Source organism: Streptomyces sp. NPDC051041 (assembly GCF_044456065.1).
Classification (GTDB): domain Bacteria; phylum Actinomycetota; class Actinomycetes; order Streptomycetales; family Streptomycetaceae; genus Streptomyces; species Streptomyces glaucus.
The window spans coordinates 55581-111388 of sequence record NZ_JBITFM010000004.1 but is presented as its reverse complement, the minus strand read 5'-3'; the positions used below and the strand labels follow the sequence as shown (position 1 = coordinate 111388).

Sequence of the window (55808 nt, the reverse complement as noted above, 5' to 3'; positions counted from 1 at the left end):
CCGGGCGACGTGTCCGGCCCGCCGGGCGGGAGCGGGGAGCGGCTGCGGATGCTGCGCGAGGCGGGCTGGACGGCCCTGAGCGTGCCGCGGGGCGCCTCGCTGGACGAACTGTGGCGCCAGGCGGACCGGGAGCGTACGGGCGTCGCCGCGGCGAGCGGTGGGGAGGGCGCGTCATGAGCGGGCGGATACGGCTGGCGCTGTGCGCGTGGGCGGCCACGCTGATGGCGGCGTGCGCGCTGCTGCCGCTGGTCGACCCGGACACCTGGATCCTGCAGGCCGCCCTCCTGCTGGGGGTGCAGACGGGCGTGGGCATGGCGGCCCGGCGGGTGCCGCTGGCCCGGTCGCTCACCGTGCTGGCGCAGCTGCTGGTCACGCTGGTGCTGCTGACGCTGGTCTTCGCCCGTGAGCATGCCTTCGCCTGGCTGATACCCGGGCCGGACGCCCTGCTGCACGTCGCCGACCTGCTGCGGCAGGGCGCGGACGACATCGCGCGGTACGCGATCCCGGCGCCGCTGGCGTCCGAGGGCATCCGGCTGATGCTGGTCGGCGGCGTCCTGGTGATCGGGCTGCTGGTGGACGTCCTCGCGGTGACCTTCCGCAGCGCGGCCCCGGCGGGGCTGCCGCTGCTCGCGCTGTACTCGGTGGCCGCGGGGCTGTCCGGCGGCGACACGGACTGGCTGTGGTTCCTGATCGCGGGGGCCGGCTACCTGATGCTGCTGCTGGCCGAGGGGCGGGAGCGGCTCTCGCAGTGGGGCCGGGTCTTCGGCGGGACACCGCGCGCCCCGGGCGGCGCGCTGGGCCCGGTCCGGACCGGGCGGCGCATCGGCGTGGTCACGCTGGGCATCGCCCTGCTGGTGCCGCTCGCCCTGCCCGCGCTGGACGGCGGCCTGCTGGACGGCACCGGCGCGGGGGTCGGCTCCGGCAGCGGAAGCGGCGGCACGATCTCCGCGGTCAACCCGCTGGTGTCGCTGCGCGACAGCCTGAACGTCGACGAGGACCGCCAGGTCCTGTCCCTGCAGACCAACACCAACGACATCTCGGACCTGTACCTGCGGATCGTCTCCCTGGACGACTTCGACGGCACCACCTGGAAGCCGTCCAAGCGCAGCATCACGGCGGTGCCGGACGACCGGTTCCCCACGCCGGTCGGCCTCGGTCCGGACGTGCGGCGCGCGGAGATCCAGACCACGATCTCGGCCGCGGACTGGTACGCCCAGAGCTGGCTGCCGATGCCGTACCCGCCGAGCGACGTGGACATCCGGGGCAGCTGGCGCTACGAACCCGTGGGCATGACCCTGGTCGGCGACCACGGCCAGAACACGCGCGGCGTGACGTACGACGTGAAGAGCCTGGACGTGCAGCCGACGGCGGACCAGCTGGCCTCGGCGCCGCAGCCGCCGACGGCCCTGAAGCGCGAGTTCACCGAGCTGCCGGACTCGCTGCCGGCGGTGGTGGCCCGCACCGCCCGCGAGATCACCGACGGCGCGGCCGATCCCTACGACCAGGCGGTCAAGCTCCAGGACTACTTCGCCGTGACCGGCGGTTTCGAGTACGACACGCAGGTGCGGGTCGGCAGCGGCTCACAGGCGATAGCCCGGTTCCTCAGGGACAAGCAGGGCTTCTGCGTCCACTTCTCCTTCGCCATGGCGGCGATGGCCCGCTCGCTGGGCATACCGGCTCGGGTCGCGGTCGGCTTCGCGCCCGGTTCCCCGCAGGCGGACGGCTCGGTGTCGGTGGGGCTGCGGGACGCGCACGCCTGGCCGGAGCTGTACTTCGAGGGCGTGGGCTGGACCCGCTTCGAGCCCACCCCGAACCGCGGCTCGATGCCGTCGTACACGCTGGCGGACACGCCCGGCAGCGCGGTCCCGGACCCGGCCCGCCCGTCGCAGTCGGCGTCGACGGCGCCCTCCGCCGCCCCTTCGGCGGACGAGAGCTGCACGGCGGAGCAGAAGAGACTCCAGGGGTGCGCGAGCGAGTCCCCGCAGGCCGCCCCGGCCGCCGGCGGCGACGGCCCGAAGTGGTACGTGGCCCTGGCGTGGATCCTCGGCGGGCTCGCCCTGGTGGCGCTTCCGCTGGCGCCGATGCTGTGGCGGCTGCGGACCCGGGCGGCACGGCTGGGGTCGTCCGGCCGGTCGGCGGCGGACGCGGCGCTGCGCACCCTGGCGGTCTGGCAGGAGCTGACCGACACGGCGTGGGACTTCGGGATCGCACCGGACGAGTCGCAGACCCCGCGCGGGGCGGCGGCGCGGATCGTCCGGCTCGGGCGTCTGGATCCGGCGGCCGCGGCGGCGGTGCACCGGGTGGCGGACGCCGTGGAGCAGGTCCTCTACGCGCCGCGCCCGCGGCCGGCGCCGGGACTCGCGGAGGAGGTCCGCCGGGCGACCGCCGGACTGCGGTCGGCGGCCGCCCGTCCGACGCGGCTGCGTGCGCAGTTCGCCCCGCGTTCGACCGTGCGGGTGGTGTGGGCGGTGTCGGCCTGGTGGTCCCGGCTCCGGGAGCGCGCCCTGGCGGCCCGGCCGGCGCTGCGCAGGCCGTCGGGGCAGCGGGGGTGAGGCCGCCGCCGGCGGTGCGCCGAGCCCGCCGGCGCGTGCCGGGTGCTGATCCGTGCCGGAGCCCCGGGCCGTCCGACGGCCCGGGGCTCCTTCGTGCGTGCCGCCGGATCGGGGCGCTGCCGGGCATGCGCGAGGGGGTGACCACCGGGCCGGTGGTCACCCCCTCGCGCATGTCTTCAGCTGTGTCCCGGTGAGCTGCGGCTCGACGGGCTAATGGCCCTGCTCGTCACGGCGCCGCTGCCAGCGCTCCTCGATGCGGTCCATCATGGAGCGTCGCTGCCGGCCCTGACGGCGGGCGTGCGGGGCGCCGGCGGGCTGCTCGCCCGGCTTGGGCGCCTTGCGCCAGCCCGTCACGGCGAGAACCGCGCAGCCGAGCATGACGAGGAAGCCCACCACGCTGAGCCACACCTGCTTGGCGACCATACCTGCCATGAGAAGCGCGATACCCACGAGGAAGCCCGCGACCGCCTGGTAGACCCGCCGCCGGGTGTACGTACGCAGCCCGCTTCCCTCAAGCGCCGACGCGAACTTGGGATCTTCGGCGTACAGCGCTCGCTCCATCTGCTCGAGCATGCGCTGCTCGTGCTCCGAGAGCGGCACGGAGTCCTCCTCATCGTGCAGTCGCCGGGGCGACCCGGGGGGTCTCTTCAGGATAGGCAGGGAATCGCCCCCGTGAAACCCGCCCCTCTGCGCCAATTGGCCAACCGGAATCCGTCATGGACGCTCCGGCTCGCTGACATTTCCATTCCCCAGCGGCCGACCCGTCATGCCGAGCGGTCTCCCTCGATCATACGGCGACAAGCCTCCGTTCGGGGGGCCTGTGGCGTACACCATCCGCCGCCGAGACGCTGATCAACGGCGCGTCCCACCAGGCGGCTCAGGTCCCGGTGGTCTCCTGCGTCTCACCGAGCACATGAAGCTGTGTGGCCACGGAATGGAAGGCGGGAAGCTCGGCCGCGGCCTCCTCCAGCTTCAGCAGGGCCTCCAGCGCTCCGGGCTCGGTGTCCACGAGCACACCGGGGACGAGGTCGGCGAAGACCCGCACCCCGTGCACGGCGGCGACCCTGAGGCCCGCGCCCTCGACCAGTTCCGTGAGCTGCTCGGCGGTGAAGCGGCGCGGCACGGGGTCACCCGCGCCCCAGCGGCCGTCCGGGTCGCCGAGCGCCTGCCTCGCCTCCGTGAAGTGGCCGGCGAGGGCCCGTGCGAGCACGGCGCCGCCGAGGCCGGCGGCGAGCAGGCTCAGGACCCCCTCGGGGCGCAGGGCCGCCACCGCGTTGCGGAGGCCTTCGGCCGGGTCGTCCACGTACTCCAGGACGCCGTGGCACAGCACGGCGTCGTAGCCGCCGCGCTCGGCCACGTCGAAGAGGCCGTGGGCGTCCCCCTGGACGCCCCGCACGCGGTCGGCGACGCCGGCCTCGGCGGCGCGGCGCTCCAGGGCGAACAGCGCGTTGGGGCTGGGGTCGACGACGGTGACGCGGTGGCCGAGGCGGGCGACGGGCACCGCGAACTTGCCGCTGCCGCCCCCGGTGTCGAGGACGTCCAGCGTCCGGCGTCCCGAGGCCTTGACCCGGTGGTCCAGGGCGTCCTGGAGGACCTCCCAGACCACGGCGGTGCGGAGGGAGGCGCGGGGGCGGAAGGGGTCGGAGCGCGGCGACGTCGTCGGGGAGGGGTGGGGGGAGACGGGCGGGCGCATCGGGTCCGACACGGCAGTTGACTCCTCGGCGCGGCACCGCCTGTTGCACGGCGGAGCGAACGGGCTGCCTCCCCGGCCCGGGGTGCGGAAAGGGGAAGGCTTCAGGCGCCCTCCACCCTATTGCCTCCGGCGCCGGGCCTGGTCACTCCGGTACCGCGCGGGCCGGCCGCCGCGGGCAGCCGGGCCGTCGGGGGCCGGCCGCCCCGGCGGGACGAATCCAGCAGGGCCCGCGCGGGGGGGCGGACCTGGCGGGTCCGCCGTCCGCGGCCACCGCGCGCCGTGCGTGTTGCGGCCACCGCGCGCCGTGCGTGCCGTCGCCCCGCGGGCGTGTGCGCGCCGGGCAGCGCGGAGGCCGCGTGCCTGCCTCGGCTCCACGCGGCCGGATCCCGGCGGACGGCTCCGCCGGGCGGGCCCCGAGGGATGCGGCCCGCGGCTGCCGCGCCGCAGCGGTCAGCCCGCGTCCGGCATGTCACGCCCCCTGTCGCCGCCCGCCGGCCGGTCCGCGCCGGGGTGTGGCTGCGGGAGGACCGGCTGGAGAACCAGCATCCGCTCCACGATGCGCAGGAACATCGACACGTCCCGTACCAGATCGTCGGCGTCCCGGCTGCTGGCCGCGTCCCGGATGCCCGCCTCGGCCCGGGCGCGGCGGGCGGCGCCCGAGGCGAACAGCGCGCTCCACTCGGCGAGCTCGGGCGCGATCTCGGGGAGCACGTCCCAGGCGCTCCTGATGCGGGCCCGGGCCCGGGGTGTGGACTCCGGGCGCCCCCGCGCGGCGAGCACGGCGGCGGCGGTGCGCAGGGCGGCGAGGTGGGCCGTGGCATAGCGCTCGTTCGGCGTCTCCAGCCCGGCGGCCTCGTCCAGTCCGGCGTGGGCCTGGGCGAGCAGGTCGAGGGCGGCGGGCGGGGCCGTGGCCCGGCGGAGCACGGGGTGCACGTCGTCGGCCGGGCCGGTCAGTGAGGGGGCAGGGCCGGAGGCGCGGCGCCGGCGGGCGGCGGCTGCGGACGAGTTGGCCATGACGAACCTCCTGTCGTCTGGTTGACGGCACGTATGCCGTATGTGCCCATCGTGAGGTATGGCACTGACAATCCGTTCTGACCTGGGCTTTTGCTTCGATCGAAGGTTCGGGCTAGTTTTTGCACTGACCAGTCAGTTCAAAAACGTGCCCCGGTCGAGGGGCATGTCCGGCGCGGCGGGAAGGGGGCGCTGTGGACGGTCCGCACGGGCTCGGCGTCACGGCCCGGGACCTCGGTGTCAGGGGACCGCGCGGCTGGGCGTTCCGCGGGGTGCGCGTCGAGGCGGAGCCCGGCTCGCTGATCGCGCTGGAAGGGCCGTCCGGGTCGGGCCGCACCTGCCTGCTGCTGACCCTCACGGGCCGGATGCGGCCCACGGAGGGGCAGGCCCGCGTCGGCGGCTTCGCACTGCCCCGGCGGATGTCCGCCCTGCGCCGCGTCAGCGCCGTCGCGCACGTCCCGGGCGTCACCGACCTCGATCCGGCGCTGACCGTGGGGGAACACCTGCGCGAGCGGGCACTGCTGCAGCGCCGTTTCCAGGGCTCCCTGCGCGGGCTGCTGCGACCGCGGTCGGAGCGGACGGCGCAGGAGCGGCTGCGGATCGCCGAGGCGCTGGAGGCGGCCGGACTCGACCTGGCGGCCCTGCCCAAGGGCTCCCGCACCGCCGTGCGCGATCTGGAGCGGCTCCAGGCGCTGCGGCTGTCCGTCGCGCTGGCCCTGACCGGCCGCCCCCGGCTGCTGGGCGTGGACGACACCGACCTGAAGCTCTCCGCCGCCGAGCGGGCCGAGGCGTGGACCCTGCTGAGGTCGGTCGCCGAGGCCGGGACGACGGTCGTGGCGGTGTGCCGCGAGGCCCCCGAGGGCGCGGTGGTCGTCTCCACCGGCCCCTCCGGCACGCCCGGCGGCGGAGACGGGGCCTCCGGCGGTCCCGCGCCCCCGGCCGGCACCGGCGGCACCGACGACGCCTCCCGTGCCGCCACGTCCCCCGAGGACTCCGCCGGCCCCGCCGGCGCCGGCCCGCACGGCGCGACGGACACCCCCCGCACGGAGACCCGCGAAGAAACGGAAGAAACAGAGGAGACGGAAGAAGCGCGGGAAGCGCAAGGGGCGGAAGAAGCGAAGGAGACGGTCGATGCGCTCGCCGGGACTGGCCGCGCTTGAGCTCAAGCGCTTCGGGCGCGGCAGGCTCCCCCGTGCCGCCCTGGTCGCGCTGCTGGTGCTGCCCCTGCTGTACGGCGCCCTGTACCTGTGGTCGTTCTGGGACCCGTACGGGCGGCTGGACCGCGTCCCCGTGGCCCTGGTGAACGACGACCGGGGGGCGCGGGCCGACGGCAGGAGGCTGACCGCGGGCGACGACATCGCCGAGGGGCTGCGGCGGAGCGAGGTCTTCGACTGGCACGAGGTGAGCGCGGCCGAGGCCCGCAGGGGCGTCGAGGACGGCACGTACTACCTGTCGCTGACCATGCCGGCCGACTTCAGCCGGCGCATCGTCTCCGGCGCGGGCGACGCGCCGCAGACCGGCGCCCTGCAGGTGCGTACGAACGACGCGAACAACTACATCGTCGGGCAGATCTCGCGGACGGTCTTCGGCGAGGTGCGCCGGGCGGCGTCCACGAAGGCCTCGCGGTCCTTCCTGGACCGGATCTTCATCTCCTTCTCCGACATCCACGGCGAGACCGTGAAGGCGGCCGAGGGGGCCGACGAGCTCAGGAGCGGCGCCGGGAAGGCGGAGAAGGGCTCCGAGGACCTCGCCGACGGCCTGGAGGACGCCGAGGACGGCAGCGGCAGGCTGGCCAAGGCCCTGACGAAGCTCACCGAGGGGGCGGGTGACCTGGAGGACGGCTCGAAGCAGGTCGCCGAGGGCACGCAGACGCTCGCGGACCTGGCCGGCGGGGTCGCGAGGAAGGCGGGCCCCTTCCTGGCGGACAACGAGAAGACCGTCGGGGACACCGCGCAGCTCGTCGCCGACTCGGCCCGGGCGGTCCGCGGCCACCTCGACACCCTGGTGGAGCGGGCCCCGGCCGCCGCCGAGGGCGCCCGCGCCGCGGCCGGCACGCTGGCGGACGTCCACCACAAGCGCTGCGCGGACCCGGCCCCGCCGGACGCCGCCTGCGCCGACCTGGAGAAGGCCGCGGAGGCCGCCGCGGACGTGGCGGCCGTCGCCGACGACGTCGACACGCTGGTCGCCGACCAGGACGGCGGCCTGAAGGAGCTCGACGGCAACCTCGCCGCCCTCCAGAAGCAGGCCCAGGCGCTCGCCGACCGCGCGCCGCACCTCTCGGAGGACCTCGACGACGCCGTCACGAGGATCAACGAGCTGAACGAGGGGGCCGGCAAGGTCGCCGCCGGCGCCAGGAAGCTGCACAAGGGGCTCGGCACGGCGAAGACGGGCGCCGCCGACCTGGACGAGGGGGTCGCCGACCTCAAGACGGGGGCCGAGGACCTGAGCGACGGCATGTACCGGCTGGTCGACGGCTCCGGGAAGCTCGCCGACGGGCTGCACGACGGCGCCGAGCGGATCCCCGACTACGACGAGGAGGACCGCGACCGGCGCACGGAGGTCATGGCGGACCCGGTCCGGCTCGTCTCCGAGGACCTGCACAAAGCGCCCGACTACGGCACCGGCTTCGCCCCGTACTTCGTTCCGCTGTCCCTGTGGGTGGGCGCGATGGTGGCGTACATGCTGATCCCGCCGATGAACCGGCGCGCTCTGGCCGCGGGCGCCCCGGCGTGGCGGATCGCGCTGGCGGGCTGGCTGCCGGTGGTGGTGATCGGGGTGCTGCAGACGGTGGCCCTGATGTCGGTGCTGCACTGGGCGGTCGGCCTGGAGATGGCGCGGGCGGCCGGGACGGTGGGCTTCCTGTTCCTGGTGACGGCGTGCTTCGCGGCGATCGTGCAGTGGCTGAACGCGCGCTTCGGGGCGGCGGGCCGGATCCTCGTGCTCGCGCTGCTGATGCTCCAGCTGACCTCCGCGGGCGGCACGTACCCCGTGCAGACCAGCCCGGGCTTCTTCAACGCGCTGCACCCCTTCCTGCCGATGAGCTACGTCGTCGAGGCCCTCAGGAGGCTCATCACGGGCGGTGGCCTGGAGCCGGTGGGGCAGGCGTGCGCGGTGCTGGCGGCGTTCACCGCGGGCGCCCTGGCGCTGACCGCGCTGTCCGCCCGCCGCCGCCAGGTGTGGACGCCGGCCCGGCTGCACCCGGAGCTGACCCTGTGAACCGGTCCGCGGCTTTCCCCGGGCCGGTTCCTGTGACAATCGACGCCATGGAAAGCAGCAGCGCCACCTCGCCCGGGAGCACCCGCCGCGAGGCCACCCGGCAGAAGCTCTACGAGGCGGCCGTCACGCTCATCGCCGAGCAGGGCTTCTCCGCCACCACGGTGGACGAGATCGCCGAGCGGGCCGGGGTCGCGAAGGGCACGGTCTACTACAACTTCGCCAGCAAGTCCGTCCTCTTCGAAGAGCTGTTGCGGCACGGCGTGGGACTCCTGACCGCCTCCCTGCGGGAGGCGGCCGAGCGGACGGCGCGGGAGGGCGGCGGCAGGGTCGACGCCCTGGACGCGATGATCCGCGCGGGGCTGGTCTTCATCGACCGCTACCCGGCCTTCACGCAGCTGTACGTGGCCGAGCTGTGGCGCACCAACCGGGCCTGGCAGTCCACGCTGGCGGTGGTCCGGCAGGAGGCCGTCGCGGTCGTCGAGGACGTGCTGCGGGAGGGCGTGGAGGGCGGCGAGTTCAGCGCGGAGATCGACGTTCCGCTGACCGCCGCGGCGCTGGTCGGCATGGTCCTGGTGGCGGCGCTGGACTGGAAGTCCTTCCAGCCGGAGCGTTCCCTGGACGACGTGCACGCGGCGCTGTCCCGGCTGCTCCAGGGGCGCGTGAGCGGCCGCCCCTGAGGCCCGGCCGCGCGACGGGGGCGCGGCCGCACGGGAAGGCGCCGGCCCGCGGTGGCCGCGTCCCCCGCGGGCCACCGTCGGACCGGCGCCTCCTTCTCGCTCCCCCGTACGTTCCCCCCGTACGTTCCCCCGTTGGATCCCCCGTTCGCGGTCGTCCCCCGGGTTCCCCCGTGCCTCGCTCCCGCCGACACCGGCCGGCGGAAGGAGCGGATCGCGGGCCCGGACCGTTCCGGCGCCCCGTGTCGCCGGTACCGGAGCCGTGCCCCTCTCCGTGCCTCCACTCTCTCGTTCCGGCGGGTCCGGCCCCATCCGCGCGCGTACTCATCTCCGTGCCTAGGTACGGGTACTCAGGGCTGCGCACCCGCCCCCAGGGGGCCGGCCCGCCCTCTGGGGGCGACGACGCCCGCGCCCGTACTCCCCCCTCCGGTCCGCGAAGCGGCGCCCCCGCACCGGCCCGCGGACCGGAGGGCCGGTGGTGGCCGATAAAGTCCCTGGCATGGCACGGATTGCGGTGATCGGCGCCGGGATGGGCGCGATGGCGGCCGCGGCCCGGCTGGCCGTGGCGGGCCACCGGGTGGCGGTGTACGAGCGGACGCAGACGTACGGCGGGGCCGTGCGCCGCGTCGAGCGGGACGGCTTCTCCTTCGACACCGGACCCGGGCTGCTGCCGCTGCCCGCGGTCTGGCGCGATCTGTTCGTCAAGACGGGCAAGGAGCCGCTGGAGGCGTGCGTCGAGCTGGTCCAGGTCGACCCGTCGGCGCGGCACGTGTTCGCGGACGGCACCGAGGCCGCGCTGCCGAACGCCTCGCGCGCGGGCGTGGTCGCGGCGCTGGACGAGGCGCTCGGCTCCGGCACCGGCCGGCGCTGGGGCGACTTCCTGGTCCGGGCCCGCGACGCCTGGGACCGCACGCGCCGGCCGCTGCTGGAGGAGCCGCTGTGGCCGAACTGGCAGGTGCTGGCCGAGCGCGAGCCCTACCCCGCGGTCCCCCACAAGCGGCTGCTGCGCACCCGCCGGGCCGGCACGCTCGCCGAGGTCGGCGCGTGGGAACTGCGCGATCCCCGGCTCGCCGCCCTCCTGGAGAGCCACGCGCTCGCGCACGGCCTGGATCCCCGCACCACCCCCGCCAGCGCGGCGGTGCTGCCCTACATGGAGCACGTCTTCGGCACCTGGTACGTCCGCGGCGGCCTGCGGGAGCTGGCGCGGGCGGTGTACGAGCGGTGCACGGCCCGGAAGGTCGAGTTCCATTTCGGCGCCGAGGTCACCGGGGTGCTGGAGAAGGACGGCCGGGCGGCGGGGGTCGAGCTGGCCGGCGGGACGGAGGCGGAGGCGGACCTCGTGGTCGCCGGTGTCGCGCCGGGCGTGCTGGACCGGCTCGTCCGGGGCGCGGCGGTGCGCGGGGACGGCGAGGTCCCGGCCCGGCGCGGGACGGCGAGCCGGCTGACGGTGCTGCTGGCGCTGCGCGGCGGCCGTCCCGCGGGGACGGCGCACCGCACGGTGGTGCACGCGGCGGACCGGGAGGCGGAGCTGGAGTCCCTGTTCGGCCCCGCCGCGGGCGCGGCCGCGCGGCCCACGGTCACCGTCCTGCGGCCCGACGACCCCGGGCTGGTCCCGGACTCCGGCCACGAGGCGGTGACGCTCACGTCGGTGGTGCCCGCGGGGGCGCGGATCCCCGGCCGGTACGCCGAGGAGCTGATCGCGGTCGCCGAACGCGCGATACCCGGCCTGCGCGACCGCGTCCTGTGGCACGAGGTGCGCACCCCGGCCGACATCGCGGAGGCGACCGGCGCGGAGGGCGGGGCGGTGCCGGCGCCCGCGCTGGCGGCGGGCGCCGGGCGGCTGCTGCATCCGTCGAACAGCACGCGCGTGGCCGGCCTGTTCACCGTCGGCGGCTGGTCGCATCCCGGCGGCGGTCTTCCGCACGCCGGGATGTCGGGCGCGCTGGTCGCCGGGCTGATCGTGGAGGGACCGGACTTCCGCGGCTCGCAGTGAGCGGAGTGGCTCCGGGCCCGCGGGGGCCCGGTCGCCCCGGAACCGGTACCGCCCGTCAGAACCGGTACTGCTCGCCGAAGCCGCCGTGTCCCTGTCCCTGGTGGCCCTCGCCCTGGTACGGGTAGGGCTGCTCCGGCGGGAGCTCGCCGCCGTAGGGCTCGTCGGTGCTGCGCTGCTGCGGGACCCACACACCGCCCGCGGGGGTCTCGCCGCCGTACGAGCCGGCGGGGTACGGGTCCTGGCCGTAGCCCTGCCCGTGCTGCTGCGGGTCGCCGTAGGCGGGGTCCTGGGAACCGTCGCCGTAGGCGTGGGTGCCGGCGTACGGGTCGGCGTAGGCGGCGTACTGCTGCCGGTCGGTGGCGCCGTAGTCGTAGCCCTGCTGGTCGTAGCCGGTGTAGCCGTCGTAGGGGTAGGCCGCCGGGTCGGCGCCCGGGGCGGCCGTGGCGTACTGGTCCTGGTCCGCGCCCGTGTGCGAAGGGTCGCCGTGGACGCCGTAGGAGCCGGTGTCGTCCGGGAAGGGCTGCGGCTCGTACACGGCGGTGGTCTCGGCCGCCGTGGGCGCGACGGGGCGCGCCGGGGTGAACACGTCGTCGTGGTCGAAGTCGTCGTCCCGGCCGTGGCCCACGCCGTCCCGGTGCCGGCCGGCACCGTCGTCGCGGCCGCCGTCGTCGTGGCCGTCCCCGTCGTGGCCGCCGTCGGCCGCTTCGAGACCGGTGACCTCCAGGGTCGGCTTCCGGCGGCCCCGCTCGCCCCGGCGGCGCCTGCTGCCGGTCAGGCCCGGGGCGGACACCGCCCAGCCGGACGCGAAGCCGCGGCGGAACGACAGCGTGACGTAGGTCTGGCCGACCGCGAAGGCGGCCGCGCCCAGCCCGATGACGACGACGGACGGGATCAGCACACCGACCACGACACCGAGGAAGCCGACGAAGGCGAGCAGCCGCCAGCGCAGACGCGCCTTGTACTGCAGCAGCACCTCGCCGAGCAGCCACAACGCGACGATGCCGAACGCGATGTAGAGGACCGTCCAGCCCATGTACGCCCCTCTCCCAGTGGCCGCTACGCAGTGTGTCGTACGCCGCCGCGGCCGGTCTAGGCCCGCGGCGGGTGGTGCAGGCCCAGGTTCTCGTAGATTTCCAGCGTCGCCGTGGAGTTGTTGAGCGTGATGAAGTGCAGTCCGGGCACTCCCTCGGCCAGCAGCCGGGCGCAGAACTCCGTGGCGAACTCGATCCCGATCGAGCGTACAGCCGCCGGATCGTCTTTCGCTGTGAGGATCCGCTCTTTCAGGGCGGCCGGGAACGAGGCGTTGCTGAGCTTCGGCAGCCGTTCCAGCATCTTCACACTGGTGACCGGCATGACCTCGGGGATCACCGGGGTCTCGCAGCCGGCCGCGGCGACCTTGTCGCGCAGGCGCAGGTACGACTCGGGGTGGAAGAACATCTGCGTGATCGCGTAGTCGGCGCCCGCCCGGCACTTGTCGACGAAGTGGGCCACGTCCGTGTCCCAGTCGGCGGAGCGCGGGTGCATCTCCGGGAAGGCCGCCACGCCGACGCAGAAGTCGCCCGACTCCTTGATGAGGCGGACCAGCTCGGCGGCGTACGTCAGGCCCTGCGGGTGCGGGACCCACTCGCCCATCGGGTCGCCCGGCGGGTCGCCGCGCACGGCCAGCATGTTGCGGATCCCGGCGTCGGCGTACTGGCCGATGATGTTGCGCAGCTCGGCTACGGAGTGGTCGACCGCGGTGAGGTGGGCGACCGGGGTGAGGGTGGTGTCGGAGACGATCTGCTCGGTCGCCCGCACCGTGCCCTCGCGCGTGGAGCCGCCCGCACCGTACGTCACGGAGACGAAGCTCGGCGCCACGGCCTCGACCCTGCGGAGGGCGTTCCACAGGTTGCGCTCGCCCTTCTCCGTCTTCGGGGCCCAGAATTCGAACGAGTACGTCGTCTTGCCGGTCGCGAGCATGTCGCGCACGGTGCGTGCGCGATCAGTCCTGGTGGATGCGGTTCCGAGGGCCATAGGGGCAGGTTAGCCAGGGGGCGCCGGTCCCCCAACCGGACGAAGGGGATTCGCCCGTTTTGCCGTCCGGTTGTCCACTCCTTGGACAAACGCGGAAGCCATCGGCGCCCCGGCCGCCCGGGCCCCCGAGGGGCCCCTACGCCTGCCGCAGCCGCTCGGCGAACTCCGCGGCCGCCGCCCCCGGGTCGTCCGCCTCCGTGATCGCGCGGACGACGACGACCCGGCGGGCGCCCGCTTCGAGCACCTCGTCCAGGTTGCCGAGGTCGATGCCGCCGATGGCGAACCAGGGGCGGTCGGTGGCCAGGGCGGCGGCGTACCGGACCAGGCCGAGGCCGGGCGCGGGGCGGCCGGGCTTGGTGGGGGTGGGCCAGCAGGGGCCGGTGCAGAAGTAGTCCACGCCCTCCTGGACGGCGGCCGCGGCGGCCTCGGACTCGGTGTGCGTGGAGCGGCCTATCAGGATGTCGTCGCCGAGGACGGCACGGGCCGCGGGGACCGGCAGGTCGCCCTGGCCGAGGTGCAGGACGGCGGGGCCCTGCGGGTGCGCGGCGCGGGCGGCGTGGGCGACGTCCGCGCGGTCGTTGACCGCGAGGAGCCTGCCGTGCCGGGCGCAGGCGTCGGCGAAGATCCGCAGGTGCTCCAGTTCCTCCGCCGCCTCCATGCCCTTGTCGCGCAGCTGCACGATGTCGACGCCGCCGGCCAGGACCGCGTCGAGGAACTCGGGCAGGTCGCCCTGGCGCCTGCGGGCGTCCGTGCAGAGATAGAGCCGGGCGTCGGCGAGCCGGGCGCGGGCGGCGGTGTCGGACATGCGGGTGTCCCCCTCGGTGGCGTGTCGGGACGCCCCCGGGCCGGGGGCGTTCTGTCGGGGCGCCCCTTGGCAGGGCGTGCTGCCGGAGCGTCCCCGTCGTCGGCGCACGGGCCGCGTCCCGTGCCGCCGGGCGCACGGGCCGCGGCCCCCGCCGCCGCCGACGGCGCGCGGGAGCCTCCCCCGGATGCCGGCGGCGTACGGACCCGGCGGCCGCGGCGCGGCCGGCCCCGGCCCGTGCGCCGCACCGCGGCGCCGGGCGTGCCGGACGGTCGGGTCAGACGGCGAGCGCCTGGGCGCGGCGCTTCACCTCCGTGCCGCGATTCTCGCTCAGCGCCTGCGCGGGGGTGCCGGGCAGGGTCGGGTCGGGCGTGAAGAGCCACTCCAGCATCTCTTCGACCGTGAAGCCGTCGTCCCGCAGCAGCGTCAGGGTGCCGGCCAGGCCCTTGACGACCTTGTCCCCGTCGATGAAGGCCGCGGGGACGTGCAGCGCGCGGTTCTCACCCCGGCGTACGGCGATGAGCTGGCCCTCCTTGACCAGCTGCCGCACCCGCGTCACCTCGACGCCGAGCTTTTCGGCGATGTCGGGAAGGGTGAGCCAGGCGGGGACGAGAGCATCGATCTTTGCGTCAATCTCGGTCACGGAACCTAGCCTGCCATCCCGCGCCGACAGTCGGAAACCGAAGCCGCCCCGCCCGGGCCGACGGGCTATTCCGCCGCCGCCTTCAGCGGTCTGGCCGGGTCCGTCAGCAGGTCCGGGTCCACGGGGGTGCCCGCCTCGATCAGACGCCGCCCCTGGGCCAGGTCCCGGGGCCGGCCCACCGCGAGCACGGCGACCAGGCGGCCCTCGCGCAGCCAGCAGACGGTCCAGGCGGGACCGGACGGGTCACCGCGCCACAGGGTCGCGTCGGCCGCGGCGTGGTGCCCGGCGTACTGCACGAAGCGGCCGAACTGCTCGGACCAGAAGTACGGCACCGGATCGTAGACCGCGGGGGCCTCGCCGACGATGTTCGCGGCGACCGTGCGCGGGCCCTGGAGGGCGTTGTCCCAGTGGTGGACCAGCAGCCGCTCGCCGTACCGCCGCGAGGGGAAGGAGGCGCAGTCGCCGACCGCGTACACGTCCGGCACGCGGGTGCGCAGCCGGTCGTCGGCCACCACCTCGCCGTGCGCGCCGAGCTCGATCCCGGAGCCGGCGAGCCAGGCCGTGGCGGGCCGGGCGCCGATGCCGACGACGACGGCGCCCGCGGGCAGCCGCGAGCCGTCGTCGAGGACCACCGTGCCGGGCTCGACCCGCGCCACGCGCGCGCGGGTGCGCAGAACGGCGCCGGCGTCGGCGTACCAGGCGGCCATCGGCGCCGCCACCTCGGCGGGCAGCGCGCCCGCGAGCGGCCGGTCGGCGGCCTCCACGACGGTCACCGCGCAGCCCGCCTCGCGCGCGGCGGTGGCGAACTCCGCGCCGATCCAGCCGGCCCCGACGACCACGACGTCGTGCTGCCGGGCGAGCACCGGCCGCAGCCGCTCGGCGTCGTCCAGGGTGCGCAGCAGGTGCACGCCGGGGACGTCCCGCGCGCCCGGCAGCCGGACGGGTTCGGCGCCGGTGGCGACCACCAGGACGTCGTACGGCACGGGCCCGGCGGCGGTGTCCAGGGCGTGGTCGCCGAGGCGGACGCCCAGCACCTCGCACCCCAGGCGCAGTTCGATGCCGAGCGCCTCGAAGTCGACGTCGAAGGCCGAGCCCTCGGCCTTGCCCAGCAGGACGGCCTTGGACAGCGGGGGCCGGTCGTAGGGCTGGTGGGGCTCCGCGCCGATCAGCGTCACGGCTCCGGTGAAGCCCTGCTCGCGCAGGGCGACCGCGGTCTGTACGCCCGCCATGCCCGCGCCCGCGACGACCACGCGCCGCGGCGTGGCCCCTCCCCGTTCCTGCGTCTGCTCGCTCACCCGATCACCATAGACAACTGACGGACTGTCAGTCAGCCGCCGTGCTCGGCGACCTGCTCCACCACGCTCGTCCCGCCGCCCCGCTGCGACTCCCACCGCCACGTCTCCTCCAGCCGCACCCGCCCGTCGGGCAGGTCGACGACGGCCGACGCGCAGTGCCCGGACGAGGTCGTCCCGTCCCGCTTCAGCTGCACGTACCGGAAGTCGAGCCGGTCCCCGGCGCGCGTGCCCACCAGATACCCGCGCACGACGTCGCCGCCCGCGTACTCGGCCCAGACCTCGCCGTCCCGCTCGTGGTAGGTGAACCGGGTGCGGGTTCCCACCTGGCCCGGCGCCTGGTCGGCGACGGGGGCGAGGACGAGTCCGTCGAGGGATCGGGCCACGGGCTGAGGCTCCCTTACGAGGTGCGAGCGGCGGAGGCTAGGGTGGCCACCGTAAAGCACTCGCGGGAGCCCGGACGCACCGGGCTGAGAGGGAGGCTGGCGGCCTCCGACCGTACGAACCTGATCCGGGTCATGCCGGCGAAGGGAGGGGCTGGACGCCCATGTCGCCTACGCGTACGCCAGACGTCCTCGTCGTGGGAGGCGGGATCATCGGCCTGGTCACGGCGTGGCGGGCCGCACAGCGGGGCCTGGCCACGGCCGTGGTCGATCCCGCGCCGGGCGGCGGAGCCGCGCAGGTGGCGGCCGGGATGCTGGCCGCCGTCACGGAACTGCACTACGGCGAGCAGACCCTGCTCGCCCTCAACCTCGCCTCGGCCCGCCGCTACCCGGACTTCGCGGCCGAGCTCACCGGCCTGACCGGTCACGACCTCGGGTACCGCCGGTGCGGCACGCTCGCCGTCGCGCTGGACGCCGACGACCGCGCCCACCTGCGCGACCTGCACCTCCTGCAGCGGCAGTCCGGGCTGGACTCCGAGTGGCTGTCGGGGCGCGAGTGCCGGCGCCTGGAGCCGATGCTCGCGCCGGGCGTGCGCGGCGGGCTGCGGGTGGCCGACGACCACCAGGTCGACCCGCGGCGCCTGGCCCGGGCGCTGGTGGTCGCGTGCGAGCGGGCCGGCGTGGTCTTCCACCGGGTGCGGGCCGAGCGGCTCGTCGTCGTCCGGGACCGGGCCACGGGTGTCGTCACCGCCGACGGCGGTGAGCTGGGCGCCGGGCGGGTGGTCCTGGCCGCGGGCAGCCTCAGCGGACGGCTGGCGGGCGTGCCGGACCGCGTCCTGCCGCCCGTGCGGCCCGTGAAGGGGCAGGTGCTGCGGCTGGCCATGCCCGGGGACCGGCCGCCGCTGCTGAGCCGGACCGTGCGCGCGGTGGTGCGCGGCGGCAGCGTCTACCTGGTGCCGCGGGAGAGCGGCGAGCTCGTCGTCGGGGCGACCAGCGAGGAACTGGGCTGGGACACCACGGTCACCGCGGGCGGGGTGTACGAGCTGCTGCGCGACGCCCACGAGCTGGTGCCGGGGATCACCGAGCTGCCGCTGACGGAGACCCGGGCCGGGCTGCGCCCCGGCTCCCCGGACAACGCGCCGCTGCTCGGCCCGACCGAGCTGGAGGGGCTGGTGCTGGCCACCGGCCACTACCGCAACGGCGTGCTGCTCACCCCGGTCACCGGCGACGTCATGGCGCACGTCCTGACCACGGGCGGCCTCCCGGACGTGGCCGCCCCCTTCACCCCGAAGCGTTTCAGCACCGCACCCACGGAGCAGCCCGCATGAAGATCTCGGTCAACGGGGAGCCGCGCGAGGTGGCTCCCGGCACGCCCCTCGACGCCCTGGTGCGCACCCTCACCCGGGCGCCCTCCGGGGTGGCGGCCGCCCTCAACGAAACCGTCGTCCCGCGCGCCCAGTGGCCGTCCACCGCCCTGGCCGAGGGCGACCGCGTGGAAGTCCTCACCGCCGTCCAAGGAGGCTGAACCATGGCCGACGACCCCCTCGTCCTCGGCGGCACGTCCTTCACGTCCCGCCTGATCATGGGTACCGGCGGAGCGCCCAGCCTGGAGGTGCTGGAGCGGGCGCTGATCGCCTCCGGGACCGAGCTGACCACGGTCGCGATGCGGCGCGTGAACCCCGGCGTGCACGGCTCGGTGCTGTCCGTGCTGGACCGGCTCGGCATCCGGGTGCTGCCGAACACGGCCGGTTGCTTCACCGCCGGTGAGGCCGTCCTGACCGCCCGGCTCGCCCGGGAGGCGCTCGGCACCGACCTGGTCAAGCTGGAGGTCATCGCCGACGAGCGGACCCTGCTGCCGGACCCGATCGAACTGCTGGAGGCCGCCGAGACGCTGGTCGACGACGGGTTCACGGTCCTGCCGTACACCAACGACGACCCCGTCCTCGCGCGGAAGCTGGAGGACGTGGGGTGCGCCGCGATCATGCCGCTGGGCTCGCCCATCGGCTCCGGCCTCGGCATCCGCAACCCGCACAACTTCCAGCTGATCGTGGAGCACGCGCGCGTGCCGGTGATCCTGGACGCGGGGGCCGGTACGGCGTCGGACGCGGCGCTGGCGATGGAGCTGGGGTGCGCGGGTGTGATGCTCGCCTCGGCGGTGACGCGGGCGCAGGAGCCGGTGCTGATGGCGGAGGCCATGAAGCACGCGGTGGAGGCGGGGCGGCTGGCCCGGCGGGCCGGGCGCATCCCGCGCCGTCACTTCGCGGAGGCGTCCTCGCCGGTGGAGGGCCGCGCGCACCTGGACCCCGAGCGCCCCGCGTTCCGCTAGGCCCGGCCGTCACGGCTTTGCCGCGGTCCCGCCCCGGCCCCCCGCGGCGGGGCGGGACCGCGGCGGCGGCTCGTACACTCGCCTGCGTGGACACGACCCTTCAGGACCCTCTGGTCGGGCAGGTGCTCGACGGCCGGTACCGCGTCGACGCGCGGATCGCGGTCGGCGGGATGGCCACGGTCTACCGGGCCGTGGACACCCGTCTGGACCGCGTCCTCGCGCTCAAGGTGATGCACCCGACGCTCGCGGCCGACGGCTCCTTCGTCGAGCGGTTCATCCGCGAGGCGAAGTCGGTGGCCCGGCTCGCCCACCCCAACGTGGTGCAGGTCTTCGACCAGGGCACCGACGGGGCGTACGTCTACCTCGCGATGGAGTACGTGGCCGGCTGCACCCTGCGGGACGTGCTGCGCGGGCGCGGGGCGCTGCAGCCGCGGGCCGCGCTGGACATCCTGGAGCCGGTGCTGGCCGCGCTCGGCGCCGCGCACCGCGCCGGGTTCGTGCACCGCGACATGAAGCCGGAGAACGTCCTGATCGGGGACGACGGCCGGGTCAAGGTCGCCGACTTCGGCCTGGTACGGGCCGTGGACACCGTCACCCGCACCACCGGTGCCGTGCTCGGCACCGTCTCGTACCTCGCGCCCGAGCAGATCGAGCACGGCACGGCCGATCCGCGGGTCGACGTGTACGCGTGCGGCGTCGTCCTGCACGAGATGCTGACCGGCGCCCGGCCGCACGACGGGGACTCCCCCGCCCAGGTGCTCTACCGGCGCCTCCACGAGGACGTGCCGCCGCCCTCGGCCGCCGTGCCCGGGCTGCCGTACGAGCTGGACGACCTGGTGGCGTCGGCCACCGCGCGCGACCCCGGGGCCCGGCCGCACGACGCGGTGGCGCTGCTGGCCGAGGCCCGCCGGGCGCGCGGCGCGCTCAGCCCGGACCAGCTGGACGCGGTGCCGCCGCAGGCGCTCGCCGCGGAGCACGACAACGCCGAGGACCGTACGAGCGTCATCCCGCGGGCGCTGACCCCGCCGGTGGACCCGGCGGCCGGCGACGGCGCCGTGCACCGCACCAGCCGTCTGCCGGCCCCGCCCCCGCCGTTCCCGCGGCGCCGCCCGGCCGTCCGGCGCGGTCCGGCGGCGATCGTCGTCGCCGTGCTGCTCGTGCTCGGGCTCGGCACGGGCGTCTGGTACATCAACTCCGGCCAGTTCACCGAGGTGCCGCCGCTGCTGGAGAAGACCGAGGCGCAGGCCCGGGACCGGCTGGAGCGGGCCGGCCTGGAGGTCGGCGCGGTGGAGCACGCCCACAGCGACACGGTCGAGCGCGGCACGGTCATCAGCACCGATCCGAAGCCGGGCGCCCGCATCCGCAGCAACGACTCCGTGACCCTCACCGTCTCCGACGGCCCGCGGACCGTGCTCCTGCCCGACGTGCGGGGCTACCGGCTGGACCGGGCGCGGGCGGTGCTCGAGGAGGAGGGGCTGGAGCCGGGCATGGTGACCCGGGCGTTCAGCGACAGCGTCCCCAAGGGCTTCGTGGTCTCCACCGGCCCGGAGACGGGCACGAAGGTGCGCGCGGGCTCGGCGGTGGCGCTCACCGTCAGCAAGGGCGGCCCGGTGGACGTGCCCGACGTCGCCGGCCGGGACCCGGACGACGCGCGGGCCGAGCTGGAGGGGGCCGGCCTGAAGGTGAGGATCGCCGCCGGCCGGATCACCTCCGAGTACGACAAGGGGCGGGTCGCCCGGCAGAGCCCGGGGGACGGCGCACGGGTCGCCGAGGGCGACACGGTGACGCTGACGCTGTCCAAGGGCCCGGAGATGGTGGAGGTCCCGGACGTGGTCGGGGACCGCGCCGACGACGCCAGGCGGAAGCTGGAGGCGGCCGGTTTCCGGGTCGAGGAGGACCGCGGCCTGCTCGGGCTGTTCGGCGACACCGTCAAGGGCCAGTCCGTGGACGGCGGCGACACGGCCCCGAAGGGGTCGACGGTCACCCTCGAGATCCGCTGACGGGATTCCTCCGGACGCGTGACACCCTGGACGGGTGACACGTCAGCACCACCGCACTCCCCGTCCGCCCCGCAACCCCGTCGGCAGCCACGTCCCGGTGGCCGGCGGCCTGCACTCCGTCGGCCTGGCCTACGCCCGTGACCTGGGGGCCGAGGCGGTGCAGGTCTTCGTCGCCAATCCGCGCGGCTGGGCCACGCCGGCCGGCAACCCGAAGCAGGACGAGGCGTTCCGCGCGGCGTGCGCGGCCGCGGCGATCCCGGCGTACGTGCACGCCCCGTACCTGATCAACTTCGGCTCGCACACCGAGGCGACGGTGGAGCGGTCGGTGGAGTCGCTGCGGCACTCGCTCAGGCGCGGCCGGGAGATCGGCGCGCTCGGCGTGGTCGTGCACACCGGCAGCGCGACCGGCGGCCGGGAGCGGCCGGTGGCGCTGCGGCAGGTGCGGGAGCGGCTGCTGCCGCTGCTCGACGAGCTCACCGAGGACGACGACCCCCATCTGCTGCTGGAGTCGACGGCCGGGCAGGGCGCCTCCCTGTGTTCGCGGACCTGGGACTTCGCGCCGTACTTCGAGGCGCTGGACGCCCATCCGAAGCTGGGCGTGTGCCTGGACACCTGCCATGTCTTCGCCGCCGGGCACGACCTGTCCGAGCCCGGCGGCATGCACCGGACGCTGGATCTGCTGGTGGACACCGTGGGCGAGGGCCGGCTGAAGCTGATCCACGCCAACGACTCCAAGGACGTGGCCGGCGCCCACAAGGACCGGCACGAGAACATCGGCGCCGGCCACATCGGCGAGGACCCGTTCCGCGCGCTGACCACCCACCCCGCCACCGAGGGCGTACCGCTGATCATCGAGACGCCCGGCGGCAGGGAGGGGCACGCGGCGGACGTGGAGAAGCTGAAGAAGCTGCGCGCCGGGTAGCCGCCGGAGGGCACCGGCGGGCGGACGGGACGCCGCACGGGGTACGCCGTCACCGCCGGGGGCGCACCGGTCCCGCCGCCGGGCGGCGCGGGCGCCGGGGTCAGAGCTCGGGGCCCTCCCCGGGCTCCTCCTGGTAGGAGTAGCGCTGCTCCTTCCACGGGTCGCCGATGTTGTGGTAGCCGCGCTCCTCCCAGAAGCCGCGGCGGTCGGCGGTCATGTACTCCACGCCGCGGACCCATTTGGGCCCCTTCCAGGCGTAGAGGTGGGGGACGATCAGGCGCAGCGGGAAGCCGTGCTCGGCGGTGAGCAGCTCGCCGTCCTTGTGGGTGGCGAAGATCGTGCGCTCCGACGCGAAGTCGGACAGGCGGAGGTTGGAGCTGAAGCCGTACTCGGCCCACACCATCACATGGGTGACGGTCGGCGCGGGCGGGACGAGGTCCAGGATCGTCCGGGCCGGAACGCCGCCCCACTCCGCGCCGAGCATGCTGAACTTCGTCACGCAGTGCAGATCGGCCACGACGGTGGTGTACGGCAGGGCGGTGAACTCCGCGTGCGTCCAGGAGCGCTTCCCGCCGTCGGCGGTGGCGCCGAAGACCCGGAACTCCCAGCGCTCGGGCCGGAACCTGGGCACCGGGCCGTAGTGCGTGACGGGCCAGCCCCGCTGCACCCGCTGCCCCGGCGGCAGCCCGGGCCGCGCCGCTCCTCCCGCATCGCGCTCCTCCGACTCGCGCTCCACCGGCTGACCCATGACTCCATCCTGACAGACCACGAGAAATGCACACGACGCGGGCCCATCCCGATCAGGGCAAAAGGCGTCGAGTATGGACTTCCTTACTAAGTGCGGACTTACTGGAAGATCTTCGGCGCCGGTGCCATCATTCGGCGCAACCTGCCTTTTCCGCGGAAGGAGCCTCTGCGATGCAGGGCGATCCCCAGGTCATCGAATTCCTCAACGAGCAGCTGACCGCCGAGCTGACCGCCATCAACCAGTACTTCCTGCACGCCAAGATGCAGGAGAACTTCGGCTGGTACCGGCTCGCCAAGTACACCCGGCGCGAGTCGTTCGACGAGATGAAGCACGCCGAGGTGCTCACCGAGCGCATCCTCTTCCTGGAGGGGCTGCCGAACTACCAGCGCCTGTTCCACGTACGGGTGGGGCAGAGCGTCCGGGAGATGTTCGAGGCCGACCGGCAGATCGAGGTGGAGGCGATCGACCGGCTCCGGCGCGGCGTCAAGGTGATGCGGGACAAGGGCGACATCACGTCGGCGAACATCTTCGAGGTGATCCTCGCCGACGAGGAGCACCACATCGACTATCTGGACACCCAGCTGGAACTGCTGGACAAGCTCGGCGAGGCCCTCTACATCGCCCAGCTCGTCGAGCAGCCGGACGGCCACTCCTAGGCGGCGGCCTCTTCGAGGTCCGGGAGCGCCGGCCCGCCCTGGTCGGCGAGTTCCCGACGCGGGCACGCGCCCCTGCCGAGGAGCGCCTGGATGCGGCGCACGCACGACCCGCAGTCCGTGCCCGCCTTGCAGGCCGAGGCTATCTGGCGCGGAGTGCAGGCGCCGTTCTCCGCGTGCTGCTTGATCTGCTGCTCGGTGACGCCGAAGCAGCTGCAGACGTACACGCGGTTCACCTCCCGCCGGGATCGATATGTGGTGCCGCCCCGACTGTTCGGTGAGGCAAACCTAACCTTACTGGTCCCTCCGGTCCCGTGAAAGCGGGAGGGGCGCGGATCGTATGTGATCCGCGCCCCAGGAACGCTCCCGTGCCAGGCCGGCCCGTTACTGGTCCCGGTACATCTCCGCCACCAGGAAGGCCAGGTCGAGCGACTGGCTGCGGTTCAGGCGGGGGTCGCAGGCGGTCTCGTAGCGCTGGTGCAGATCGTCGACGAAGATCTCGTCGCCGCCGCCCACGCACTCGGTGACGTCGTCACCGGTCAGCTCCACATGGATGCCGCCCGGGTGGGTGCCGAGCGCCTTGTGCACCTCGAAGAAGCCCTTGACCTCGTCCAGCACGTCGTCGAAACGGCGGGTCTTGTGCCCGGAGGCCGCCTCGAAGGTGTTGCCGTGCATCGGGTCGGTCACCCACGCCACCGCCGCGCCCGACGCGGTGACCTTCTCCACCAGCTCGGGCAGCTTGTCGCGGATCTTGTCCGCGCCCATCCGCACGATGAACGTCAGCCGGCCCGGCTCACGCTCCGGGTCCAGGCGCTCGATGTACTGCAGCGCCTCCTCGGCCGTCGTCGTCGGGCCGAGCTTGATGCCGATCGGGTTGCGGATCCGCGAGGCGAACTCGATGTGCGCGTGGTCCAGCTGCCGGGTGCGCTCCCCGATCCACACCATGTGCGCCGAGACGTCGTACAGCTGCCCGGTGCGGGAGTCGACACGGGTCAGCGCCGACTCGTAGTCGAGCAGCAGCGCCTCGTGCGAGGAGTAGAACTCGACCGTCTTGAACTCCTCCGGGTCCGCCCCGCAGGCGTGCATGAAGTTCAGCGCGTTGTCGATCTCGCGGGCGAGCTGTTCGTAGCGCTGCCCGGACGGCGAGGACTTCACGAAGTCCTGGTTCCAGGCGTGCACCTGGCGCAGGTCGGCGTAGCCGCCCGTGGTGAAGGCCCGCACCAGGTTCAGCGTGGACGCCGAGGCGTGGTACATGCGCTTGAGCCGCTCCGGGTCCGGGATCCGGGCCTCCGGCGTGAACTCGAAGCCGTTGACCGAGTCGCCCCGGTAGACCGGCAGGGTCACGCCGTCGCGGGTCTCGGTCGGCTTGGAGCGCGGCTTGGAGTACTGGCCGGCGATCCGGCCGACCTTCACGACCGGCACCGAGGCGGCGTACGTCAGCACGGCGCCCATCTGGAGCAGGGTCTTGAGCTTGTTGCGGATGTGATCGGCGGACACCGCGTCGAACGCCTCGGCGCAGTCGCCGCCCTGGAGGAGGAACGCCTCTCCCTTGGCGACGGCCGCCATCCGGGCGCGCAGCTGGTCGCACTCGCCCGCGAAGACGAGCGGCGGATACGACTCGAGGTCCGCGATCACCTTGCGCAGAGCCTCGGGGTCGGGGTACTCGGGCTGCTGCGCCGCGGGCAGGTCTCGCCAGGTGTTGCCAGCGCCGGGGCTGGTCTTAGCGTTCACGGTCACACCGTAAACATTACGGGGTCGTGTCGGGTGATTTTCGGTCGGTTCGACTGGTGAGACGAGGCCGCTCCCGCACGGACCGCCGCGCCGCGGGCCCATGGGGTAGGGTGCCTGCCATGTTCGCGCTTACGCACCAGACCTGGTGGTGGACCGCTTCCCCGGCGGCCCACTGACTGCGCGTACGCAAGACTTCGCGAAGGCCGCCCGAGGGGCGGCCTTCGGCGTTCTCCGCCCGGGCCGTTCCTCCCGATCCCGATCCCCGAGCCGCGTCTCGGCCCCGACATCGACGGAAGAGGAACCATGAACCTGGCCCGCCTCACGCACGACGACCGCCCCTTCGCCCTGCTGCGCCGCCGCACCCCCGGCCACGACCACGACGTGGTCGAGGTGCTGCTCGGCCCGGTCGTGGTCCGCGACCGCCTCGCCGACCTGCCCGACGAGGCCCTCGCCCTGGTCCCCTTCCGGCAGATCCGCGAACGCGGCTTCGACGTGATCGACGACGGCACGCCCCTGCTGGCGCTGCTGCCCGAGGAGCGGTGCGCCGTCCCGCTCGCGGACGCGCTGGCCCAGCTCCCCGGGCACGCGGTCCGCGTGGAGGACGGCGGCTTCGACGTGACCGACGAGGAGTACGCCGGGATCGTCGGCCGGGTGCTGCGGGAGGAGATCGGACGGGGCGAGGGCGCGAACTTCGTGATCCGGCGGACCTACCGGGGCCGGATCCCGGGGTTCGGGCGAGCCGACGCGCTGGCGCTGTTCCGGCGGCTGCTGGAGGGCGAGCGGGGCGCGTACTGGACGTTCCTGGTGCACACCGGCGACCGCGTCCTGGTCGGGGCGAGCCCCGAGGTGCACGTGCGGATGTCCGGCGGGACGGTCGTCATGAACCCGATCAGCGGGACGTACCGGTACCCCGCCGGGGGCCCCACCCCGGAGCACCTGCTCGGGTTCCTCGCCGACGGCAAGGAGATCGAGGAGCTGTCGATGGTCGTCGACGAGGAGCTCAAGATGATGTGCACGGTCGGCGACCGGGGCGGGGTGGTCGTCGGGCCGCGGCTGAGGGAGATGGCGCACCTGGCGCACACCGAGTACGAACTGCGCGGGAAGTCCTCGCTGGACGTGCGGGAGGTCCTGCGGGAGACCATGTTCGCGGCGACCGTGACCGGCTCGCCCGTGCAGAACGCCTGCCGGGTCATCGAACGGCACGAGGCCGGGGGGCGCGGCTACTACGCCGGCGCCCTGGCGCTGCTGGGCAGGGACGCGGGCGGCGCCCAGACCCTCGACTCCCCCATCCTGATCCGCACCGCCGACATCGACGCGGCCGGGCGGCTGCGGGTGCCGGTCGGCGCCACGCTGGTCCGCGGCTCGGACCCGGCCGGCGAGGTCGCGGAGACGCACGCGAAGGCGGCCGGGGTGCTGGCCGCGCTGGGCGTCCGCGCGCAGCGGCCGCGGCAGGAGGCCGCGGGGCCGAAGCTGGCCGACGACCCGCGGGTGCGGGCCGCGCTGGACGGGCGCCGGGCCGCGCTCGCGCCGTTCTGGCTGCGGATGCAGGAACCGTCGGACGCGCTGTCCGGCCACGTGCTCGTCGTCGACGGGGAGGACACCTTCACGGCGATGCTGGCGCACGTGCTGCGCTCGTCCGGGCCGGCCGTCACCGTCCGGCGCTACGACGAGCCGGGACTGCGGCGGGCGGTCCTCGCGCACGACGGGCCCGTGGTGCTGGGCCCCGGCCCCGGCGATCCGGGTGATGCGGCCGACCCCAAGATGCGGTTCCTGCGGCAGCTGGCCGCCGAGGTGATCCGGGAGCACCCGCACGGCGTCCTCGGCGTCTGCCTCGGACACGAGCTGATCGCGGCCGAGCTGGGGCTGGACATCGTCCGCAAGGAGGTGCCGTACCAGGGCGCGCAGACGGTGATCGACCTGTTCGGGCGGACGGAGACCGTCGGCTTCTACAACAGCTTCGTGGCGCACTGCGACGACGAGGCCCGCGCCGAGCTGGCCGCGCACGGTGTGGAGGTCAGCCGGAGCTCGACCGGCGAGGTGCACGCCCTGCGCGGGCCGGGCTTCGCCGGGGTGCAGTTCCACCCGGAGTCGGTGCTGACGCTGAACGGTGCCGCGATCGTGCGGGAGCTGGTCGGTCAGCTGCGCGGCACCAGCACGTTCCCGGAGCGCCGGCCGGCCCGGTAGTCGAGGACGTTGCGCACCGTGGTCTCGACGATCTGGCCGACGGCCTCCTGGGTGTAGTACGCCTGGTGGGAGGTGACCAGGACGTTCGGGAAGGTGACGAGGCGGGCCAGGGTGTCGTCCTCGACGGCCTCCAGGGACCGGTCGAGGAAGAACAGCCCGGCCTCCGCCTCGTACACGTCCAGGCCGACGCCCGTGAAGCGGCCCGCGCGCAGCTCGTGGACGAGGGCGGCGGTGTCGACGAGGCCGCCACGGCTGGAGTTGACCAGGATCGCGTCGTCCCGCATCAGCTTCAGGGCGTCGGCGTCGATGAGGTGCAGGGTCTCAGGCATCAGCGGGACGTGCAGGGTGACCAGGTCGGACTCGGCCAGCAGCTGCTCCTTGGGCACGTACCGCATGCCGAGCTCCACGCAGGCGGGGTTCTCGGCGATGTCCCAGCCGAGCAGCCGCATGCCGAACCCGTGGGCGATCCGGGCGAACGCCTCGCCGATCTTTCCGGTGCCGAGGACGCCGGCGGTGCGGCCGTGCATGTCGCGGCCCATCAGCCCGTCGAGGCGGAAGTCGAAGTCGCGGGTGCGGGTGGAGGCGCGCACGATGCGGCGGTCGACGGCCAGGGCGAGGGCCCAGGCGAACTCGGCCACCGCGTACGGCGAGTAGGACGTCACCCGGGCCACCGTCAGGCCGAGGCGCTCGGCCACCGCGAGGTCGACGTTGTTGAAGCCGGTGGAGCGCTGGGCCACCATCCGGGTGCCCCCGGCCGCCAGGATCTCCAGGACGCGCGCGCCGAGGTCGGCGTTGACGCTGGTGGAGACGATCTCGTGGCCGGCGGCGATGCGGGCGGTGTCCTCGGTGAGGAAGACGTCCAGGCAGCGCACCTCGCCGTGCCCCCGGAAGGCCTCCTCGATCAGCGGCTTCTCGTCGGCCTGGACACCGAACGCCAGGATCTCCACGGGGCCCTCCGGGGTGCGCCGGAACGTCTGGTACCGGCGAATATACGGGGGCGGGGCGGGGCCCGCTTCCCCGGCACGGCCGCCCCGGGGCCGCCCGCCGCCCCCTCGGCCGCGGAAGACGCCGGCCTCCCCGTGCCGGCCGGGGCCGGCCGTCCTCGGCCGCGCCGTGGCCCGTGCGGCCGGGACGCGGACGGCGTCCGTGCCGCGCGGGGCGGCCGCCGCGCCGAGGCCGCCGCGGACGCGGGCGGCGGGGCGGCGGCCGAAGGCGCCGGGATGCCGCCGCGGGGCGGGCCGCCGCGCGGCGGCCGGGCTCACGCGTCGTCGAGTCCGCGCTCTATCGCGTACCGGACCAGCTCCACGCGGTTGTGCAGCTGGAGCTTGCCCAGGGTGTTCTGGACGTGGTTCTGCACCGTGCGATGGGAGATGACGAGGCGTTCGGCGATCTGCTTGTAGCTCAGGCCCTTGGCGACCAGGCGCAGCACCTCGGTCTCCCGCTCGGTCAGGCGGGGCGCCTTGGGCTCGTCGGCGCCGGGCGCGGGGGCCGGTTCGGAGGCGAGGCGGCGGTACTCGCCGAGGACCAGGCCGGCCAGGCCCGGGGTGAACACCGGGTCGCCGGCCGCCGTGCGGCGCACCGCGTCCAGCAGGTCCTGGGTGGAGGCCGACTTCAGCAGGTAGCCGGTCGCGCCCGACTTCACCGCCTCCAGGACGTCGGCGTGCTCCCCGCTCGCGGACAGCACCAGGACGCGCAGCGCCGGGTCGGCGGCGACGACCTCCTTGCAGACCTGGACGCCGGGCTTGCCGGGCAGGTTGAGGTCGAGCACGAGGACGTGGGGCGCGGCGGCCTTGGCCCGGCGCACGGCCTGGTCGCCGTCGCCGGCGGTGGCGACCACGTCGAAGCCGTTCTCGGCCAGGTCGCGGGCGACGGCGTCGCGCCACATGGGGTGGTCGTCGACCACCATGACCCTGATCGGGTCCGGCCGGTCCTGAGTGGTCCTGGTCATCGCTGCTCCGCCTTCCCCCGTACGTCCTCGGCGCCCCTGGGCACCCTCAGTTCGACTTCCGTGCCCTGCCCGGGCACCGAGATCAGCTCCGCGCTGCCGCCGAGGTCGCGCAGCCGTCCCCGGATCGACAGCGCCACCCCGAGCCGCCCCTCGCCCTCGGCCTGGGCGAGCCGTCCCTCGGGGATGCCGGGACCGTCGTCCCGTACGGTGACGATCACCTCGTCCGGCTCGTCCTCGACCAGGATCCACGCGCGCGCGTGCTCCCCGGCGTGCCTGCGGACGTTGTCCAGCGCGGCCCCGACGGCGGCGGCCACCTCCCGCGCGGCGAGCGGCGGCAGCGGCACCGGGGCCCCGGGCTCGGCCAGGCTGACCCGCGCGCCGGCGTACGGGGCGAGCAGCGCGCGCAGGTCGACGGGACCGTCCTCGCCGCCGGGGCCGTCGGGCTCCTCGACGGCCCCGCCGGCGGCTCCCCCGGCGGTGTCCCCGGAGGTCCTGGGGACGGGCACCAGCCCGCCGGAGACCAGCGTGCGCAGCGCCACCTCCTGCTCGCCGGCCAGCCGCCCCAGCTCGGCCGCCTCGCCGCCGATGACGGCGCCGCGCCGCTGCACCATGGCCAGCACCTGCAGCACGCCGTCGTGGATGTCCCGGGCGAGCCGCTCCCGCTCCCGCGTCGCGGCCTCGATCTCCAGGGCGCGGGCGAGGGTGCGCTCGGAGGCGCGGGCGACCTCGACGACGTAGCCGATGGCGATGGAGGCGACCCAGACCAGGATGACGTTGTGGACGGTGTCGCGGGCGGGGCTGCCGCGTTCGACCAGGTTGGCGACGGCGACGAGGGTGGAGGCGAGGGCCGCCCAGCGCCAGCCGCCCTTGATCGCGAAGGCCAGGACCGAGCCGGCCGTCCAGATCGACGGCAGTGTCGGCCCGCCCCCCTGGATGCGCTCGGGCGCGTCGGCGAGCGGGGTGAGCAGGATGCCGGCGAGCGCGACGGCGAGGTCGGCGGTGAGGAACCGCCTGGTGCAGCTCGCCGCGTTCGCGACCCTGGGGAGGGTGGCAAGGGTCCACACGGACAGCACGGCGAAGTAGGCGACGGCGATCCAGGGGCGGACGAACTCGTCGTGCGCGGTGGCGAACAGGCCGATCGCGTACACCGTCGCGAGCAGCCGGTAGGCGGTGAGCGCACGCCACAGCGGCTGCTCGACCGACATCCTCATGACTCTTTCACGCCTGGCCACGTCCCACCCCCGAACCCGCGAGCCCGTCCAGGGCTCGAACGGCCGCTATCCGGCCCGTCCCCTGCGTTCTTTCCCCGCCTGTTCCTTCTCCGCCCGCGCGAGCGCGGCCTTCGCCGCCCTGCCCGCCTCCTTCTCGGCCTTCGCCGCCTCCGCGAGCTGCCGCTTCATGGCGGTCGCGTACATGTCGACGTACTCCTGGCCGGAGAGCTTCATGATCTCGTACATGACCTCGTCGGTCACCGCGCGGAGCACGAAGCGGTCGTGCTCCATGCCCTGGTAGCGGCTGAAGTCCAGCGGCCTGCCGATGCGGATGCCGGGCCGCATCAGCTTGGGGACGACCTTCCCGGGCGGCTGGATCTTCTCGGTGTCGATCATGGCGACGGGGATGACGGGCGCTCCGGTGGCGAGCGCCACGCGCGCGAGGCCGCCGGGCTTGCCGCGGTACAGCCGCCCGTCGGGCGACCGCGTGCCCTCCGGGTAGATGCCGAACAGCTCGCCCCGCTCCAGGACCTCGATGCCGCTCCTGATGGCGGCCTCGCCCGCGCCGCGCGCGCCGGAGCGGTCCACCGGGAGCTGGCCGACCCCCTTGAAGAACGCGGCGGTCAGCCGGCCCTTGACGCCGGGCGTGGTGAAGTACTCGGCCTTGGCGATGAAGGTCACCTTGCGGTCGAGGACGGCGGGCAGGAAGAACGAGTCGGAGAACGACAGGTGATTGCTCGCCAGGATCGCCGGGCCCTCGGCGGGAACGTTCTCCAGGCCCTCCACCCAGGGCCGGAAGGCGAGCTTCAGCGGACCCCCGATGGTGACCTTCATCGCGCCGTACAACAACCGAGTGCCTCCTGTGTCTGTAGATCAGACCTTAACCCGGCACACCGCCGAAGGCTTCGACGGCCCTGGTCGGTGGCGGTGCGGTCGCGTACGGTGAAGTACCTGCAGGCACGCCCGCGGACGCGTCCGCGAACGTGCCCGCCGACGACGTGCCAGCCCCTTCAGGACCCTTCACGAACAGGAGACCGAGACGTGCCGGTCCTCCCCGGAGCCGAGCCGTTCCGCCACGAGGGCGGGGAGGTCGGCGTCCTCCTCTGCCACGGCTTCACCGGTTCCCCGCAGTCGCTGCGGCCCTGGGCCCAGTACCTCGCCGAGCACGGCCTGACCGTCGCCCTGCCCCTGCTGCCCGGGCACGGCACGCGCTGGGAGGACATGCAGCTCACCGGCTGGCAGGACTGGTACGCGGAGGTGGACCGCGAACTGCGCGCCCTGCGCGCGCGCTGCACGCGGGTGTTCGTGGCCGGGCTGTCCATGGGCGGCGCCCTGGCCCTGCGGCTGGCCGCCCGGCACGGGGACGCGGTCGCCGGCGTCGTGGTCGTCAACCCGGCGAACAAGGTGCACGGCCTGTCCGCGTACGCCCTTCCGCTGGCCCGCCACGTCGTCCGTACGTCGAAGGGGATCGCCAGCGACATCGCCAAGCCGTCGAGCCGGGAGATCGGCTACGACCGGGTGCCGCTGCACGCGGCGCACTCGCTGCGGGCCTTCTTCCGGATCGTCGACCGGGAGCTGCCGCGGGTCACCCAGCCGCTGCTGCTGCTGCGCAGCCCGCAGGACCACGTGGTGCCGCCGGCCGACTCGGCCCGCGTCCTCGGCCGGGTGTCGTCGACGGACGTGCGGGAGGTCCTGCTGGAACAGAGCTATCACGTGGCGACGTTGGACCATGACGCGGACCGGATCTTCGAGGAGAGCCTCGCTTTCATCGGCCGGCTCGCCCCCAGTCTCGGCAAGGAAGGGACGGCCACAGGTGGCTGAGCACGACTCCGAGCGCGAGGACCGCGAGCCGGACGAGCGGGGCGTCCCGCTCGACGAGGAGGCCGCCTGGGCGGCGATCGTCGCCGGGTACGGCGAGGAGCCGCCGGACCCGCCCGGCGCCAAGCCGTTCAAGTCCGTGGAGGACCTGGCGCTGCTGGAGGCCGGGACGAACGACGAGCCCTCCGGGACTTCCGGCGCCCTCGGGGACGGCACGGCGGTCAAGGACGACGGGGACGGCGAGGACGGCGGGGGCGACCGGCCCGCCGCGGCCCGGCCGCTGGGCGGCTCGGTCGCCTTCGCGCCCGGCGTCGGCCCGCGCGACTACACCGTGCCCGAGCCCTCCGAGGAGGACTTCGCCGCCGACGACGAGGGCCACTTCGTCCCGCCGGAGCCGCCGCCGCTGCCCGAGGCCGACGCCACCGCCAAGTTCGCCTGGCTCGGGGTGCTCGGCGGGCCGGTCCTGCTCCTGCTGGCGGTGCTGTTCGGCTGGGACATGACGTGGTGGCTGGCCACGCTCGGCATCGGCGGCTTCCTCGGCGGGTTCGCGACGCTGGTGATGCGCATGAGGACGGACGACGAGGACGACGACGACCCGGGACGGGGCGCCGTCGTCTAGCGCGCGGGCGCCTGTGCCGCGGGGACCCTGAGGGCGGCCAGGACCGGCAGGTGGTCCGTGGCCGCCCTCAGGTCGCTCCCGGTCACCCCGGGGTGCTCCAGGGGCACCCCGCAGCCGAGCACCTCGACGCCCTGCGTGACGAAGAGCGCGTCGATGCGGCGGCGGGGATCGTCCGACGCCCAGGTGTACTCGCCGCCCCACGCCGCCTCGGTCCGGCAGTCCCGCAGGTGCGCGGCCAGCCGGCCGAAGGTGGGGCCGTCCGGCTGCTCGTTCAGGTCGCCGCCCGCGACCGCGTGCTCCACGCCCAGCGCGGCGAGCCGGTCCAGGAGCATGCCGCCCTGCGCGTACCGCTCCTCGCGGTCCAGGCTCAGATGGCAGCCGACGACACCGAGCCGGGCGCCCCCGAAGCGGACGACGGCGGTGGCGAGGCCGCGCCGTTCCCGTCCCGGGGTGCGCGGCAGCAGGACGTCCTCGGTGCGTTCGACGGTGGCGCGCAGCGAGCACAGCAGGGCCGGGCCGGCGGCCGTGGCGCCTCCGGTGAGGACCACCAGTCCGGACGCCGCCGCGAGCCGGGCGAGCTTCTTGCGCCAGCGGAAGAAGCGGGGGGCCTCCTGCACGAGCACCAGGTCCGGGGCGCAGGCGGCGATCACCCGGGCCAGGGCGGCCGGGTCGTCGCGCATCGAGCGGATGTTGTAGCTGAGGACCCGGACGACGGCGGAACCGTCGGGTTCGGTACGGGAGTTGGGGAGCAGCGGGGTCGCGTTCACCATAGGGGTCAAGATACGCCGGTGCCCGCCGCTCCCCGGGGAAGCGACGGGCACCGTCCGCCGGTGCGTCTCACATGATCGGGTCCGGCTCCCGGGCCAGGTCCGCCGCGCCGACCAGGCCGGCCTTGTTGCCGAGCTCGGCGGCGCGGACCTCGGCGACCGGGCGCCAGTTGCCGCCGACCAGCCAGCGCTTGTAGGACTTGCGGATCGGGCCGAGGACCAGTTCGCCCTCGTCGGAGAGGCCGCCGCCGACGATGAAGGCGGACGGGTCGAACAGGGAGGCCAGGTCGGCCAGGCCCGCGCCGACCCAGCGGGCCAGCTCGCGGTAGGAGTCGACGGCCACCCGGTCGCCCTGGCGGGCGGCCATGGAGATGTGCTTGCCCTCGATGCCGTCCGGGGTGCCGTCGCCGAGGCCGAGCAGGATCTCGGCGTTCTCGGGGGTGGCGTTGGCGCGCTGTTTGGCGTACCGCACGAGGGCGCGGCCGGAGGCGTACTGCTCCCAGCAGCCCTGCGAGCCGCAGCCGCACAGCAGGCCGTCCGGCACCATGCGGATGTGGCCGAACTCGGCGGCCACGCCGAAGTGGCCGCGGCGCAGCTTGTTGCCGATGATGATGCCGCCGCCCAGGCCGGTGCCGAGGGTGATGCAGATGACGTTGCGGTGGCCCTTGCCGGCCCCGAACCTGTACTCGCCCCAGGCGGCCGCGTTGGCGTCGTTCTCGACGACGACGGGGAGGCCCACGCGGGCCTCGACCTTCTCCTTCAGCGGCTCCTGGCGCCAGTCGATGTTGGGCGCGAAGTAGACCGTCGAGCGCTGGCGGTTGACGTACCCGGCGGCACCGATGCCCACGCCGACGATGTCGTGCCCCGCGCGCGCACCCTCCACCGCCGAGGCGATGGCGTCCACGATGGCCTCGGGCGTGGTGGGGGTCGGCACCTTGTGGGTCGAGAGGATGTTGCCTTCCTCGTCGACCACGCCGGCCGCGATCTTCGTGCCGCCGATGTCGACGCCGATGGTGAGTCCCATGAATCCCTCAGTTTCGGTCGAGCCCCGCTACGGCCAACCGTACCCGAGGCCCTGCCGTAGGGGTCCCGTCGTCCGCCCGGTGAGCGGGTCCGGCGGCGGCGACGGGGCCCGTCCCGCGGGTCGGGAGGGGCCGGGGGCCCGGGGATCCCGGGGGCGCGCACCGGGCGTCGCCCGGCGGGCGGAAGCCCGGGGGCGGTCCCCGGGGGCCGTCAGTCCAGGTCGATGTGTTGCCCGGGGCCGGTGCCCTCGCCGCGGTCGCGGGGTTCGCCGAGGTCCTCGGCCGGGTCGTCGGCGCGGCCGGTCCAGCGCCGCTCCTGGGCCTGGACGGCCGAGCGGTAGGCGGCGAGCAGTTCGCCGCCGGCCGCGGCCAGGTGGTCGAAGACGTCCGGGTTGCGTTCGATGACGGGTTCGACGGCGGCCTTGGCCTGCTGGACCACCTGCCGCACCATCTGCTGGGCGGCCGGTCCGGCGACCGCCCCCAGCAGCGGGGACTGCAGGTCGGACAGCTTGTCCGCGACGGCGTCGACGAGCTTGCGCAGTTCCTCGGCCGCCGAGCCCGGGGGCGGCCCGTACCGGGCGCGGCGGCGGTCCTGCTCCGCCTCCAGGTCCTCGGCGCAGGCCGTCGCCCAGGCGTCGGCGTCGGTCACCGGCACCTCGTCCGCGGCCTCGCGCGCACCGGTTTCGGGCGGAGGGAGCTCTTCGCTCATGACGGACTCCTGACTACGGTTCGTCCCTACGACGTTACCCGAACGGACGTACCGGGTTCACCGGGCCGCGCGGCCCTCCCGGGCGCCGGGCCGCTCACCGCGCCCGCGGCCACAGGTCCGGGTCGGGGGTGAACCGGACGCGCAGTTCCCCCTCCCGCAGGGACGCCCCGGCCACCGTGCAGCGGCGCAGGGCGGAGGGGAGGGGCACGATGCGGCGGAACGGGCCGGCGGTGATCACGAGCTCGTCGCCGCGCCGGACGAGGTCGAGTTCGTCCCGTATGGCGCCGGGCAGCGGGATGTGCCACACCAGCACGCCGTCCTCGGCGATCCGGTCGGTGACGGGCCACCGGACCGGGGCGGCCGGGCGGGCCGCCGCGACGCCGGGCACGGCGAGCGCGCCGAGGTCGTCCGGGCCGCGCGGGTCACGCCCGAGGTGGGCCACGGGCCGCACGTCGTGGTGGTCCTGCCACTCCTCCAGGGCCTTGCGCTGCTGGGCGACGGGCCCGGCGAGCCAGCTGCCGGCGGCGTCCTCGGGCAGCGTCCGGTTGGCGACCAGCAGCTCGACGGGCAGGCCGCGCAGGGCGAACCCGAGGACGGCGGTGCGCACGGCGTCGGCGCCGGCGGGGCCGGGCTCGGCGACCAGCCGTACGGCGGTGTCCCGGTCGGCGAGGACCGCCTCCGCCGCGGCGAGCTCCACGTCCCAGCGGGCGGCGGTCCGGTACAGCGACTCGGCGGGCATGGGCACGCCCGCGAGCCGGCCGAGGACCGGGCGCAGCGCGCGGGCCGCCTGCCGCTCGGGCGGGAGCAGCCGGCGCAGGTAGCGGCGCAGTTCCTCGGGGAGGGCGAGCAGGGCGAGGGCGTGCGGGGCGGGCGGCAGGTCGACGACGAGCAGGTCGTGGGCGTCGTCGAGGACGGCGTCGCGCAGGGCGCGCAGCACGGCGAGTTCCCCGGCGCCGGGCAGCGGGGTGAGCTCCTCGCGGTCGAGCCGGGCGGCGCCGAGCAGGTCGAGGACGGAGGAGGCGCGCTCCTGGAGGGCGGCGAGGTCGTTCCGGAAGTCTTCGGCCGCGTCCGGGCGCCAGGCCACGAGGTGCGGCGCGACCTGCCGCGGGGCGGGCCCGGTCGGGCTCCCCAGCGCCGCGCCGAGGGTGTCGCAGCGGTCGGTGCCGAGGAGGAGGGTGCGGGTGCCCGCACGGGCGGCGGCGAGCGCGGTGGCGGCCGCGACGGTCGTACGACCGCTGCCGCCCGGGCCCGTGATCAGGATGGTGCGCATGGTGGTGAACGGTACCGGTGCCCGCCCTCCGCGAACCCCGGCGTCCGGGCGGGGCTACCGCGCGCCCGACTCCACGCGCTTCTTCAGGCCCGCCAGCGCCCGGTCGATGATGACCTTCTCGGCCTTGCGCTTGATCATCCCGAGCATCGGGATCTTGACGTCGACGGTCAGCCGGTAGGTGACCTCGGTGGCGCCGCCGCCCGCCGGCTTCAGGAGGTAGGAGCCGTCCAGGGAGCGCAGCATCTGGGACTTCACCAGGGTCCAGGAGACCTCGTGGTCCCCGGTCCAGGTGTACGCCAGCGTCTGGTCGTCCTTGATGGCGCCCGCGTCCATGACGAGGCGGACCTGCTCGGCGCGGCCCTGCGCGTCGGCCTTGAGGACCTCGGCCTCCTTCACCTCGCCGGTCCAGTCCGGGTAGCGGGCGAAGTCGGCGATCACCTCCATGACGTCGGCCGGTGCCGCCTCGATCGTGATGCTAGAACTGGTGTGTTCCGCCATCGCCGTGGCTCCTCCAGTTGCGGGCCCGTAAGAGATCGTGTGCGCACGTGCGTGCAGCGTGAAGGCTACCGCGCAGCGCACCCGCCGATGTCACCGCTGCCTGCGCGCTCTCCCCGCCGAATCGCCCCCGGTCACCCCGCGGCCGCCCGTGCTCACCACTCCAGCGCCCACGGCCGCCCGGTCCGGGCGAAGTGCCCCACGTTCACGCATTCGGTGGCGCCGATCCGCATCCGCCGCACCAGCGGCTGGTGCACGTGCCCGAACAGGGCGTAGCGCGGCCGGGTCCGGCGGATCGCCTCCAGCAGCGCCCGGCTGCCCCGCTCGAAGCGCCGCGCCACCGTGTCGTACACCAGCTCCGGCACCTCCGGCGGGATGTGCGTGCACAGCACGTCCACCTCGCCCACCGCCTCGATCTTCGCGGCGTACTCCTCGTCGCCGATCTCGTACGGCGTGCGCATCGGCGTCCGCAGGCCGCCGCCGACGAAGCCGAAGACCCGGCCCGCGATCTCCACCCGTTCGCCGTCCAGCACCGTCGTGCCCGGCCCGGCGTACTCCGCCCACAGGTGCGGGAGGTCGACGTTGCCGTAGGTGGCGTAGGTCGGGGTGGGGAACGCGGCGAACAGCTCGGCGTACTGCCGGCGCACCGCCTCCTCGATCACGGCGGCCCGGTCCCCGTCGACGCCGGCCCACAGCCGCGCCCCGAACTCCCGCGCCTCCTCGAAGCGGCGGGCGGTGCGCAGCTCGACGAGCCGGTCGGCGTTGGCCGCGCCGAACAGGTCGGGGAAGATCCCGCGCGAGTGGTCGGCGTAGTCGAGGAACAGGACGAGGTCGCCCAGGCAGATCAGGGCGTCCGCGCCCTCCCCCGCCCGGGCCAGGTCGCGCGCGTTGCCGTGCACGTCGCTGACCACGTGGACGCGCGTGGCGGCGGTGCCGGTCCGTGTGGATGCCATGACGAACGAGCGTATGCGGATGCGACGGAGGTGAACAGCAGCGGCCCTACCTGCGGTAACGACGACGGCCCCACCTGCGGTTACTGGCTAGTCATTTCATCCGTCGACTACTGTGCGCGCTGGAACACCAACCCGTGTGACGCAGCGAACATCTCGCCGGGCCCCCCTGTCGAAGAAGCCATACCGGCGGGTAACGTCCGGGCAGTCCAGTCGTGCTCAGGATTTCACAGGCGAATCCCCGAGCATCCGCCCGAGCCTTGGACCGCACCGTCGCATCACACAACGTCGTGGCGTCGGCGCCCTATGAGGAGCAGCAGTCTTGCGCGAGTTCAGCCTTCCGGCTTTGTACGAGGTCCCCGCGGACGGCAATCTGACCGACATCGTCCGCAGAAACGCCGCGCAGCACCCCGACGTCGCCGTCATCGCCCGCAAGGACGGCGACGCCTGGCAGGACGTCACCGCCCGCGCCTTCCTCGCCGAGGTGCACGCCACCGCCAAGGGGCTCATCGCCGCGGGCGTCCGGCCGGGCGACCGGGTGGGCCTGATGTCCCGGACGCGCTACGAGTGGACGCTGCTGGACTTCGCGATCTGGAGCGCGGGCGCGGTCACCGTACCGGTGTACGAGACCAGCTCGCCGGAGCAGGTGCAGTGGATCCTCGGCGACTCGGGCGCGACCGCCTGCGTCGTGGAGCTGGACGGTCACGCGGCGGCCGTGGAGTCGGTGCGGGACCGGCTGCCCGCCCTCGAACACGTCTGGCAGATCGAGGCCGGCGGTGTGGCGGAGCTGCAGCGGCTCGGGCAGGACGTCAGCGACGCGACCGTCGAGGAGCGCAGCTCGACCGCCAGGGCCGACGACCCGGCGACCATCGTCTACACCTCCGGCACCACCGGCCGTCCCAAGGGCTGTGTGCTCACGCACCGCGCGTTCTTCGCCGAGTGCGGCAACGTCGTCGAGCGGCTGCGCCCGCTCTTCCGCACCGGCGAGTGCTCGGTGCTGCTCTTCCTGCCGCTCGCGCACGTCTTCGGCCGGCTGGTGGAGATCGCGCCGATGCTGGCGCCGATCAAGCTGGGCTGCGTCCCGGACATCAGGAACCTCACCGAGGAGCTGGCCTCCTTCCGGCCCACGCTGCTGCTCGGCGTGCCGCGCGTCTTCGAGAAGGTGTACAACGCGGCACGCGCGAAGGCCCAGGCCGAGGGCAAGGGGAAGATCTTCGACCGGGCCGCGGACACGGCGATCGCCTACAGCAGGGCCCTGGACACCCCGGCGGGCCCGTCCCTGGGCCTGCGGATCAAGCACAAGATCTTCGACAAGCTGGTCTACGGCAAGCTGCGCGCGGTCCTCGGCGGCCGCGGCGAGTACGCCATCTCCGGCGGCGCCCCGCTGGGCGAGCGCCTCGGGCACTTCTTCCGCGGCATCGGCTTCACCGTCCTGGAGGGGTACGGCCTGACCGAGTCCTGCGCGGCCACCGCCTTCAACCCGTGGGACCGGCCGAGGATCGGCACGGTCGGCCAGCCGCTGCCCGGCTCGGTGGTCCGCATCGCCGACGACGGCGAGGTGCTGCTGCACGGCGACCACCTGTTCAAGGAGTACTGGAACAACCCGGGCGCGACCGCGGAGGCGCTGGCCGACGGCTGGTTCCACACCGGTGACATCGGCACCCTCGACGAGGACGGCTACCTGCGCATCACCGGCCGCAAGAAGGAGATCATCGTCACCGCGGGCGGCAAGAACGTCGCCCCGGCCGTGATCGAGGACCGCATCCGGGCGCACGCGCTGGTCGCGGAGTGCATGGTGGTCGGCGACGGGCGGCCGTTCGTGGGCGCGCTGATCACGATCGACGAGGAGTTCCTGGGCCGCTGGTGCGCCGAGCACGGCAAGCCGGCCGGCTCCACCGCGGCGTCGCTGCGCGAGGACCCGGACCTGCTCGCCGCGATCCAGGCCGCGGTCGACGACGGCAACGCCGCGGTGTCGAAGGCGGAGTCGGTCCGCAAGTTCCGGATCCTCGACTCCCAGTTCACCGAGGAGTCGGGCCACCTGACGCCGTCCCTGAAGCTGAAGCGGAACGTGGTCGCCAAGGACTACGCGCACGAGATCGAAGCGATCTACCAGAAGTGACCGGCCGGTCCCCCGGAGGTGACCCGCCGATCCGCCGGAGGTGACCGGCTGCCCCGCCCGGGTGACCGGCCGGTCCGCCGGAAGCGGCCGGGCGGGCAGCGGGCGGTGCGGGGGCCGGCCGCCCCGCGCCCGGCTCACAGCAGCGTCTTCAGCCGCTCCGCGAGCAGGTCCCACCGCCACTTCTCCTCGATCCAGGCCCGGCCCCGCTCCCCCATCCTGCGGCGCAGCCCGGCGTCGCCGAGGAGCGCGACGATCCGGTCGGCGGCCTGTTCGGGGGAGCCGCCCCGCACGACCCAGCCGGTCTCCCCGTCGAGCACCGCGTCCGGGGCCCCGCCGGAGTCCCCGGCGACGACGGGCAGCCCGGTGGCGGAGGCCTCCAGGTAGACGATCCCCAGCCCCTCGACGTCCAGCCCGCCGCGCCGGGTCCGGCACGGCATGGCGAACACGTCCCCGGCGCCGTAGTGGGCGGGCAGCTCGGACCAGGGCACGGCCCCCGTGAAGCGCACCGAGCCGGCGACCCCGGTCTCGTGCGCGAGCCGGCGCAGCTCCCTCTCGTACGGGCCGCCCCCGACGATCAGCAGCACCGCGTCGGGCTCGGCCGCCAGGATCCGGGGCATGGCCCGGATCAGCGTGTCCTGTCCCTTGCGCCGCACCAGCCGGGACACGCACACCACCACGGGCCGGTCGGTCAGCCCGAGCCGCGCCCGGACCTCCGCGCCGCCGGACGCCGGGTGGAAGGTCTTCTCGTCGACCCCGGGCGGCAGGTGCGCCATCCGCGCCGCCGCCTGCGGGGTGAGCGCGGCGGCGATCCGGGACCGCGTGTACTCGCCGAGATAGGTGATCGTGTCCGTGGCCTCCCCGATCCGCCGCAGCAGCCCGCGGGCGGCGGGCAGCTGCGCCCAGCCGGCCTCGTGCCCGTGGGTGGTGGCCACGATCCGCTCGGCGCCGGCCGCGCGCAGCGCCGGCGCCATCAGCCCGAGCGGCGCCGCCGCGCCGAACCACACCGAGGTGCACCCGTGCTCCCGCAGCAGGCCGACGGCCCGCCGGGTGGCCCCCGGGGTCGGCAGCAGCATCGTCGTCGTGTCCCGGACGACGGTGAAGGGCTGCTCGGCGTCGAAGGCGGCGGTCGCCTCGGCCCCCTCCCGGCCGCGCTTCCAGGTGGAGGCGTAGACGACCAGCCGCTCCGGATCGAGCCGCAGCGCCATGTTGTGCAGGAAGGCCTGGATCCCGCCCGGCCGGGGCGGGAAGTCGTTCGTGACGATCAGGGTCTTGTGCATCGCCGTCGACCCTACAAGAGCGCTGCTCACAGCCCTCACCGGGCGCGCTTGTGGCACGCACACAGCTGTTCGGGCCATCATGGCCCCCTTGGCGGACGGCGGACGGGCAGGGCATCGGGTGAAGACGACGGGCGCGGGGCGGTCCCTGGCGTGGCTGCTGGGGATCTGGGGCGCGACGAGGCTGCTGCTGCTGCTGTTCGTGCTCAAGGTGTACGTCTTCCCCGGCCCGGACGTGACCAGCGACGTCTCCGTGATCTACCAGGGCTGGTACGAGGTGCTGCGCGGCGGGACGTTCCCGCTGGACGACGTCACCTGGCAGTACCCGCCCGCCGCGGCCCTCGCGATCCTCTCCCCGGCGCTGCTGCCCTTCCTCGACTACGCCACGGCCTTCTTCGTCCTGGCCTGCGCCGCCGACCTGGCCGTCTTCGTCCTGCTGTGGTGCGCGGGCCGGCGCCCGGGCCGCACGCCGCGCGGCGCCCGGGTGTGGGTGGCCGGCGTCCCCCTGCTCGGGCCGACGGTGTACGCGCGCTACGACGTGATGGTGACCGCCGTGGCGGTGGCCGCGCTCCTCGCGGGCGCCCGGCGTCCCCGGGTGATGGGCGCGCTGGCCGGCTTCGGGGCGCTGCTGAAGGTGTGGCCGGTGCTGCTGCTGGCCGGCGTGCGCGGCCGCGCCGGCTGGGCCGCGGCCGCGGTGACCGGCGCGGCGGTGGCCGCGGTGGCCGCGCTCGCCATGCCGGGGGCGTTCGCCTTCCTGACCTTCCAGCGCGACCGCGGCACCGAGGTGGAGTCGCTGGGCTCGCTGGTCTTCCACGTGGCCCGGCACTTCGGCTGGGAGGGCCAGGTGCTGCTCAACTACGGCTCGGTGGAGTTCCTCGGCCCGTACGTGGACGTGGTGAGCACGGCCGCCCTGGCGCTCACCGGGGCGGCCTTCGGCTGGCTGCTGCTGTGGCGGCTGCTGGCCACTCGGTGGGAGGCGCACACGGTCGCGGACGCGGCGTTCGTGGCGGTGCTGCTGTTCACCGTCACCAGCCGGGTGATCAGTCCGCAGTACCTGGTGTGGCTGGTCGGCCTGGCGGCGGTCTGCCGGTGCTTCGACGCGAGCCGGATGCGGCTGCCGGTGGCCCTGGTGCTGGCGGCGAGCTTCGTGACGGTGCTGGAGTTCCCGCTGTGGTTCGGGCACGTCGTCGCCAGCGACGCCCTCGGCGTCACCCTCCTCGCCGTCCGCAACGGCCTGCTGGTGGCCGCCACGGTGATCGCGGCCCGCGTCCTGTGGCGCGCGACGGTCCCGCGCGGGGCCCCGGTCGCCCTGCCGCCCCAGACCGCCCGCACCAGCGAGACGCCGGTCTCCCCCTGACGCCGGCCCGCCGCAACAGCGCCGGCGCCCCGCGCCGCGCCGCCGTGGCCGGCTCCGGTGCGGGGCGCGTGCCCGGCCACCGCACCCGGGCGGGGGCCGCCCGGCCGCGCCCGGCGCTCAGCCGAGCTGCGCCCGCAGATACTCCCGCCACCGCTCGGTGAAGGCCTGCGGTGTGGTCCCGAGCACCGTCCGCATCGCCTCCTCCACCGCCCCCCGCCGCTCCTCGTGCGCGCCCACGGCCCGGTAGAACGCGCCGAGGCGCTCCTCGCCCCAGCGGTCCGCGATCATCCGGCAGGCCGCCCAGCCGCCCTCGTACGCCCGCGCCAGCCCGTCCGCCGCGCCGGTGAAGGCGAACTCCCCGTCCCCGGGCAGCGCCTCGGGCAGCCGGCCCTCACGGACCGCGCGGGCCAGTTCCGGGGCGACGTCGGACGGGGCGCGTCCGCTGCCGCGGTGGCCGACCCAGTCGGCGTAGCCCTCGGACAGCCACAGCGGCGTGGCGGGGGTGGTGTGGGCGCGGGTGGCGACATGGGTGGTCTCGTGGGTGAGCACGACCTGCCGGCCGAGGCCGCCGAGCAGGCCGTACGCGTCGGGGTTGACGACGATCCGGTCGGCGGGCGCGTCGGCCGGGGCGCCCGTCCGCCCGGTGGTGACCGCCGCGATCCCCCGGTAGGAGGAGGCCGGCGAGCCGAGCAGGCCCGCCATCCCCTCCAGCGACTCCGGCACCAGGACGACGACCTGCCGGGCCCAGCCGGCGCCCCACGCCCCGGACACCGCCGGCACGGCCCGGTCGGCCAGGTCCGCGTAGCGGCGCAGCGCCTCGCGGGGCTGCCCGACCCCGAGGACGAGGCTGTCCCGGCCGCGGACGGCGGTCACCGCGCCCTGGTCCCATAGCTGCCGGGCGGCCTGGTGCGCGGGCCGGTCGGAGTCGACGCGCCAGCCCCCGCCGTCCTCGTCCCGCGCCCGGCTCAGCCGCAGGGTGCGGCCGACGGTGACGGGGGACCGGTCGTAGCCCTGGAGGCGGTAGCGCAGCTCGACGTCGGCGGTGGCGGTGTCGCCGCTGCGGCGCAGGCCGGTGACGCGGTAGGACCAGCCGGCCAGCGGCACCGCGCGCAGACGGTCGAAGCCGGCGCCGGCGCCGGTCCGCCGGTAGGCGCTCCCGTCCCGGTCGAGGAGCGCGTCCGCCCGCCGGTCCAGGACCCGCTGGACCTCGGCCCGGTCGGGGTCCGCGGCGGGCCGGCCGCCGCACGCCACGAGGGAGACGAGCAGCAGGCAGAGCAGCACCGCCGCGGACCCCGGCACCCGCCTCCGACCAGCCACGTCCCCGATCGTACGGGGGCGCCCGGGACCGGCGTCAGATCCTGGTGACCGAGGAGACCGGCATCATCCCGACCGGGTCGTAGCGCACCGACGCGCCCGGGCGGGGCGCGTGGATCACCTGTCCGCCGCCCACGTACATGGCGACGTGGCCGGCGTCGTCCCGGTAGACGACCAGGTCGCCGGGTCGCGCCTGGGAGAGCGGGATCCGCCGCCCGGCGTACCGCTGGGCCTGCGAGGTGCGCGGCAGGGCGATGCCGGCCTGCGCGTACGACCACTGGGTCAGGCCCGAGCAGTCGAAGCCGCCCGGCCCGTTGGCGCCCCAGATGTAGGGCTTGCCGAGCGCCGAGCGGGCCGCGGCGACGGCGGCGGCCGCGCGTCCCGAGGCCGGGACGGCGCCGGCCGGGCCGGTGCGGGAGGCGCGGGAGGCTCGGTCGTAGGCGGCGCGTTCGGCGTCCGGCAGGGAGTTCAGCAGCCGCCGGGCCGCGGAGAGCTTCCGCTCCACGGTCCGCTTGTGGGCGGCGGCGGCCCGGCGGTTTCGGGTCAGCTCGGCGAGCGTGCGCGCCGCCTCCGCGCGGTCCTGGGCGAGGGTGCGCAGGGCCTTCTGGAGCCCCTTGAGCTCGCCGGCCTGGCGAGCGCCGATCCGGTCGAGCACGGACGCCTTGTCGAGGTAGTCGTCCGGGTCGTCGGAGAACAGCAGCGCGAGGGAGGGGTCGATGCCGCCGGAGCGGTACTGGGCGCCGGCGAGCGAACCCAGCGTCTCCCGCAGGGTGTTGACCCGCTCCTGCTGCCGGGCGAGGCGGTCCCGCACCGCGCCGGCCTTCCGGCGCAGCTCGTCGGCGCGTTCGTCGGCCTCGTTGTAGGCCTCGGTCGCCTTCTCGGCCTCCGTGTGGAGGCGGTCCACGGCCGTACGGGCGTCCTCGCGCGGCTCGGCCGCGGCGGGCACGGCGGCCAGGGCGGCGGCCGTTATCGACAGGAGGGTGAGCGCCACGCTGGAGCCCCGGTCGAATCCGGACGGTGCAAGGCGGCGATGAGACCCCACGGGAAGCCGCACTCCTTCCGCTGGCGGACACGGACGACTCCCCCGGCGCCGCAGCCGCGGTGGCCGGGGGAAACGCGGCAGACAGTAGCCGCGCCGGTACGTTCCGGCCAAAGTCCGCCGGGGGCCCGCAACCGGAAGGCCCCGCCGCTGACGCAGGTCAGCGGCGGGGCACGGGATCGGCCGGCGGCTCGTGATTCGCCCGTTCGGACGGCAGGGCCGCCGCTTCCGGGGAGCTCGCGCGGGGGCGGGCGTCAGACGCGGACGCCCCACATGAACGGACCGCCGATGGTGTTCATCGACTCGTAGCGCACGACGGTGCCGGTGCGCGGCGCGTGCAGGACCTGGCCGTTGCCCGCGTACAGGCCCACGTGGTGCAGGTCGTTGAAGAAGAAGACCAGGTCGCCGACCTTGAGGTCGCTGACCGAGGAGATCCGGGTGCCGATCTGGGACTGCGCCTCGGAGGTGCGCGGGATGGAGACGCCGGCCTGGGCGTACGCCCACGACGTCAGGCCCGAGCAGTCGAAGGAGGACGGGCCGGTGGCGCCGAAGACGTACGGCGATCCGATCTTGCTCTGGGCGGCGGCGTAGGCCGCGGCGGCCCGCCCGCTGGCGGAGGTGCCGGAGGTGCCGGGGGCGTCTGCGGTGCCGCCGCCGGTGAGGGCCTCGCGCTCGCTGGCGCGGCTGGCGCGGGTCTGCTCGGCGGCGAGTTCCGCCTTCTCCTCGGCGGTGAGGCTGTTGAGCAGCTTCTGCGCGGCGGCGAGCTTGCCCTGGACCTCCTTCTTCTTCTCGCCGAGTTCGGTCCGCGTGGAGGCGAGGTCCTTGAGCTTCTCGGTGGCCTCGGCGCGCTGCTGGGCGAGTTCGCGCTGCTTCTCCTGGATCTCCTTCAGCGCCTCGACCTGCTGGCTGCTCAACTGGTCGAGCGTGGAGGCCTTGTCCAGGTAGTCGTCGGGGTCCGCGGACAGGAAGAGCTGGACGGAGGGGTCGAGGCCGCCGCTGCGGTACTGGGCGCTGGCCATCGAGCCGAGGCCGTCGCGCAGCTCGTTGAGCTCCTCCTGGCCGCGGGCGACGTCGTCCTGGATGGCGGAGATCTCCTTCTGGAGCTTCTCCTGCTTCTCCCTGGCCCCGTTGTACTTCTCGGTGGCCTGCTCGGCCTCTTCGTAGAGCTTGTCGACCTTTGCCTTGACCTCGTCCTTGCTCGGCTTCTCGCTCGGCGCGGCGTTGGCGGCCTGCGAGCTCAGGGCGACGGCAGCAGCGGCAGCGGTGGTCAGCACGGTCACACGTGCGCGGCTCGGCTGCTTGGGACGACGGTGGGACGCCACGGAGGCGAGCTCCTTCTTCCTCCAGCCGCCTACCGACACACCGGTGGGCGGTCCCCTCCGCCGTCACTCACCCCTTGCGAGCGAACACCCGAGCGGAGGTTCGGAGGCAGACCCTAGTGACCTGGCTGTGATCAGATCAAATCCTCAGTCGCAAAATCCGCCTCGTGGGGATCATTCTTTACATACAACTCACGAAATGTGAAGTGCAGTTGACGTTGCGTCGTGTGCGGGATCCGCGGATCCGGGCAATGCGCCGGTACGCCGCAGGAAGGACGCAGCGCCCCCAACGGGCGCAAGTCGGCGGCGCGTCAGCCGCGCGTGAGCCGCTTGAGCAGCACCGCCGACGCCACCGGCCGGGCGCCCGCCCGGGCCACCCCGTCGGCCACCTCGCGGTCGGTCGAGGCGACGACGATCGGCCGGCCCGGCGGCTCGGCGCGCACCAGCTGGCGGATCAGCTCGTCGGCGGTGACGCCCGGCTTGGAGAACAGGACGCGCACTCCGCGCGGCGGCGCGAGCAGCACCGGCGCGGCCAGCTCGGCCCCGTCGAAGACGCACGTCACCTCGGCGTTGGTCTGCGCGGCGAGCTGCGAGAGCTGGCCGAGCAGCCTGAGGCGCTGCTTCTCCAGCGGCATCTGCGGATAGCCGGTCTTGGTGACGTTGTAGCCGTCGACGACCAGATGCGCCTGGGGCAGCGCGAGCAGCTGGTCGAGGATGGCCGGATCGTCCTCGGACAGCGCCCGGGCGGCGATGTCCCTCGGGGTCATCCGGCCGGGCTCGACGGCGTCCACGGTCTCCGCGGGCCGTACCGACACCGGCGGCAGCGCGAGTTCCCGCCGCAGTCCCTGTGTCGCGTCCAGCAGGGTGTCCAGGAGCAGCCGTACGCGCATGTCCTCGACGCTGCGCCCCTCGCGCGCCGCCCGGCGCGCCGCCTCCAGGGCGGCCTCCGTCTCGCCGAGCCGCGCCTTGAGCCGCCGGGCCTCGCTCTCGGCGGCGGAGAGCTGGGCCTGCCCCTCGGCGCGCACCGCCTCCATCTCGCCCCGCACCTTGCGCAGCGCGGCCTCGCCCCGCTTGACGTCGCTGAGGGCGGCACGGAGCTTGCGGTGGAGCGATTCCGCCTCCTTCCGCGCCGACTCCAGCTCGGCGCGCAGCCGCTCGGTCTCGGCCCTGGTGTGCTCCCGGGCCCGGTCGAGCTCGGCGCGCAGCCGCTCCAGCTCGGCCCGGGTCTCCTCGTCGGCGCGTTCGGCGTCCGCGCGCTGGGCCTCCTCGCCGGCGGCGGTCACCAGCTTCACCCAGCCGGCCGGGCGCAGCACGTAGGCCGCGGCCGCCACGTCGAGCGGGTCCGCGGCCGGGGGCGGGGAGCCGGAGTCGAGGGCGCCGGCCAGTTCCGGCTGGGCCTCTCTGAGCTTCTCGCCGATGCGCTGCCGGAACAGCGGATCGGTCTCCAGGGCCGCGGCCATGGCGTTGCCCGCGAACTTGGCCCGCCGGTTCGGGGCGAACCGCGCATACTGCCTGAGCTGGGCGGGCAGTTCGGCGACGGTCAGTCCGCCGAAGCCGTCGGACACGATCTGCACGACCCGCCGGCGCACCCCGTCGGGCAGCGGACGGTCGAGCACCTCAGCGGCGCCGTCGCCCGGCTCCCCGCCTCGCGTCTCCGCCATCCGTCGCACCCCACTAACTAGCTGTGCGGGGCCCTCCCCCGCTCTCGACTTCGCTCGAGCGGGGGGACCCCCGTCGTCAGGAACCGGCACCCGGCCTGTCCACGAGTTCCACCTGGTCCACGGCGTTGCACCAGCGGCAGCGCACCGACTCGATGCTCTCATCGAGCACCTCGCGCTCCTCGACCGCGGGCTCGCCCGCCAGATCGAGGTGGACGTACTCCACGACCCTCGACGAGCGGGTCACGTCGAAGCGCGTGAGGTTGCCGCAGAGGGCGCAGCGCCACCGCGTGGTGGCGGTCGGCAGGGGAACCGTCATCGTGACCGCCCGCTTTCTTCCAGTGTCCGTGACGCCCCGGGCTCCCGGTGCGTGTGGCTCGTAACCCTACGGCCTGGCGGCGACCCGTGACCCGTCCGCCCATGGCGGCGAGGCGGTCTGTGCGCATACGCCCGGTTGCGTCATGCTCTGTGGTCATGATCAGCAACTGGAGCGGTGCGGCCGGCAGGACGGTCAGAGCGGTCGCCGGCTCGTCGGCGCCGGTGACGTACGGACTGATCGCCCTGTGCTGCCTGGTCTTCCTGACGGGCCCGGCCGCGGGCCTGAACCCGGCGTACGGCTCCGGCGAGGAGCTGCTCGCCGCGCAGCGCGCCTACTTCCGGCGCTGGGGCGTGATCCCGGCGGACCTGTCCGAGGACCCCCTCCGCGCCGCCCTCACGCCCGCCACGGCCCTGTTCGTCCACGGCAGCTGGGTCCATCTGCTCGGCAACCTGCTCTTCCTCTACGTCTTCGGGGCGATGACCGAGGAGCGCATGGGCCGGGTCCGGTTCACCCTGTTCTACCTCGGCTGCGGCTACCTCGCCCTGCTCGGCTACGCGATCGACAACGCGGACTCCCGGCAGTCGCTGGTCGGCGCCTCCGGGGCGATCTCGGCCGTCCTCGGCGCGTTCCTGTACCTGTTCCCCCGGGCCCGGGTGACCAGTCTCCTGCCGTTCCTGTTCTTCCTGCCGCTGCGCTTCCCGGCGTGGATCGTGCTGCCCTTCTGGGCGGCGCTGCAGTGGCTGGCGGCGGGCCGGGCCGGCGCGGGCCCGGGGGTGGCCTACCTCGCCCACCTGGTGGGGTTCGGGCTGGGCTTCGTCTTCGCATGGGTGTGCTTCGGCCGTACGACTAGAGTGAACAGCGCCCCAGCGACGGCCCCCGAGGGAGAGAACCAGCCGTGATCACCGCGATCGTCCTCATCAAGACCAGCGTGGACCGGATCCCCGAGATCGCGGAGCGGATCGCCTCGCTGGAGAACGTCAGCGAGGTCTTCTCGGTCACCGGCACCTACGACCTGATCGCCATGGTCCGGGTGAGGGAGCACGAGGAGCTCGCGGAGGTCATCCCCGGCCGGATCAGCAAGATCCCGGGCGTGGAGGCGACGGACACGCACGTGGCGTTCCGCACGTACTCGCAGCACGACCTGGAGGCGGCGTTCGCGATCGGGCTGGACAGCTGACGCCGCCGTCGCCGGGCACGCCCCGCGGGTGATCCCGCCGGGCGCCCGGTCACCCGCCCACGGCGTTCAGGCGGGGGTGTCGGGCACGCACCGGCCGTCCTGCGTGCGGTAGTTCCACTTCGCGCCGTCCCGCACGAGTTCCCGCACGGCCCGCACGAACCGCTCCACGTGCTCGTCGGGCGTGCCCGCGCCGAAGCTGACCCGGACGGCGTCGAGGGGCGTCGCGCCGGGCGCCGCCCCGGGCCCGCCGCACTCGCCCCGGGTCCGCGGGTCGCTGCCGAGCAGGGTGCGCACCAGCGGGTGGGCGCAGAAGAGGCCGTCGCGGACGCCGATGCCGTACTCGGCGGACAGCGCGGCGGCGAAGTGGGAGCTGTTCCAGCCCTCGACGACGAAGGAGAGCACGCCGACGCGCGGGGCGTCGTCGCCGAAGAGGGAGAGGATCCCGACCTCCGGCACCTCGGCGAGCCCGTCCCGCACCTTCCTGATCAGGTGCTGCTCCCGGGCGACGAGGGTGTCGAACCCGGCCTCGGTCAGGGCCCGGCAGGCGGAGGCGACGGCGTGGGCGCCGATGACGTTGGGCGACCCGGCCTCGTGGCGGGCGGCGCTCTCGTGCCACTCCACGTCCACGCCCCCGTCGGCGCGCCGGGCGACCCGGCGGCTGGCGCCGCCGCCCGCGAGGTACGGCTCGGCCGCGCGCAGCCAGTCGGCGCGGCCGGCGAGCACGCCGGAGCCGAAGGGCGCGTACAGCTTGTGCCCGGAGAAGGCGACCCAGTCGACGTCGAGGTCCCGGACGGACACGGGGTGGTGGGGGGCCAGCTGGGCGGCGTCCAGCACGATCCGGGCGCCGTGCGCGTGGGCCGCGGCGGCCAGCTCGCGCACCGGCCACAGCTCGCCGGTGACGTTGGAGGCGCCGGTGACGCAGACCAGGGCGGGCCCGTGGGGTTCGCGGTCGGCGAGGGCCCGCTCCAGGGTCTGGACGGCCTGGCCCGGGGTGCGCGGGGCGTCGAGGTAGGTGACCCCGGCGTGCCGCCAGGGCAGCAGCGCGGCGTGGTGCTCGGTCTCGAAGACGAAGACCCGGCAGCCGGCGGGGAGCGCGCGGGCCAGCAGGTTGAGCGAGTCGGTGGTGGACCGGGTGAAGACCAGCTGGTCCGTCTCCCGGCAGCCGAGGAACTCGGCGACGGTCCTGCGGGCGTTCTCGAACAGGTCGGTGGACAGCTGCGAGAGGTACCCGGCGCCGCGGTGCACGCTGCCGTAGTACGGCGCGTAGGCGGCCACGTCGTCCCACACGCGCTGCAGGGCCGGGGCGCTGGCGGCGTAGTCGAGCGCGGCGTAGGCGACCTCGCCGCCGGTGACGAGCGGGACGGTGACGTCCCCGCCCAGGACGGGCAGCGGGGCGCGGACGGACCGGTCGGCGGCGGTGGCGGCAGCGGTGGAGACGGACATGGGTGTACTCCCGTGGAAGGCAGGCGGATCCGGCACGCGAGCGCGCACGGCTCAGGCGTGGGGAAGGCGGAAGAGGGTGTGCGGAGGCGGGGCTCTGCGGCCCTAACGCATTCGCTTGCTCACGGAAGGCTCCCTCGAACGACCAGGACCCCTGGTTTCGCGAGGGGTCCGCGCTTGCCGCAGACCTTGCTGCCTGCGGCCTGGTCCTCACCCGGGGCACCCCGCCACGGACGGAGGGTTGCCGGACAGCCGGCCGGGGCCTGATGGCTGTCGCTCATGACCTGTGCGGGAACGTATGCGAACCGGTCGCCGGTGCGCAACCGATGTCCGGATACCGGGACACGAGAAGGTGCCGGCGCTCCCGCGGAGCACCGGCACCGGGCGGAGCCGCTCACTTGTTGCTGGCGGCCACCCACCGTTCCAGCGTCCGCTTCGCCGCGCCCGAGTCGATGGACTCCGCCGCCTTCGCCATCCCGGCGCGGATCTGCTCGGTCAGCGGCGCCGCCGTCGGCTCCAGCGCCACCAGCGCCGCCGCGGAGTTCAGCAGGACGGCGTCCCGCACCGGCCCCGTCTCACCGTCCAGCAGCCGCCGCGCCACCTCGGCGTTGTAGGAGGCGTCGGCGCCCCGCAGCGCCTCCACCGGCACCAGGCCGACGCCGACGTCCCGCGGGTCGAAGGTCTCCTCGGTCACCTTGCCGTCGCGGACGACCCACACCCGGGAGGTGGCGGTGACCGTCAGCTCGTCGAGGCCGTCGTCGCCCCGGAACACCAGCGAGGAGTTGCCGCGCTCGGCGAAGACGCCCGCGACGATCGGCGCCATCCGCGGGTCGGCGACGCCCACCGCCTGGGCCTTCACCTGCGCCGGGTTGGTCAGCGGACCGAGGAAGTTGAACGTCGTCCGGATCCCCAGCTGGCCGCGTGCCGCGGCCACGTGGCGCAGCGCCGGGTGGAACTTCACCGCGAAGCAGAAGGTGATCCCGGCCTCCTCGGCGACCTCCGCCACCCGCCGCGGCGGCAGTTCCAGGTTGACGCCGAGCTTCTCCAGCACGTCGGAGGCCCCGGACGCCGAGGACGCGGCCCGGTTGCCGTGCTTGACGACCCTGGTGCCGGTGCCGGCGACGACGATCGCCGACATGGTGGAGATGTTGACCGTCTTCGCGCCGTCGCCGCCGGTGCCGACGATGTCGACGGTCCGCCCCGGCACCTCGATCACGTGGGCGTGCTCGTACATGGTCCGGACGAGACCGGAGATCTCCTCGACGGTCTCCCCCTTGGCCCGCAGCGCCACCGCGAACCCGGCGATCTGCGCGTCGGTCGCCTCCCCGCGCATGATCAGGTCCATGGCCCAGGCGGTGTCGTCGGACGACAGGTCCCGGCCGTCCAGCAGGCCGTTCAGCAGGGCGGGCCAGGTGCGGCCCGCCGCGGTGTCGCCTCCAGCGGGGGTCACAGCGCTCATCAGCCGCTCCTGGTCGTCGTACGCGTCGTTGGCGCCTCCCACCCTATCCACCCCCGGGCAGGGCGAAGGGCCCCGTCCGAACACCGGACGGGGCCCTTCGGCCGTGGCGTGGCGACGCAGTGATCAGTGGTGGCCGTGGCCGCTCGTGATCTCCTTGTACTCCTCGACGGTCGGCTTCGGAACCTGGGACTCCTCGCCGTAGTACGCCTTGCTGAGCTTGGCGCGCAGCCGGTCGGAGCCCGTCACCTTGCGCTGGACGCCGTTCTCGTCGACCGTCGGGCCGAGTTCGAGCGGCTTGTACTGCTCGTGCGCGGTGAGGGTGTGCAGCTGCTCCTGGCTGAGCGGCTCGTGCACCTCGATGAACTCGCCGTGCGGCAGCCGCTTGATGATGCCCGTCTCGCGGCCGTGCAGCACCTTCTCCTTGTCCCGGCGCTGCAGGCCGAGGCAGATCCGCTTGGTGATGACGAAGGCGATGACCGGGCCGACGAAGAACCCGATCCGGACGAACCAGGTGACCGCGTTGATCGACAGCTTGAAGTGGGTGGCGATGATGTCGTTGCCACCGCCGATCAGCATGATCATGTACGCGGTGACCCAGGCGACGCCCAGGGCGGTGCGGGTCGGGGCGTTGCGCGGCCGGTCCAGCAGGTGGTGCTCACGCTTGTCCCCGGTGATCCAGGCCTCGATGAACGGGTAGAGGGCCATCACGGCGAGGAACAGGCCGAAGAGCACCAGCGGGATGAAGACGCCCAGGGCCAGCGTGTGACCCCAGAAGTCGATCTCCCAGCCGGGCATGGCGCGGACCAGGCCCTCGGCGAAGCCCATGTACCAGTCGGGCTGGGCGCCCGTGGACACCTGGTCCGGACGGTACGGGCCCAGCACCCAGATCGGGTTGATGGACGCGATGCCGGCGAGGGCGGCGATGACGCCGAAGACCAGGAAGAAGAAGCCTCCGGCCTTCGCCATGTAGACCGGCAGCAGCGGCATGCCGACGACGTTGTTGTTGGTGCGTCCGGGACCCGCGAACTGCGTGTGCTTGTGGTAGAAGACCAGGATCAGGTGGGCCACCACGAGCCCGAGCATGATGCCCGGCAGCAGCAGGATGTGGATCGAGTAGAACCGGGCGACGAAGTCGTCGCCGGGGAACTCGCCGCCGAACAGGAACATCGAGATGTACGTGCCGACGATCGGCACGGACAGGATCGCGCCCTGGGTGAAGCGGACACCGGTGCCGGAGAGCAGGTCGTCCGGGAGCGAGTAGCCGGTGAAACCGGTGAACATGCCGAGGACGAGCAGCAGGAAGCCGAACAGCCAGTTGACCTCGCGCGGCTTGCGGAACGCGCCGGTGAAGAAGACGCGCATCATGTGCACGAACATGCCGGCGAGGAAGATGACCGCGGCCCAGTGGTGGATCTGCCGGATCAGCAGACCGCCGCGCACGTCGAAGCTGATGTCCAGCGTCGACTTGTAGGCCTCGCTCATCAGCTGGCCCTGCATGGGCACGTAGGAGCCGTGGTACTCCACCTCGTTCATCGACGGGTGGAAGAACAGCGTCAGGTACACACCCGTGAGGATGATGATGATGAAGGTGTAGAGGCAGACCTCGCCCAGCATGAAGGACCAGTGGTCCGGGAAGATCTTGCGCATGTTGGCCTTGGCCAGGGAGTAGATCCCCAGCCGGCCGTCGGCCCAGTCGGCGAGGCGCTCGCCGGCCGGTGCCTTCCCGCGAGAGCGGGACTCGTTGGGGGCTGTAGTGCTCATCCGCGCTCCCAGTAAGCAGGACCGACGGGCTCTTCGAAGTCGCCGAGCGCTTCGAGGTAGCCCTCGTCGTTCACGCCGATGCGCAGCTGCGGCAGCGGGTGACCGGCGGGGCCGAAGATGACCCGGGCTCCGTCGGCGAGGTCGAAGGTGGACTGGTGGCAGGGGCACAGCACGTGGTGCGTCTGCTGCTCGTACAGGGAGATCGGGCAGCCGACGTGGGTGCAGATCTTCGAGTACGCGACGATGCCCTCGTGCGACCACTCGAGCTCGCGCTTGTCCTTGATGTCCTCCGGCTGGATCCGGACGATCATCAGGGCGGCCTTGGCGATCTCGTTCTGGAACCCGTGGTCGTGCTCCTCCAGGCCCTCGGGCTTGGCGAAGGTGAGCGAGCCGACGGCGACGTCGGAGGGGCGCAGCGGCTCGTTCGTGTTCATGTTGACGAGCAGCTTGCCCTTGGACCACAGGGTGTGGCGCAGCTTCTCCCCGGGCAGCGGGCCGAGGTCGCGCAGCAGCACGACGCCGGAGAGCGGCACCAGCGTGAGCGCGCCGAGCATGGTGTTGCGGATCAGCTTGCGCCGGCCCAGCTGGGACTCCTTGGCGCCCTGCCGGAAGTCGGCGTGGACCTTGGCGCGGACCTGCTCGTCCGCCTCGACCGGGTGGCGGTCGTCGGCGAATTCCGCGTCGGACATCAGCGTGCGGGCCCAGTGGACCGCGCCCACGCCGATGGTGAACAGGGCGATGCCGAGCGTCAGACCGAGCGCGAAGTTCAGCGCGCTGATGTGGCCCAGCGGGAAGATGTGGACCGTCTTCTCGACCGGGATCGCCACGAACGAGGCGATGAAGCCGATGGTGGCCAGCATCGACACCGTGAACAGCAGGGCGACGGTGCGCTCGGACCGCTTGGCGGCCCGCTCGTCGACGTCCTGGATCCGGTGCTCGTGGGGCGGCAGGCCCGGGTCGGCGAACGGGTGCTTCTCGTCCGCGACGCCTACCGCGCTCTGGGTGGTGCCCTGCGCGGGCAGGTTCTCTTCGGGAATGTCTTGGCTACTCATGACTTCTTGGCCTTTGCGGTCCGAGCGGCAACCCACACGGCGACGGCGACCAGGGTGCCGAGACCGAAGATCCAGCCGAACAGACCCTCGGCCACGGGGCCGATGCCGCCCAGCTCGAGGCCGCCGTAGCTCGCGCTCTCTTCGCCGTTGACCGCGTTCAGGTACGCGATGATGTCCTTCTTGTTCTGCTCGGTCAGCGTGGTGTCGGGGAAGGAGGGCATGTTCTGCGGGCCGGTCTGCATGGCCTCGTAGATGTGCTTCTCGGAGACGCCCTCCAGGCTCGGCGCGTACTTGCCGTGGGTCAGCGCACCGCCCTTACCGGTGAAATTGTGACACTGCGCGCAGTTGGTGCGGAAGAGGTCACCGCCCTTGGCGATGTCCGCCCCCTCGGGGCTGTACTGCTCCTCCGTCGGGATGGCCGGGCCGGCGCCGAGCGAGGCGATGTACGCCGCCAGCTGGTCGATCTGGGCCTGGGAGTAGATGCTCGGCTTGTCCGGGACCTGCGCGCCCGGCTGCTGGGCCGGCATACGGCCGGTGCCCACCTGGAAGTCGACGGCCGCGGCGCCCACGCCCACCAGGCTCGGACCGTCGGAGGTGCCCTGACCACCGGTGCCGTGGCAGCTGGCGCAGCCCACGGTGTAGAGCTTCTTGCCCTCCTCGATGGTGAGGGACTGGGCGGTTTCGTCGGCCTGCGCCTTGCTCGCGGGTGCGAACGCGGCGTACAGCCCCCCGGTGCATGCCAGCGCGAGGAGTAGGACGACGAGCGCCGCCAGCGGATGGCGTCGTCGTGCGGAGAGCTTTTTCACGGATTACCCCGGTGTCAGGATTTTCTGCGTCGATGCTTCTGGGATGTCGCGGGAGGCCGCGACTTACTT

At 74.3% G+C, this 55808-nt stretch carries 53 protein-coding genes and 2 riboswitches (2 of these 55 cut by a window edge); of the genes, 19 read left to right on the top strand and 34 right to left on the bottom strand.

All coding sequences use genetic code 11. From position 1 onward, the window contains the following. Positions 1-177, top strand: the end of a protein-coding gene (locus ACIBAI_RS09200; protein WP_399032401.1) for a DUF58 domain-containing protein. 1179 nt of this gene lie to the left of the window's left edge; only the last 177 of its 1356 coding nucleotides appear in the window; the start codon falls outside the window, past its left edge; it ends in the stop codon at positions 175-177. Further along, on the top strand, positions 174-2552 hold the full coding sequence (locus tag ACIBAI_RS09195; RefSeq protein ID WP_399032399.1) for a transglutaminaseTgpA domain-containing protein: 2379 nt from the start codon (positions 174-176) through the stop codon (positions 2550-2552). The genes ACIBAI_RS09200 and ACIBAI_RS09195 overlap by 4 nt, the downstream gene beginning before the upstream one ends. A gap of 210 nt (positions 2553-2762) precedes the next feature. Here the strand turns inward: ACIBAI_RS09195 and ACIBAI_RS09190 are convergent, their stop codons facing one another. The 3 genes from ACIBAI_RS09190 to ACIBAI_RS09180 all read right to left on the bottom strand — a co-directional run bounded on the left by ACIBAI_RS09190 (position 2763) and on the right by ACIBAI_RS09180 (position 5259). Then, a complete protein-coding gene (locus ACIBAI_RS09190) occupies positions 2763-3152 on the bottom strand; it encodes a DUF3040 domain-containing protein (protein WP_399032398.1) in 390 nt (129 codons plus the stop codon). 277 nt (positions 3153-3429) lie between these two features. Further along, positions 3430-4257 carry a methyltransferase gene (locus tag ACIBAI_RS09185; protein ID WP_399032397.1) on the bottom strand — a complete coding sequence of 276 codons (828 nt, stop codon included), beginning with the start codon at positions 4255-4257 and terminating at the stop codon, positions 3430-3432. Between the two features lie 438 nt (positions 4258-4695). After that, complete coding sequence (locus tag ACIBAI_RS09180; protein WP_399032395.1) at positions 4696-5259, bottom strand: SAV_6107 family HEPN domain-containing protein; 564 nt, start codon at positions 5257-5259, stop codon at positions 4696-4698. Positions 5260-5450: 191 nt separating this feature from the next. On the opposite strand from ACIBAI_RS09180, the gene ACIBAI_RS09175 reads away from it, so the two are divergent. The 4 genes from ACIBAI_RS09175 (at position 5451) to ACIBAI_RS09160 (ending at position 11139) form a co-directional block, all read left to right on the top strand. Next, positions 5451-6416 (top strand): ATP-binding cassette domain-containing protein, encoded by a 966-nt coding sequence (locus ACIBAI_RS09175; protein WP_399032393.1) that lies wholly within the window; start codon positions 5451-5453, stop codon positions 6414-6416. Next, positions 6388-8472 (top strand): YhgE/Pip family protein, encoded by a 2085-nt coding sequence (locus ACIBAI_RS09170; RefSeq protein ID WP_399032391.1) that lies wholly within the window; start codon positions 6388-6390, stop codon positions 8470-8472. Before ACIBAI_RS09175 ends, ACIBAI_RS09170 begins: the two co-directional genes overlap by 29 nt. A gap of 47 nt (positions 8473-8519) precedes the next feature. Continuing rightward, complete coding sequence (locus ACIBAI_RS09165; RefSeq protein ID WP_399032389.1) at positions 8520-9149, top strand: TetR/AcrR family transcriptional regulator; 630 nt, start codon at positions 8520-8522, stop codon at positions 9147-9149. A gap of 496 nt (positions 9150-9645) precedes the next feature. Continuing rightward, positions 9646-11139: a phytoene desaturase family protein gene (locus ACIBAI_RS09160; RefSeq protein ID WP_399032387.1), complete on the top strand. Its 1494-nt coding sequence runs from the start codon at positions 9646-9648 to the stop codon at positions 11137-11139. Positions 11140-11194: 55 nt separating this feature from the next. On the opposite strand, the gene ACIBAI_RS09155 is transcribed toward ACIBAI_RS09160, so the two are convergent. From ACIBAI_RS09155 to ACIBAI_RS09130, 6 genes are all read right to left on the bottom strand, one after another. Further along, positions 11195-12172, bottom strand: coding sequence for a hypothetical protein (locus ACIBAI_RS09155; RefSeq protein WP_399032385.1), 978 nt, complete (start codon positions 12170-12172; stop codon positions 11195-11197). Positions 12173-12228: 56 nt separating this feature from the next. Then, a complete protein-coding gene (metF, locus tag ACIBAI_RS09150) occupies positions 12229-13152 on the bottom strand; it encodes a methylenetetrahydrofolate reductase [NAD(P)H] (RefSeq protein ID WP_399032383.1) in 924 nt (307 codons plus the stop codon). Positions 13153-13288: 136 nt separating this feature from the next. Further along, complete coding sequence (gene thiE / locus ACIBAI_RS09145) at positions 13289-13957, bottom strand: thiamine phosphate synthase (RefSeq protein WP_399032382.1); 669 nt, start codon at positions 13955-13957, stop codon at positions 13289-13291. A 274-nt stretch (positions 13958-14231) separates the two neighbouring features. Continuing rightward, positions 14232-14597 carry an Rv2175c family DNA-binding protein gene (locus ACIBAI_RS09140; RefSeq protein ID WP_344609007.1) on the bottom strand — a complete coding sequence of 122 codons (366 nt, stop codon included), beginning with the start codon at positions 14595-14597 and terminating at the stop codon, positions 14232-14234. 65 nt (positions 14598-14662) lie between these two features. Beyond that, positions 14663-15892, bottom strand: coding sequence for an NAD(P)/FAD-dependent oxidoreductase (locus ACIBAI_RS09135; protein WP_399032380.1), 1230 nt, complete (start codon positions 15890-15892; stop codon positions 14663-14665). A 32-nt stretch (positions 15893-15924) separates the two neighbouring features. Further along, complete coding sequence (locus tag ACIBAI_RS09130) at positions 15925-16275, bottom strand: hypothetical protein (protein WP_344609003.1); 351 nt, start codon at positions 16273-16275, stop codon at positions 15925-15927. Positions 16276-16327: 52 nt separating this feature from the next. Next, positions 16328-16439: riboswitch (TPP riboswitch) on the top strand. Between ACIBAI_RS09130 and thiO the strand changes: the two genes are divergently transcribed. The 5 genes from thiO to ACIBAI_RS09105 all read left to right on the top strand — a co-directional run bounded on the left by thiO (position 16437) and on the right by ACIBAI_RS09105 (position 21520). Then, positions 16437-17600 carry a glycine oxidase ThiO gene (gene thiO / locus ACIBAI_RS09125; RefSeq protein ID WP_399032377.1) on the top strand — a complete coding sequence of 388 codons (1164 nt, stop codon included), beginning with the start codon at positions 16437-16439 and terminating at the stop codon, positions 17598-17600. Its footprint overlaps the riboswitch before it by 3 nt. Continuing rightward, a complete protein-coding gene (thiS, locus tag ACIBAI_RS09120) occupies positions 17597-17797 on the top strand; it encodes a sulfur carrier protein ThiS (RefSeq protein WP_344608999.1) in 201 nt (66 codons plus the stop codon). The genes thiO and thiS overlap by 4 nt, the downstream gene beginning before the upstream one ends. Positions 17798-17800: 3 nt before the next feature. Then, the gene (locus ACIBAI_RS09115) at positions 17801-18598 is read left to right on the top strand and encodes a thiazole synthase (protein WP_399032374.1); all 798 of its coding nucleotides are present in this window, start codon (positions 17801-17803) and stop codon (positions 18596-18598) included. Positions 18599-18684: 86 nt separating this feature from the next. Next, the gene (pknB, locus tag ACIBAI_RS09110) at positions 18685-20598 is read left to right on the top strand and encodes a Stk1 family PASTA domain-containing Ser/Thr kinase (RefSeq protein WP_399032372.1); all 1914 of its coding nucleotides are present in this window, start codon (positions 18685-18687) and stop codon (positions 20596-20598) included. Between the two features lie 34 nt (positions 20599-20632). After that, positions 20633-21520 (top strand): deoxyribonuclease IV, encoded by an 888-nt coding sequence (locus ACIBAI_RS09105; RefSeq protein ID WP_399032370.1) that lies wholly within the window; start codon positions 20633-20635, stop codon positions 21518-21520. Positions 21521-21620: 100 nt separating this feature from the next. Here the strand turns inward: ACIBAI_RS09105 and ACIBAI_RS09100 are convergent, their stop codons facing one another. Continuing rightward, positions 21621-22268, bottom strand: coding sequence for a sulfite oxidase-like oxidoreductase (locus ACIBAI_RS09100; RefSeq protein WP_399032368.1), 648 nt, complete (start codon positions 22266-22268; stop codon positions 21621-21623). Between the two features lie 170 nt (positions 22269-22438). On the opposite strand from ACIBAI_RS09100, the gene bfr reads away from it, so the two are divergent. Continuing rightward, complete coding sequence (gene bfr / locus ACIBAI_RS09095; protein WP_399032366.1) at positions 22439-22924, top strand: bacterioferritin; 486 nt, start codon at positions 22439-22441, stop codon at positions 22922-22924. On the opposite strand, the gene ACIBAI_RS09090 is transcribed toward bfr, so the two are convergent. Next, on the bottom strand, positions 22921-23157 hold the full coding sequence (locus ACIBAI_RS09090) for a (2Fe-2S)-binding protein (protein WP_344608987.1): 237 nt from the start codon (positions 23155-23157) through the stop codon (positions 22921-22923). The genes bfr and ACIBAI_RS09090 overlap by 4 nt on opposite strands. Before the next feature lie 148 nt (positions 23158-23305). After that, entirely contained in the window at positions 23306-24658 is a 1353-nt protein-coding gene (locus tag ACIBAI_RS09085; protein WP_399032364.1) for a class II 3-deoxy-7-phosphoheptulonate synthase, read from the bottom strand. Positions 24659-24955: 297 nt separating this feature from the next. On the opposite strand from ACIBAI_RS09085, the gene ACIBAI_RS09080 reads away from it, so the two are divergent. After that, entirely contained in the window at positions 24956-26836 is a 1881-nt protein-coding gene (locus ACIBAI_RS09080; RefSeq protein ID WP_399032362.1) for an anthranilate synthase family protein, read from the top strand. Here ACIBAI_RS09080 and ACIBAI_RS09075 read toward each other — a convergent pair. The 4 genes from ACIBAI_RS09075 to ACIBAI_RS09060 form a co-directional block, all read right to left on the bottom strand. Further along, positions 26788-27783 carry a 2-hydroxyacid dehydrogenase gene (locus tag ACIBAI_RS09075; RefSeq protein WP_399032360.1) on the bottom strand — a complete coding sequence of 332 codons (996 nt, stop codon included), beginning with the start codon at positions 27781-27783 and terminating at the stop codon, positions 26788-26790. The two genes, ACIBAI_RS09080 and ACIBAI_RS09075, sit on opposite strands and share 49 nt — an antisense overlap. 311 nt (positions 27784-28094) lie before the next feature. Beyond that, entirely contained in the window at positions 28095-28784 is a 690-nt protein-coding gene (locus ACIBAI_RS09070; RefSeq protein WP_399032358.1) for a response regulator, read from the bottom strand. After that, entirely contained in the window at positions 28781-30016 is a 1236-nt protein-coding gene (gene macS / locus ACIBAI_RS09065; RefSeq protein ID WP_399032356.1) for a MacS family sensor histidine kinase, read from the bottom strand. The genes ACIBAI_RS09070 and macS overlap by 4 nt, the downstream gene beginning before the upstream one ends. Before the next feature lie 45 nt (positions 30017-30061). Next, on the bottom strand, positions 30062-30829 hold the full coding sequence (locus tag ACIBAI_RS09060) for a lysophospholipid acyltransferase family protein (protein ID WP_399032888.1): 768 nt from the start codon (positions 30827-30829) through the stop codon (positions 30062-30064). A gap of 207 nt (positions 30830-31036) precedes the next feature. Between ACIBAI_RS09060 and ACIBAI_RS09055 the strand changes: the two genes are divergently transcribed. Together ACIBAI_RS09055 and ACIBAI_RS09050 are read left to right on the top strand one after the other, a co-directional pair. Next, positions 31037-31816, top strand: a complete 780-nt coding sequence (locus tag ACIBAI_RS09055) for an alpha/beta hydrolase (RefSeq protein WP_399032354.1) — start codon at positions 31037-31039, stop codon at positions 31814-31816. Then, the gene (locus tag ACIBAI_RS09050) at positions 31809-32432 is read left to right on the top strand and encodes a hypothetical protein (RefSeq protein ID WP_399032353.1); all 624 of its coding nucleotides are present in this window, start codon (positions 31809-31811) and stop codon (positions 32430-32432) included. The genes ACIBAI_RS09055 and ACIBAI_RS09050 overlap by 8 nt, the downstream gene beginning before the upstream one ends. On the opposite strand, the gene ACIBAI_RS09045 is transcribed toward ACIBAI_RS09050, so the two are convergent. The 6 genes from ACIBAI_RS09045 to ACIBAI_RS09020 form a co-directional block, all read right to left on the bottom strand. Continuing rightward, complete coding sequence (locus ACIBAI_RS09045; RefSeq protein WP_399032351.1) at positions 32429-33202, bottom strand: endonuclease/exonuclease/phosphatase family protein; 774 nt, start codon at positions 33200-33202, stop codon at positions 32429-32431. The two genes, ACIBAI_RS09050 and ACIBAI_RS09045, sit on opposite strands and share 4 nt — an antisense overlap. A gap of 67 nt (positions 33203-33269) precedes the next feature. Further along, complete coding sequence (locus ACIBAI_RS09040) at positions 33270-34223, bottom strand: ROK family glucokinase (RefSeq protein WP_344608646.1); 954 nt, start codon at positions 34221-34223, stop codon at positions 33270-33272. Positions 34224-34432: 209 nt separating this feature from the next. Continuing rightward, entirely contained in the window at positions 34433-34930 is a 498-nt protein-coding gene (locus ACIBAI_RS09035; RefSeq protein WP_399032348.1) for a DUF5304 domain-containing protein, read from the bottom strand. A 94-nt stretch (positions 34931-35024) separates the two neighbouring features. Next, positions 35025-36200 (bottom strand): ArsA-related P-loop ATPase, encoded by a 1176-nt coding sequence (locus ACIBAI_RS09030; RefSeq protein WP_399032346.1) that lies wholly within the window; start codon positions 36198-36200, stop codon positions 35025-35027. Between the two features lie 54 nt (positions 36201-36254). Then, positions 36255-36698, bottom strand: a complete 444-nt coding sequence (locus ACIBAI_RS09025; protein WP_344608640.1) for an SRPBCC family protein — start codon at positions 36696-36698, stop codon at positions 36255-36257. A gap of 152 nt (positions 36699-36850) precedes the next feature. Further along, positions 36851-37648, bottom strand: coding sequence for a metallophosphoesterase (locus ACIBAI_RS09020; RefSeq protein ID WP_399032344.1), 798 nt, complete (start codon positions 37646-37648; stop codon positions 36851-36853). Between the two features lie 319 nt (positions 37649-37967). Here ACIBAI_RS09020 and ACIBAI_RS09015 point away from each other — a divergent pair, with 319 nt between their 5' ends. Continuing rightward, positions 37968-39764, top strand: a complete 1797-nt coding sequence (locus tag ACIBAI_RS09015) for an AMP-dependent synthetase/ligase (protein WP_399032343.1) — start codon at positions 37968-37970, stop codon at positions 39762-39764. Positions 39765-39898: 134 nt separating this feature from the next. Here ACIBAI_RS09015 and ACIBAI_RS09010 read toward each other — a convergent pair whose 3' ends face one another. Continuing rightward, positions 39899-41041: a glycosyltransferase family 4 protein gene (locus ACIBAI_RS09010; protein ID WP_399032341.1), complete on the bottom strand. Its 1143-nt coding sequence runs from the start codon at positions 41039-41041 to the stop codon at positions 39899-39901. A 118-nt stretch (positions 41042-41159) separates the two neighbouring features. On the opposite strand from ACIBAI_RS09010, the gene ACIBAI_RS09005 reads away from it, so the two are divergent. Beyond that, positions 41160-42395, top strand: coding sequence for a glycosyltransferase 87 family protein (locus tag ACIBAI_RS09005; protein WP_399032339.1), 1236 nt, complete (start codon positions 41160-41162; stop codon positions 42393-42395). A 117-nt stretch (positions 42396-42512) separates the two neighbouring features. Here ACIBAI_RS09005 and ACIBAI_RS09000 read toward each other — a convergent pair whose 3' ends face one another. From ACIBAI_RS09000 to ACIBAI_RS08980, 5 genes are all read right to left on the bottom strand, one after another. Continuing rightward, complete coding sequence (locus ACIBAI_RS09000; protein ID WP_399032337.1) at positions 42513-43712, bottom strand: hypothetical protein; 1200 nt, start codon at positions 43710-43712, stop codon at positions 42513-42515. A 34-nt stretch (positions 43713-43746) separates the two neighbouring features. Continuing rightward, positions 43747-44751, bottom strand: a complete 1005-nt coding sequence (locus ACIBAI_RS08995; protein WP_399032335.1) for an NlpC/P60 family protein — start codon at positions 44749-44751, stop codon at positions 43747-43749. A 251-nt stretch (positions 44752-45002) separates the two neighbouring features. Beyond that, a complete protein-coding gene (locus ACIBAI_RS08990; protein ID WP_399032333.1) occupies positions 45003-46070 on the bottom strand; it encodes an NlpC/P60 family protein in 1068 nt (355 codons plus the stop codon). A 308-nt stretch (positions 46071-46378) separates the two neighbouring features. Next, the gene (locus ACIBAI_RS08985) at positions 46379-47728 is read right to left on the bottom strand and encodes an NYN domain-containing protein (protein ID WP_399032332.1); all 1350 of its coding nucleotides are present in this window, start codon (positions 47726-47728) and stop codon (positions 46379-46381) included. 76 nt (positions 47729-47804) lie between these two features. Continuing rightward, positions 47805-48044, bottom strand: a complete 240-nt coding sequence (locus tag ACIBAI_RS08980; RefSeq protein WP_399032330.1) for a hypothetical protein — start codon at positions 48042-48044, stop codon at positions 47805-47807. A 155-nt stretch (positions 48045-48199) separates the two neighbouring features. On the opposite strand from ACIBAI_RS08980, the gene ACIBAI_RS08975 reads away from it, so the two are divergent. After that, positions 48200-48943 carry a rhomboid family intramembrane serine protease gene (locus tag ACIBAI_RS08975; protein ID WP_399032328.1) on the top strand — a complete coding sequence of 248 codons (744 nt, stop codon included), beginning with the start codon at positions 48200-48202 and terminating at the stop codon, positions 48941-48943. Beyond that, positions 48940-49221 (top strand): Lrp/AsnC family transcriptional regulator, encoded by a 282-nt coding sequence (locus ACIBAI_RS08970; protein ID WP_399032326.1) that lies wholly within the window; start codon positions 48940-48942, stop codon positions 49219-49221. Before ACIBAI_RS08975 ends, ACIBAI_RS08970 begins: the two co-directional genes overlap by 4 nt. Positions 49222-49287: 66 nt before the next feature. Here ACIBAI_RS08970 and ACIBAI_RS08965 read toward each other — a convergent pair whose 3' ends face one another. The 6 genes from ACIBAI_RS08965 to ACIBAI_RS08940 all read right to left on the bottom strand — a co-directional run. Continuing rightward, complete coding sequence (locus tag ACIBAI_RS08965) at positions 49288-50664, bottom strand: aminotransferase class V-fold PLP-dependent enzyme (protein WP_399032324.1); 1377 nt, start codon at positions 50662-50664, stop codon at positions 49288-49290. Positions 50665-50829: 165 nt separating this feature from the next. Further along, a riboswitch (SAM riboswitch) is annotated at positions 50830-50946 on the bottom strand. Between the two features lie 109 nt (positions 50947-51055). Then, on the bottom strand, positions 51056-52120 hold the full coding sequence (trpD, locus tag ACIBAI_RS08960) for an anthranilate phosphoribosyltransferase (RefSeq protein WP_399032886.1): 1065 nt from the start codon (positions 52118-52120) through the stop codon (positions 51056-51058). A 123-nt stretch (positions 52121-52243) separates the two neighbouring features. Beyond that, the gene (locus tag ACIBAI_RS08955) at positions 52244-53881 is read right to left on the bottom strand and encodes a cytochrome bc complex cytochrome b subunit (protein WP_399032322.1); all 1638 of its coding nucleotides are present in this window, start codon (positions 53879-53881) and stop codon (positions 52244-52246) included. Next, positions 53878-54933 carry a Rieske 2Fe-2S domain-containing protein gene (locus ACIBAI_RS08950; RefSeq protein WP_399032320.1) on the bottom strand — a complete coding sequence of 352 codons (1056 nt, stop codon included), beginning with the start codon at positions 54931-54933 and terminating at the stop codon, positions 53878-53880. Before ACIBAI_RS08950 ends, ACIBAI_RS08955 begins: the two co-directional genes overlap by 4 nt. Continuing rightward, a complete protein-coding gene (locus ACIBAI_RS08945; protein WP_399032318.1) occupies positions 54930-55739 on the bottom strand; it encodes a c-type cytochrome in 810 nt (269 codons plus the stop codon). The genes ACIBAI_RS08950 and ACIBAI_RS08945 overlap by 4 nt, the downstream gene beginning before the upstream one ends. Positions 55740-55802: 63 nt before the next feature. Further along, on the bottom strand, positions 55803-55808 hold the end of the coding sequence (locus ACIBAI_RS08940) for a heme-copper oxidase subunit III (protein ID WP_344608606.1). 615 nt of this gene lie beyond the right edge of the window; the window shows 6 of its 621 coding nt (coding positions 616-621); its start codon lies beyond the right edge, outside the window; the stop codon is at positions 55803-55805.

What these genes read in the sequence shown, in the direction of transcription:
- bfr (WP_399032366.1), top strand. Translation starts at nt 22,439, where the DNA reads ATGCAGGGCGATCCCCAGGTCATCGAATTCCTCAACGAGCAGCTGACC.
- ACIBAI_RS08965 (WP_399032324.1), bottom strand. Translation starts at nt 50,664, where the DNA reads ATGTCCGTCTCCACCGCTGCCGCCACCGCCGCCGACCGGTCCGTCCGC.
- ACIBAI_RS09040 (WP_344608646.1), bottom strand. Translation starts at nt 34,223, where the DNA reads ATGGGACTCACCATCGGCGTCGACATCGGCGGCACGAAGATCGCGGCC.
- ACIBAI_RS09025 (WP_344608640.1), bottom strand. Translation starts at nt 36,698, where the DNA reads ATGGCGGAACACACCAGTTCTAGCATCACGATCGAGGCGGCACCGGCC.
- thiO (WP_399032377.1), top strand. Translation starts at nt 16,437, where the DNA reads ATGTCGCCTACGCGTACGCCAGACGTCCTCGTCGTGGGAGGCGGGATC.
- ACIBAI_RS08955 (WP_399032322.1), bottom strand. Translation starts at nt 53,881, where the DNA reads ATGAGCACTACAGCCCCCAACGAGTCCCGCTCTCGCGGGAAGGCACCG.
- ACIBAI_RS09010 (WP_399032341.1), bottom strand. Translation starts at nt 41,041, where the DNA reads ATGCACAAGACCCTGATCGTCACGAACGACTTCCCGCCCCGGCCGGGC.
- trpD (WP_399032886.1), bottom strand. Translation starts at nt 52,120, where the DNA reads ATGAGCGCTGTGACCCCCGCTGGAGGCGACACCGCGGCGGGCCGCACC.
- ACIBAI_RS09100 (WP_399032368.1), bottom strand. Translation starts at nt 22,268, where the DNA reads ATGGGTCAGCCGGTGGAGCGCGAGTCGGAGGAGCGCGATGCGGGAGGA.
- ACIBAI_RS09070 (WP_399032358.1), bottom strand. Translation starts at nt 28,784, where the DNA reads ATGACCAGGACCACTCAGGACCGGCCGGACCCGATCAGGGTCATGGTG.
- ACIBAI_RS09060 (WP_399032888.1), bottom strand. Translation starts at nt 30,829, where the DNA reads ATGAAGGTCACCATCGGGGGTCCGCTGAAGCTCGCCTTCCGGCCCTGG.
- ACIBAI_RS08980 (WP_399032330.1), bottom strand. Translation starts at nt 48,044, where the DNA reads ATGACGGTTCCCCTGCCGACCGCCACCACGCGGTGGCGCTGCGCCCTC.
- ACIBAI_RS09020 (WP_399032344.1), bottom strand. Translation starts at nt 37,648, where the DNA reads ATGGCATCCACACGGACCGGCACCGCCGCCACGCGCGTCCACGTGGTC.
- thiE (WP_399032382.1), bottom strand. Translation starts at nt 13,957, where the DNA reads ATGTCCGACACCGCCGCCCGCGCCCGGCTCGCCGACGCCCGGCTCTAT.
- ACIBAI_RS08950 (WP_399032320.1), bottom strand. Translation starts at nt 54,933, where the DNA reads ATGAGTAGCCAAGACATTCCCGAAGAGAACCTGCCCGCGCAGGGCACC.
- ACIBAI_RS09035 (WP_399032348.1), bottom strand. Translation starts at nt 34,930, where the DNA reads ATGAGCGAAGAGCTCCCTCCGCCCGAAACCGGTGCGCGCGAGGCCGCG.
- metF (WP_399032383.1), bottom strand. Translation starts at nt 13,152, where the DNA reads ATGGCCCTCGGAACCGCATCCACCAGGACTGATCGCGCACGCACCGTG.
- ACIBAI_RS09170 (WP_399032391.1), top strand. Translation starts at nt 6,388, where the DNA reads ATGCGCTCGCCGGGACTGGCCGCGCTTGAGCTCAAGCGCTTCGGGCGC.
- ACIBAI_RS09080 (WP_399032362.1), top strand. Translation starts at nt 24,956, where the DNA reads ATGAACCTGGCCCGCCTCACGCACGACGACCGCCCCTTCGCCCTGCTG.
- ACIBAI_RS09155 (WP_399032385.1), bottom strand. Translation starts at nt 12,172, where the DNA reads ATGGGCTGGACGGTCCTCTACATCGCGTTCGGCATCGTCGCGTTGTGG.
- ACIBAI_RS09030 (WP_399032346.1), bottom strand. Translation starts at nt 36,200, where the DNA reads ATGCGCACCATCCTGATCACGGGCCCGGGCGGCAGCGGTCGTACGACC.
- ACIBAI_RS09180 (WP_399032395.1), bottom strand. Translation starts at nt 5,259, where the DNA reads ATGGCCAACTCGTCCGCAGCCGCCGCCCGCCGGCGCCGCGCCTCCGGC.
- ACIBAI_RS09195 (WP_399032399.1), top strand. Translation starts at nt 174, where the DNA reads ATGAGCGGGCGGATACGGCTGGCGCTGTGCGCGTGGGCGGCCACGCTG.
- ACIBAI_RS09165 (WP_399032389.1), top strand. Translation starts at nt 8,520, where the DNA reads ATGGAAAGCAGCAGCGCCACCTCGCCCGGGAGCACCCGCCGCGAGGCC.
- ACIBAI_RS09115 (WP_399032374.1), top strand. Translation starts at nt 17,801, where the DNA reads ATGGCCGACGACCCCCTCGTCCTCGGCGGCACGTCCTTCACGTCCCGC.
- ACIBAI_RS09045 (WP_399032351.1), bottom strand. Translation starts at nt 33,202, where the DNA reads ATGGTGAACGCGACCCCGCTGCTCCCCAACTCCCGTACCGAACCCGAC.
- ACIBAI_RS08985 (WP_399032332.1), bottom strand. Translation starts at nt 47,728, where the DNA reads ATGGCGGAGACGCGAGGCGGGGAGCCGGGCGACGGCGCCGCTGAGGTG.
- ACIBAI_RS09160 (WP_399032387.1), top strand. Translation starts at nt 9,646, where the DNA reads ATGGCACGGATTGCGGTGATCGGCGCCGGGATGGGCGCGATGGCGGCC.
- thiS (WP_344608999.1), top strand. Translation starts at nt 17,597, where the DNA reads ATGAAGATCTCGGTCAACGGGGAGCCGCGCGAGGTGGCTCCCGGCACG.
- ACIBAI_RS08975 (WP_399032328.1), top strand. Translation starts at nt 48,200, where the DNA reads ATGATCAGCAACTGGAGCGGTGCGGCCGGCAGGACGGTCAGAGCGGTC.